45 protein-coding genes (2 of these 45 cut by a window edge) are annotated in these 57671 nt (G+C 41.4%); 17 read left to right on the plus strand and 28 right to left on the minus strand.

What is annotated here, in order from left to right; all coding sequences use genetic code 11:
* The 4 genes in view from PDL71_RS13820 to PDL71_RS13835 are tightly spaced (at most 55 nt apart) and all read right to left on the minus strand, a layout consistent with a single transcriptional unit that may run on beyond the window.
* Positions 1–542 carry the 5' portion of a CatA-like O-acetyltransferase gene (locus PDL71_RS13820; RefSeq protein ID WP_407522052.1) on the minus strand. The gene continues 88 nt to the left of window position 1, outside the view, so only the first 542 of its 630 coding nucleotides appear in the window; its start codon is at positions 540–542; its stop codon lies beyond the left edge, outside the window.
* Positions 543–553: 11 nt separating this feature from the next.
* Positions 554–1813 carry an MFS transporter gene (locus PDL71_RS13825; RefSeq protein ID WP_407522053.1) on the minus strand — a complete coding sequence of 420 codons (1260 nt, stop codon included), beginning with the start codon at positions 1811–1813 and terminating at the stop codon, positions 554–556.
* A gap of 14 nt (positions 1814–1827) precedes the next feature.
* Positions 1828–2787: a DedA family protein gene (locus PDL71_RS13830; protein ID WP_407522055.1), complete on the minus strand. Its 960-nt coding sequence runs from the start codon at positions 2785–2787 to the stop codon at positions 1828–1830.
* Positions 2788–2842: 55 nt separating this feature from the next.
* On the minus strand, positions 2843–4093 hold the full coding sequence (locus tag PDL71_RS13835; RefSeq protein WP_407522057.1) for a dicarboxylate/amino acid:cation symporter: 1251 nt from the start codon (positions 4091–4093) through the stop codon (positions 2843–2845).
* 139 nt (positions 4094–4232) lie between these two features.
* Here PDL71_RS13835 and PDL71_RS13840 point away from each other — a divergent pair, with 139 nt between their 5' ends.
* A complete protein-coding gene (locus PDL71_RS13840; protein ID WP_407522059.1) occupies positions 4233–5768 on the plus strand; it encodes an amino acid permease in 1536 nt (511 codons plus the stop codon).
* A gap of 214 nt (positions 5769–5982) precedes the next feature.
* Entirely contained in the window at positions 5983–6705 is a 723-nt protein-coding gene (locus PDL71_RS13845) for a YebC/PmpR family DNA-binding transcriptional regulator (RefSeq protein WP_407522061.1), read from the plus strand.
* 83 nt (positions 6706–6788) lie between these two features.
* On the opposite strand, the gene PDL71_RS13850 is transcribed toward PDL71_RS13845, so the two are convergent.
* The 5 genes from PDL71_RS13850 to PDL71_RS13870 all read right to left on the minus strand — a co-directional run bounded on the left by PDL71_RS13850 (position 6789) and on the right by PDL71_RS13870 (position 15061).
* A complete protein-coding gene (locus PDL71_RS13850) occupies positions 6789–8048 on the minus strand; it encodes a hypothetical protein (protein ID WP_407522062.1) in 1260 nt (419 codons plus the stop codon).
* A gap of 12 nt (positions 8049–8060) precedes the next feature.
* The gene (locus tag PDL71_RS13855) at positions 8061–11186 is read right to left on the minus strand and encodes a membrane dipeptidase (RefSeq protein WP_407522064.1); all 3126 of its coding nucleotides are present in this window, start codon (positions 11184–11186) and stop codon (positions 8061–8063) included.
* Between the two features lie 16 nt (positions 11187–11202).
* Positions 11203–12090: a hypothetical protein gene (locus tag PDL71_RS13860; protein WP_407522066.1), complete on the minus strand. Its 888-nt coding sequence runs from the start codon at positions 12088–12090 to the stop codon at positions 11203–11205.
* A 66-nt stretch (positions 12091–12156) separates the two neighbouring features.
* A complete protein-coding gene (locus PDL71_RS13865) occupies positions 12157–12837 on the minus strand; it encodes a response regulator (protein WP_407522068.1) in 681 nt (226 codons plus the stop codon).
* Positions 12838–12844: 7 nt separating this feature from the next.
* A complete protein-coding gene (locus PDL71_RS13870; RefSeq protein WP_407522070.1) occupies positions 12845–15061 on the minus strand; it encodes a tetratricopeptide repeat protein in 2217 nt (738 codons plus the stop codon).
* A 22-nt stretch (positions 15062–15083) separates the two neighbouring features.
* Here PDL71_RS13870 and PDL71_RS13875 point away from each other — a divergent pair, with 22 nt between their 5' ends.
* The gene (locus tag PDL71_RS13875) at positions 15084–15506 is read left to right on the plus strand and encodes a thiol-disulfide oxidoreductase DCC family protein (protein WP_407522072.1); all 423 of its coding nucleotides are present in this window, start codon (positions 15084–15086) and stop codon (positions 15504–15506) included.
* Here the strand turns inward: PDL71_RS13875 and PDL71_RS13880 are convergent.
* Both PDL71_RS13880 and PDL71_RS13885 read right to left on the minus strand, forming a co-directional pair.
* Positions 15503–16297, minus strand: a complete 795-nt coding sequence (locus PDL71_RS13880) for a PhzF family phenazine biosynthesis protein (protein WP_407522074.1) — start codon at positions 16295–16297, stop codon at positions 15503–15505. The two genes, PDL71_RS13875 and PDL71_RS13880, sit on opposite strands and share 4 nt — an antisense overlap.
* Positions 16297–18672 (minus strand): thiamine pyrophosphate-dependent enzyme, encoded by a 2376-nt coding sequence (locus tag PDL71_RS13885; protein WP_407522075.1) that lies wholly within the window; start codon positions 18670–18672, stop codon positions 16297–16299. Before PDL71_RS13885 ends, PDL71_RS13880 begins: the two co-directional genes overlap by 1 nt.
* Before the next feature lie 207 nt (positions 18673–18879).
* Here PDL71_RS13885 and PDL71_RS13890 point away from each other — a divergent pair, with 207 nt between their 5' ends.
* The 3 genes from PDL71_RS13890 to PDL71_RS13900 all read left to right on the plus strand — a co-directional run bounded on the left by PDL71_RS13890 (position 18880) and on the right by PDL71_RS13900 (position 21063).
* Positions 18880–19308: a DUF1573 domain-containing protein gene (locus PDL71_RS13890; protein WP_407522077.1), complete on the plus strand. Its 429-nt coding sequence runs from the start codon at positions 18880–18882 to the stop codon at positions 19306–19308.
* A gap of 17 nt (positions 19309–19325) precedes the next feature.
* Positions 19326–19706, plus strand: a complete 381-nt coding sequence (locus PDL71_RS13895) for a DUF1573 domain-containing protein (protein ID WP_407522079.1) — start codon at positions 19326–19328, stop codon at positions 19704–19706.
* A gap of 160 nt (positions 19707–19866) precedes the next feature.
* Entirely contained in the window at positions 19867–21063 is a 1197-nt protein-coding gene (locus tag PDL71_RS13900) for a pyridoxal phosphate-dependent aminotransferase (RefSeq protein ID WP_407522081.1), read from the plus strand.
* Between the two features lies 1 nt (position 21064).
* Here PDL71_RS13900 and PDL71_RS13905 read toward each other — a convergent pair whose 3' ends face one another.
* The 3 genes from PDL71_RS13905 to hppD all read right to left on the minus strand — a co-directional run bounded on the left by PDL71_RS13905 (position 21065) and on the right by hppD (position 25461).
* Positions 21065–22975 (minus strand): T9SS type A sorting domain-containing protein, encoded by a 1911-nt coding sequence (locus tag PDL71_RS13905; RefSeq protein ID WP_407522083.1) that lies wholly within the window; start codon positions 22973–22975, stop codon positions 21065–21067.
* 59 nt (positions 22976–23034) lie between these two features.
* Positions 23035–24195, minus strand: a complete 1161-nt coding sequence (locus PDL71_RS13910; RefSeq protein WP_407522085.1) for a L,D-transpeptidase family protein — start codon at positions 24193–24195, stop codon at positions 23035–23037.
* A gap of 132 nt (positions 24196–24327) precedes the next feature.
* Positions 24328–25461 (minus strand): 4-hydroxyphenylpyruvate dioxygenase, encoded by a 1134-nt coding sequence (gene hppD / locus PDL71_RS13915; protein ID WP_407522087.1) that lies wholly within the window; start codon positions 25459–25461, stop codon positions 24328–24330.
* Positions 25462–25648: 187 nt separating this feature from the next.
* Between hppD and PDL71_RS13920 the strand changes: the two genes are divergently transcribed.
* The 6 genes from PDL71_RS13920 to purE all read left to right on the plus strand — a co-directional run bounded on the left by PDL71_RS13920 (position 25649) and on the right by purE (position 33361).
* Entirely contained in the window at positions 25649–26794 is a 1146-nt protein-coding gene (locus tag PDL71_RS13920; protein ID WP_407522089.1) for a 5-(carboxyamino)imidazole ribonucleotide synthase, read from the plus strand.
* A gap of 134 nt (positions 26795–26928) precedes the next feature.
* A complete protein-coding gene (locus PDL71_RS13925) occupies positions 26929–27972 on the plus strand; it encodes an efflux RND transporter periplasmic adaptor subunit (protein ID WP_407522091.1) in 1044 nt (347 codons plus the stop codon).
* A 2-nt stretch (positions 27973–27974) separates the two neighbouring features.
* On the plus strand, positions 27975–31073 hold the full coding sequence (locus PDL71_RS13930) for an efflux RND transporter permease subunit (protein ID WP_407522093.1): 3099 nt from the start codon (positions 27975–27977) through the stop codon (positions 31071–31073).
* Positions 31030–32340: a TolC family protein gene (locus PDL71_RS13935; RefSeq protein WP_407522095.1), complete on the plus strand. Its 1311-nt coding sequence runs from the start codon at positions 31030–31032 to the stop codon at positions 32338–32340. Before PDL71_RS13930 ends, PDL71_RS13935 begins: the two co-directional genes overlap by 44 nt.
* A 77-nt stretch (positions 32341–32417) precedes the next feature.
* Positions 32418–32819, plus strand: coding sequence for a four helix bundle protein (locus tag PDL71_RS13940; protein ID WP_407522097.1), 402 nt, complete (start codon positions 32418–32420; stop codon positions 32817–32819).
* A gap of 53 nt (positions 32820–32872) precedes the next feature.
* The gene (gene purE, locus PDL71_RS13945; protein ID WP_407528417.1) at positions 32873–33361 is read left to right on the plus strand and encodes a 5-(carboxyamino)imidazole ribonucleotide mutase; all 489 of its coding nucleotides are present in this window, start codon (positions 32873–32875) and stop codon (positions 33359–33361) included.
* Here purE and bshC read toward each other — a convergent pair.
* From bshC to PDL71_RS13975, 6 genes are all read right to left on the minus strand, one after another.
* On the minus strand, positions 33358–35016 hold the full coding sequence (gene bshC, locus PDL71_RS13950; RefSeq protein WP_407522099.1) for a bacillithiol biosynthesis cysteine-adding enzyme BshC: 1659 nt from the start codon (positions 35014–35016) through the stop codon (positions 33358–33360). The two genes, purE and bshC, sit on opposite strands and share 4 nt — an antisense overlap.
* Before the next feature lie 192 nt (positions 35017–35208).
* A complete protein-coding gene (locus tag PDL71_RS13955) occupies positions 35209–36048 on the minus strand; it encodes an SMP-30/gluconolactonase/LRE family protein (protein ID WP_407522101.1) in 840 nt (279 codons plus the stop codon).
* Positions 36049–36232: 184 nt separating this feature from the next.
* Positions 36233–37474 (minus strand): NAD(P)/FAD-dependent oxidoreductase, encoded by a 1242-nt coding sequence (locus PDL71_RS13960; protein ID WP_407522103.1) that lies wholly within the window; start codon positions 37472–37474, stop codon positions 36233–36235.
* Between the two features lie 5 nt (positions 37475–37479).
* Entirely contained in the window at positions 37480–38319 is an 840-nt protein-coding gene (locus PDL71_RS13965; RefSeq protein WP_407522105.1) for an MBL fold metallo-hydrolase, read from the minus strand.
* A gap of 92 nt (positions 38320–38411) precedes the next feature.
* A complete protein-coding gene (locus PDL71_RS13970) occupies positions 38412–39467 on the minus strand; it encodes a 4-hydroxyproline epimerase (protein ID WP_407522107.1) in 1056 nt (351 codons plus the stop codon).
* Position 39468: 1 nt separating this feature from the next.
* Positions 39469–41781 carry a WD40/YVTN/BNR-like repeat-containing protein gene (locus PDL71_RS13975; protein WP_407522109.1) on the minus strand — a complete coding sequence of 771 codons (2313 nt, stop codon included), beginning with the start codon at positions 41779–41781 and terminating at the stop codon, positions 39469–39471.
* A 34-nt stretch (positions 41782–41815) separates the two neighbouring features.
* Here PDL71_RS13975 and PDL71_RS13980 point away from each other — a divergent pair, with 34 nt between their 5' ends.
* The 4 genes from PDL71_RS13980 (at position 41816) to PDL71_RS13995 (ending at position 45391) form a co-directional block, all read left to right on the plus strand.
* Positions 41816–43099 (plus strand): sterol desaturase family protein, encoded by a 1284-nt coding sequence (locus tag PDL71_RS13980; RefSeq protein ID WP_407522111.1) that lies wholly within the window; start codon positions 41816–41818, stop codon positions 43097–43099.
* Positions 43100–43215: 116 nt separating this feature from the next.
* Positions 43216–43797, plus strand: a complete 582-nt coding sequence (locus PDL71_RS13985) for an RNA polymerase sigma factor (protein ID WP_407522113.1) — start codon at positions 43216–43218, stop codon at positions 43795–43797.
* The gene (locus tag PDL71_RS13990; protein ID WP_407522115.1) at positions 43787–44392 is read left to right on the plus strand and encodes a hypothetical protein; all 606 of its coding nucleotides are present in this window, start codon (positions 43787–43789) and stop codon (positions 44390–44392) included. Before PDL71_RS13985 ends, PDL71_RS13990 begins: the two co-directional genes overlap by 11 nt.
* A gap of 3 nt (positions 44393–44395) precedes the next feature.
* The gene (locus PDL71_RS13995; protein WP_407522117.1) at positions 44396–45391 is read left to right on the plus strand and encodes a hypothetical protein; all 996 of its coding nucleotides are present in this window, start codon (positions 44396–44398) and stop codon (positions 45389–45391) included.
* 58 nt (positions 45392–45449) lie between these two features.
* Here PDL71_RS13995 and PDL71_RS14000 read toward each other — a convergent pair whose 3' ends face one another.
* Both PDL71_RS14000 and PDL71_RS14005 read right to left on the minus strand, forming a co-directional pair.
* Positions 45450–46931 carry an aldehyde dehydrogenase (NADP(+)) gene (locus PDL71_RS14000; RefSeq protein ID WP_407522119.1) on the minus strand — a complete coding sequence of 494 codons (1482 nt, stop codon included), beginning with the start codon at positions 46929–46931 and terminating at the stop codon, positions 45450–45452.
* 27 nt (positions 46932–46958) lie between these two features.
* Positions 46959–47849 carry a dihydrodipicolinate synthase family protein gene (locus PDL71_RS14005; protein ID WP_407522121.1) on the minus strand — a complete coding sequence of 297 codons (891 nt, stop codon included), beginning with the start codon at positions 47847–47849 and terminating at the stop codon, positions 46959–46961.
* Positions 47850–47961: 112 nt separating this feature from the next.
* On the opposite strand from PDL71_RS14005, the gene PDL71_RS14010 reads away from it, so the two are divergent.
* Positions 47962–51162, plus strand: a complete 3201-nt coding sequence (locus PDL71_RS14010) for a S8 family serine peptidase (protein WP_407522123.1) — start codon at positions 47962–47964, stop codon at positions 51160–51162.
* 71 nt (positions 51163–51233) lie between these two features.
* Here the strand turns inward: PDL71_RS14010 and PDL71_RS14015 are convergent, their stop codons facing one another.
* The 6 genes from PDL71_RS14015 to PDL71_RS14040 all read right to left on the minus strand — a co-directional run.
* A complete protein-coding gene (locus tag PDL71_RS14015; protein ID WP_407522125.1) occupies positions 51234–52112 on the minus strand; it encodes an OmpA family protein in 879 nt (292 codons plus the stop codon).
* A gap of 187 nt (positions 52113–52299) precedes the next feature.
* Positions 52300–52956: a CoA transferase subunit B gene (locus PDL71_RS14020; RefSeq protein ID WP_407522127.1), complete on the minus strand. Its 657-nt coding sequence runs from the start codon at positions 52954–52956 to the stop codon at positions 52300–52302.
* A 77-nt stretch (positions 52957–53033) separates the two neighbouring features.
* Entirely contained in the window at positions 53034–53732 is a 699-nt protein-coding gene (locus PDL71_RS14025) for a CoA transferase subunit A (RefSeq protein WP_407522129.1), read from the minus strand.
* Between the two features lie 58 nt (positions 53733–53790).
* Positions 53791–56004, minus strand: coding sequence for a response regulator (locus PDL71_RS14030; RefSeq protein WP_407522131.1), 2214 nt, complete (start codon positions 56002–56004; stop codon positions 53791–53793).
* Positions 56005–56119: 115 nt separating this feature from the next.
* On the minus strand, positions 56120–57067 hold the full coding sequence (locus PDL71_RS14035; protein ID WP_407522133.1) for a class I SAM-dependent methyltransferase: 948 nt from the start codon (positions 57065–57067) through the stop codon (positions 56120–56122).
* An 18-nt stretch (positions 57068–57085) separates the two neighbouring features.
* A protein-coding gene (locus PDL71_RS14040) for an acyl transferase (protein ID WP_407522134.1) crosses the window boundary here: on the minus strand, positions 57086–57671 show its 3' portion. Its footprint extends 389 nt past the window's final position; 586 of the gene's 975 nt are visible here — the last part of the coding sequence; the start codon falls outside the window, past its right edge — the gene reads right to left on this strand; it ends in the stop codon at positions 57086–57088.

Consider the following 57671-nt stretch of genomic DNA (forward strand, 5'->3'; position numbering starts at 1 on the left):
ATTGATACAGGCATTAGCAGTTTTTCATCAAAAGTGTAATATTTACCAAACGTAATTTTTGGAATAGAGTCTTCAGAACTAAAGCGCCTGGCATGTTTTATTTGTGTAAAAGAAACCCACGGAAGAGACGAGCCATGAATAACATTCAAATCATCAGTCCTGGCATCAATATCAGCATTATCAAAATGCTGTTTCAAAACCGGCTTAGCAGCTTCAAGAAATGAAAAAAGGGAATGCTTCATTTCAAAAAAACAAAATGAAAAAGTTGTATCCGGGTGTAAAATAGTAGTGCCGGGTGAAATCACATCAAAATCATACACCTTCCCATTTTTTATCCTAAATCTGAGTTCAGGAATTTGGTTGATTGCTTTCGTGGCTGCATACAAAACAGAAAGGCCAAATGAATAATTGTTTTGCTTACACAATGTATGAAATGCTGAAACTTCAACATTTGCGGTTAGTCCAAAAAAAGGATCTTCATAATCTTTAAAGAAATGAAACAATTTACTTCTGGACCAGTTATTGACATCAAATTCTTTCATTAGCAAAATACTTAAGGTAACATCTCCTCTCCTTCCACATAATTCAAATCTTTATGAAAGGTTTCCTGTGTAAAATAAGCAGCGATTAATGTTATCGTCATTACAACAACACCGGTTACAATACCACTCTTGGTTAAGTTCCAACCCCAACTCTTTTGAAAGAGACCTAAAAACATCATATTTATTAATGGCAATGCACCTCGGACCATGTTTGGAATGGTAGTAGCTGCTGTTGCTCTTAAGTTGGTTCCGAATTGCTCTGCCCCCATGGTTACAAAAATGGCCCAGAAGCCTGTACTGAAACCCAGCCACGCACAAATGGCATACATGGCGGTATCAGAATTATTAAGGGGCGAAAAGAATAAAAACAATCCCACAATGGTAAAAGCATAAAACAGATACAAGGCTTTTTTGCGGCTCTTAAAATACTGACTCACCAAACCAATCAGAATATCGCCTGTGGCAATAGCAGCATAAGCAAACATGATGGCACGGCCACTGTCAACTTTAGTTGCTCCATAAAATGCATCCGCAAAACGATTACTTAAATTCACAAGAATACCAATCACATACCAGGTAGGCAGGCCGATAAGAATAGCCAGTATGTATTTTCTGAAACGGGTTGCGTTATTAAAAAACATCAGGATATTTCCTCGGCTCACATTGGAATCTTTTACCTGTTTAAACATTCCGCTTTCTGCTACACTTACACGAAGCAGCAGCAAACCAATTCCCAACCCGCCACCAATCTTATAACACAAACGCCAGTCCTGTGTGTATTGAAAGGTAAAGTAAGCAAACACAGCTCCGAATAAACCAATACCGGCCACCAGTGAAGTACCGATTCCTCTTTTGTTTTTGGGCAGTAATTCACTCACCAGTGTAATTCCTGCTCCCAACTCGCCTGCTAAACCTAAACCGGCCACAAAACGGGCCCATGCATATTGATCAACTGTTTGTACAAAACCGGTTGCAAAATTGGCAACAGAGTATAACAGAATAGAACCAAACAACACACTCAATCTTCCTTTTTTATCACCAATCGTGCCCCACAGAATACCACCCAGCAACAGTCCCACCATTTGCCAGTTAATGATTTTGGTACTGGCTGCAATCATAGCCGCTGTATCAGCTTTATCTATACCAATACCTACAATGCTGGGCTCCCGCACAATGGTAAACAGCAACAAATCATAGATGTCAACAAAATAACCCAGTGCAGCTACAACAACTGCTAATGAAAAAATGGAATGTTCTTTCTGAACCGTCATAAGCAAGTTTTCAATTAATGTGCTTTGGGTGCATCAGCCTTGCGCTTGCTGAAGAAAAATTTCCAGAGCACCGGCGCAGATGTTACCGCAATGATGATGATGACAATGAGTTCCAGTTTATCTTTCAGCTCAATGCCAAATTGATTCTTTACCCAAATCTGTAAAAAGTGTCCGGCAAAAATCATACTCACCACCCAGGAGATGGAACCAATGATATTAAAAAAAACAAATTTCTTACGATCCATTTCTACAATGCCGGCAACAATAGGCGCAAAGGTTCTTACAATCGGCAGAAAGCGGGCCATAACAATGGCACCCCCGCCATGCTTCTCATAAAAATCATGCGCTTCATGCAGGTATCGTTTTTTAAATAACAGGTTGTCTTTCCAGTGGTACATGGCCGGACCAACTTTCTTACCGGTCCAGTAACCTACCAGGTTTCCGAGAATACCTGCTATCGAAAGCAAGGCACACAACACAATCAACTCCAGCCACTCATTGTGCACATTACCCAATCCAATCAACTTTAAAAATTCATTGGCCAGGTTACTGCTGTAAATACCGGCTACAAATAACAAACTGTCACCCGGTAAAAAGAAACCCATAAACAACCCGGTTTCTGCAAAAATGATAAATAACAACAGCCACAAGCCTCCGTAGTTGATGTAAAACATCGGGTTTACAAGGTCTTTCCAGGTAAACTTTTTACGGATAGTGATGTTGGCTCCATCTTTAATATCAATTTTTGAAACAGCAGTAGCCGGATATTCCTTAGCACTGAAGATGGCAGAGTCAGCAGTGGGCACATCAATCAACACAGAACCATCTTTGGAAGTGCGGTACTCTTTTCCATCTACTTTAAAAAAATCAACAGGTGCTTCGTATTGATTCAATACAAAAATCTTTACCTGCTGTTGTGCAATAAGATGGGCAGAACAAAACAAAAAGGCCAGCAATACAAAAAAACGAAGCATGAATAATTTTTTATAAATGAGTGGAGGATAAATAATTGTTGATATATGAATTACATCAGGCTTCCGCAGTTCCGTCTCCCAGTTCACCTTCCCACTTGCTTACAACACTTGTAGCAAGGGCATTGCCGATTACATTGGTCATACTACGGAACATATCACAGAAATGATCAATCGGCAGGATGAGTGCCACTCCTTCCGGCGGAATATCAAACATGGCACAGGTAGCAAGAATTACCACCAACGAGGCACGTGGCACACCGGCTACTCCTTTACTGGTGAGCATGAGTACCAACAGCATGGTGAGCTGTGTACCAAGATCCAGCTGAATACCAAAAGCCTGGGCAATGGCGATGGATGCAAAGGTCATATACATCATACTTCCATCTAAGTTGAACGAATAACCCAGTGGTAAAATGAAAGAAACAATTTTATCCTTGCAGCCAAAACGCTCCAGCTCTTCCGTTAACTTGGGAAATACTGCTTCGCTGCTGGTGGTACTAAAAGCAATCACCATGGGTTGCGATATACGCTTCATCAGTTGTACCATTCTTTTGCCCAATATCAAATAACCAACGGAGAGTAAAACAACCCATAACACAGCAATACCGCCGAGGAAGGAAAAGAAATATTTTCCATAAAAAATAAAAATTTCAAATCCTTTTGTAGCAATAGTAGCAGCAATGGCACCGAACACACCCAGCGGTGCAAACTTCATTACATAACCTACCATGTGCAATATGATGTGCGAAGCAATATCCAATCCTTTAATTAAGGGCTTTGCATAATCACCCATGGAGGCTGTTGCAATTCCAAAGAAGATAGAGAACACCACAATCTGCAGAATTTCATTCGTAGCCATAGCTTCCACCAAACTCTTGGGAAACACATGCTCAATAAAATTCTGAATGCTGAAAGATTGGGTTTTACCGGCAATATCTTTTACACCTTCTGCAGTGGCTCCTGCCAGATCAAAACCAATACCCGGCTTGGTAAGATTTACCAGCAGCATACCAATCAATAAACTGATGAGCGATGCAGAAATAAACCAGAGCATGGCTTTACCTCCCACACGGCCCACAGTTTTCATATCGCCTAACTTGGCAATGCCCACCACTAATGTTGTAAACACTAAAGGAGCAATAATCATTTGTACCAAACGCAGGAAAATGGTGGTAAGCAGTTTGAGATTTTTGGCCAGTGAATCTTTGGTGGCTGCCTCTGCATTATAAAAAATGAGTGCACCCACGGCCGCACCGGCAATCATGGCAATCAGTATGTAAATCGTTAACTTATTTCCTTTACCCATACGGTTGGTTGAATGTGTCGCAATATACGGCTTTGTGGTTTTGGACGTACAGGAGAGCCCGTTAATAAATCTTTTGATGATTGTATGCAATAAATCTCTATTTTGCCCTACTTAAATTTTATAACCATAACCAAATTGTATGAGTTTATTTGCCAAAAAGCCGCTTGAACAAATTCTGGCTCAGGCCGAGCAGGGTGAATCAGGATTGAAACGCACATTAGGTGCCGCCAATCTGGTAGCCCTTGGTATCGGAGCTATTATTGGTGCGGGTTTGTTTGTGAGAACGGCTGCTGCTGCCGGTCAGGCGGCGGGTCCGGGTGTTACACTTTCATTTATTGTTGCCGCCATAGGCTGTGCCTTTGCCGGTTTATGTTATGCAGAGTTTGCAGCCATGATTCCTATTGCCGGTAGTGCATACGCTTACAGCTATACCACAATGGGCGAGCTGGTAGCATGGATTATCGGCTGGGCTTTAATTATGGAATATGCGTTAGGCGCTGCTACGGTTTCAATTGCATGGAGTGAATATTTAAACAAGCTATTAGGAGGGGCTATTCCATATGAATGGTGCCACTCGCCATTTGAAAGCTTTACTGACAGTGCAGGTGTACATCACAGCGGTATTATGAATGCACCGGCCCTTATAATTCTATTATTGCTTACGTTGTTATTGATTAAAGGAACGCAGGAAAGTGCCATTGTAAACATGATCATCGTGTTTATTAAAGTGGCAATTGTGTTATTGTTCATTGCCATTGGTTGGCAGTTTATCAATCCTGAAAATCATACGCCTTATTTAATTCCTGCAGATACTGCTCCTGTAACAGACAGTGCCGGAAAAGTAATTGCTGATTACAGCGGATGGAACAAACATGGCCTCGGCGGTGTACTGGGTGGTGCTGCCATTGTATTCTTTGCCTTTATTGGTTTTGATGCGGTGAGTACTGCAGCACAGGAAGCAAAAAATCCCAGTCGTGATATGCCGATTGGTATTTTAGGTTCCTTAGTAGTTTGTACCATTCTTTATATCTTATTCGGACATGTATTAACAGGCGTGGCTAACTGGAAAGAATTTGTAGATCCTGAAAAAGGACGTGAAGCTTCCGTTGCTTATGCTATTTCAACCTACATGACGGGTTACGGATGGCTGGCCAAAGGTGTAACCATTGCGATTCTTGCCGGTTTCTCTTCTGTAATCCTCGTGATGTTGATGGGCCAAAGCCGTATTTTCTATACCATGAGTAATGATGGATTGATACCAAAAGCTTTTGGTGAATTGCATCCCAAATTCAAAACGCCTTATAAAGCCAACTGGATTTTGTTTGTGTTTGTAGGACTGTTTGCTGCATTTGTTCCCGGCCATGTGGCAGGTGATTTAACCTCCTTCGGAACCTTGTTTGCGTTTGTATTGGTAAGTGCAGGTGTTTGGATATTGAGAGTGAAATCTCCAAACATTAAGCGTCCGTTCAAAACGCCAATTTATCCTGTAGTTTCAGCATTGGGTGTGATTATTTGTACGGCGATGATTGTGGGTCTTGATTCCCAAACATTGAAAGTGGCTTTTGCCTGGATGGCCTTAGGATTGGTTGTTTATTTCCTGTACAGCCGTCATCACAGCAAGTTGAGAAATCCTGCTGATGTTTTACCAAAAGCAAGTGATTTTGAAAAACATTAATCCTATTTCAAAATAATCAAAACCGCCCTGCTATTAATAGGGCGGTTTTTTGTTTTATGCCACTTCCCTAAATTTGCCGTCGCTTTTAATCAGAGTTTTTGAATGATGGCCGCATAGAATTCAAATGTACAAGTGTGCGACGCCACCACAGATGAGTAGAACGGTAACAGCCGATAACCAAAAACAAAAAAATTACAAACCATAAACATTTACAATGGGACGGATTTTTGAAGTAAGAAAGAGTACCATGTTTGCCCGCTGGGACCGCATGGCCAAGCAGTTCACCCGCATCGGCAAGGAAATTATCATTGCAGTAAAAGCAGGCGGCCCTGACCCTGGCACGAATGCTGCCCTGCGTCGTTGCTTTCAAAATGCACGCAGTGTGGGTATGCCTAAAGACCGTGTGGAAGCGGCTATTAAAAGGGCACAGGGCAAAGAGCTGGTGAACTATGATGAAATTCTGTATGAAGGTTATGCGCCGCATGGTGTGGCGCTGTTAGTGGAAACAGCAACAGACAATCATGTGCGTACCGTAGCCAATGTAAAAAGTCATTTTAATAAAGGCGGCGGTGCATTGGGCAACAGCGGTTCTGTAGCGTTTCAGTTTAAGAAGATGGGTGTGTTTAAACTAAAGCCCGAGGGATTGAATGCAGAAGAAATGGAGCTGGAATTGATTGATTATGGCCTGGAAGAATTAGGTGAAAGTACCGGTGAAAACGGTGAAGAAATTTTAGTAGTACGTTGTGCTTTTGCTGATTTTGGCAATATGCAGAAAGCACTGGAAGAAAAAGGCATCACTCCTATCAGTGCAGAGTTAGAATGGATTCCTACTACAACTGTTCCTGTAACGGATGAACAGGCAGAAGATATCAGTAAACTCATTGAACGTTTAGAGCAGGATGATGATGTGCAGAAGGTGTTTCATAATATGGGATGAGGCAAGTACGAGGTATGAGGTACGAAGTAAGAGGTACGAAGTAAGAGATACGAAGGGCTGAAAATTTTTCAGCCCTTTGCTTTTTATTCGCATCGCTGAATGGCCTGCATCATGGCTTTTGATTTTTCCATTACCTGCCGGCCGGGTTCATTGCGGAACTGTGTGTTGATTTGCTGAAACCTTGCCTTGGTTTGTATCTGTTGAGCCAGCGCTTCACGAAGACATCTTATTTTCTGTGCATTACTGTCGCTTGGATGTTCGGCCTGTCGCTGTTCTGCCCTGCAGATTTTTAATTCTGTATCAAAAATCATTTGTTCAATAGCATCATCCTGGCTGTACAGATCAGCCTGCGCCTGTTGGGTACGTATATCCTGCATCATATTGCCCCGTTTCACCTGCTGCATGTTTTGCTCCCGTCGCTGTAAAGCTTCCCGTTGTGCATTGAGGAGTTTATCTTTTTTTGACTGGCAACTTGCATACTTTTCCGGTTTTGTTTCTTCTCTTGCAATTCGTGCCCGTTCTCTTGTAATGGATTCCTGCATTTTATTCTGCTGCTCATCTTCAAACACTTTAAAGGGAGAAGGATCAAAACAAATATCCGCATCTCGGATGTCCATGATTTTTGAATCCATACTACCGCTCACCATTTGCATAATGATGAACAAACCCTTATCGCTGTAAGCATAACCTACTGCAAAATTGCCAAGGTATTTCTGCGGCTGAAAAACAACCGCATCCGGAAACTGTTTTCCCCAGAGATACCATTCTTCCGGTTTGCCATCTGCTTTGTACAGTTGCGCTTTTACTTTACCATCACAATAATCCCGGCGCTCGGCTTTTTTTCTCAACGCAACAGAAGGTGCTACCGCCATATTGCCGAATTGGTATTGATAGTTTACACTGTTAGAAGTTTGCACCCAATGCTCAATACCACCTTTCTTTTTAGCATTGGTATAATTGTAAATATTTCCTTTTAAGCCAAGAACACTCAAACGGAAATCTTCCTGGTCGGGTTTGATATCACAGATACCGATGCTGCCCGGTTTTAACGGAGACCATGCGATTAACCCGATTTTTGTATTGAGAAACAAACATTGCTCAGCCGGGCCACGGCTGGTTGCGGTTTTGATTTTAATGATTTTATCAAAACATATTTTTTCCCTGTTTGGCGGAATGGTTTGAGGTACGCTTCTGCCGGTGAGTACATCCGCATCAAAAATACTGTTGAGGAAAGCTGCATGAGGCTGACCGCCAAAAAGCGAATCACGGCCGGATGATTGTGCAAAACAAGTAACAGTACAACAAAAAGAAAACAGTAAAAAGAAAGCAATCTTTATATGCATATCGTTCATTTTTTATTGCCGCACATTTACTTTGTTCCGCTCACACAACTGCCACATGTTTACAAAATAATCTGCTGCTGAAAAAAATACCTGTCGCTCCCGTTTAGACATTCCGAGGTTTTTTAAATCCTGAAAATAATCAGGGTACAAACCAATATGAGCTACGCCTTCCGTATTATAATTCCAGCTTTTATTACCAAATGAGTATTGATGCATGGCACTTTCGCTGGTACTGGGAAAATATTTTACAGCGGCTCCGGGTCTTGGAGACGGCATTACTACAAATCCATTTATATCACTACCCATAGTAACGGCACGGTTGCCCATCATACCTAATGCCAGCCTGAAATTAGTTAAGTATTGTTGTGATGTACTTTCGCCGATGCCTAAACCAAAAACGCCTCCCAAATTGGTGAGCCTGGTCATTTGTTGACGGCTACGGTTGTTTTCATTAATCTCATGATCCGGATTTTCATAACGACCTTCACGCAAACCATTATGTCCTGAAATGAGCGGATATTGAAACTCTTCAGCAATATTAAATATATCATTCACAGCTTTGTCGCTCATATGATCAATATCAACAATCATTCCTAAACGCATCATTTCTCTCACTGCAAATTTGCCAATACTGGTAAGCCCGATTTTATTGACATGGCCACCGCCAACTGCATTATAAAAATCCCAGCCGGGTTCACTGAGCAGACTTTGAATGATTTTAAACTGAGGAATACATTTCACTTTTGCTTCAATGCAATTAAAGGCGTCAAATAAAGGCGGAAAATGCATTTCGCCAATAAAATCAAGTAATGGTTTGGCCACTACTGTTAAACCGGCTGTAGTACCGGGCGGCAGATTACGATCCAATAATTCAAGTTTATAATTAATCCTTGGATCACTTGCTGACTCTACTTCAATCATATAACCCGCAGGCAGCGGATCACCGTTATTGCGGGGGCGTGTGCGTGCATACTTATTACTGAAGGCAAAGAGTACACTGTAAACGGCCATGCCTCCAAAAGCATTATCCGTTAAATGAATAGGGAAGATATACCTTACGCCCATGTTATGTATGCGCTCAATTTCTGCACGCACTTTTGCTTCAGTTGCAGGATTGCCGGCATAATTAAAATTTCCAAGGTTGTCTACCTCAATACCAAGTATTACCGCCATCTTACCACTATGAATGATGCTGCGCATTTGCCCGGGTGTGTAGGCAATTTCCATAAAATCATTATGGCGGCTCACAAATGCTTTGATTTCCTGTATTTGCAGATTATAAGCTGTAACATCATCAAAAGGCCCATCGCCTGCTACCATATTTCCAAGCAGTTCATTATTTACTGCAAGTGTTACCAACACTCTGAGCCCACCTTCATAAGCACGCTTAATCCAATCTACATACATCTGCTGGTGGCTCATGGAAGAATGGTGCGGCCAATGTAAAAAATTGGGGTAACCTGCATGGGGATGATCACCGTGCATATTGGTTTCAAAAGGCACACGGTGTACATATTCACCATCAAAAGCCACGTTCAGAAGTATAGCTCTTAAATAGTTGCCACAGGTATTATCAAGGCCCCAGCCTCCATGAGCACCGTTACAGTTGCCCAATGCTTCTTCAAGAGTTCGTGCCCGTACAGGAGTAGTATTGCAATCTTTAGCAAACGGATCACCATAATCATGATGAATGGTTCCTGCCGTCATTAAAGAACCTATATCCGGTGCGCCATACATTAATTTGCCGCCCATACTTAAGTGACTCATCAAATGTGTATGCGTATCTGCAGCACCAAACAACGGAGTATAATAATCGATATAAACAGTATGTTTTTCGCCTGTAATGAAATCGTTTATTTTTATTTGAAGCACACTCAATGAATCGTTGTTACGGTATTGAGTAGGCATTTTTTCACGAAAACGAAAATCATCTACACTGATGTATCCCCATTCATTTCTTGCTGTGGAATTATCTGTTACCCGTATTACATAATAAGCTGAGGTATCTACCCTGCTGATATCCCACCACACACGGCAAAACTTATCATTATTAAATCCGGTTTTGGGATTAATACCTGTAATGGATGTATAAAGGGTATCAACTCCGGTTTCTATTCTTCCACCTGCAGTTCCCGGTAATTGTGTGTCAGGCATTGCAATGTTACCACTGATAGTGGAACGCACCTGGATGTGGAGCAACTCTACTTTCAGATTGTTATTATCTCTTCCACCTGCTATTAAAAAACTAAGCGACTTCTGAAAGGAATAAATTTTGAATGGTTCAGAAATTAATGTACCTGTTGCGCTGCTTTTTCTTTTTTTTCTGTCCGCCCATGGAATTCCATAATCTTTCGGCAACGACGTCATCCAGTAACGTTCATGAACACCTCTGGCATAATCAAGATCTTTCCAATAGTCTCCACCTACGGCTACTACCTTCATGTCATTCCATGTTAACAGGTTTTGGCTTTCCCATGAATCATTGAATGCAGTTCCGTTTCTTTTCCAGTGAGGAACTGTTGTTGAAGGTATTTCAAAATCAGGATTCTTTAAAAACTCATATTCCCGTATGGTTGCTGATGGTACAGCTATGGTATGATTACTCACTGCATACATAGAATCGCCTGAAGCAGGCTTTGAGCCTCCTTTATAAAAAACCACATCATATACATTGTTTTGGTACCGGACTTTGCAAGGATAGTTTTGACGAAACAGTTGTGTATCGGCAGGGATATTGTATTTATAATACATGGTTTTACCTTTCATGCTTAACACACCACGCTCAATAAATCGTTCGGCCGTAATAATATTTATATCATTGATGCAGTCTTTCCTTACCGGAAGTATTTTGTTTGTAAGAGCCGGGTTAACTGTTGATTGTTTTTTGCTGTCATAATATTTGCCGTCCACATCAAAACCTATAGTCCATTGATCGCTGCTGAAAAAAGCACCATACATCATTTTTATCCTGGGTGTATCGCTTGCTTTCTGCACTTTAAAAATGAGATGATTACCTTCCTGCCGCACCAGGCCGCTTTGCTTTAATGCCTGCAGCATACGTTCGGCATCAGCATTGGGTTGTTGTGCAATTGCAGCAAACTGAAAGATCATCAACAGAAAAAAAATAAAAACTTTCATTGGATATGCTTTCATATTAATAACGTATGATCACCATACCAATACCACCGCCCAATCCATTAGCATTACCTGCAGAACCTATAGTGCCGAGATAACCTGAGCCACCACCGCCACCGGGTCTTGCACCATTAGTTCCAAATACAGTACGAAGCACTGTACCTCCCGTTAAGTTAAAAACAAAGTAGGCCCCTTTACCACCACTTCCTCCTCCATTTGCAGCATTTCCGCCATTACCACCGGTAGTCATTTCATGAAATGCAGTAGAGGAAGATTGAATGATGTTAACCATTGATGCTTCTCCCGCAGCCCCATTTACTCCGGCGTAATTTAAAGTACCATTTGCACCAAATGGACCACCATTACCTGCAAAAGCAAATGGTGAGGAAAATGTTGCTCCAAAACCGCCCTGCGCTGTAAGCGTTATAGTGGAAGGTGTGTAAGTTATAATTGATGACCCTCCATTTGTACCATTAGGCCCGCCGCCTAAACCCTCAGCCCCAACTGTGTAGCCTACCGTTGACCCGGGCGTTACTGTTATAATTCCGCATACGTAACTGCCTCCACCTCCGCCTGCATACCAATTACCACCTCCACCTCCACCCCATAATTCTACATATATCTTTGTCACACCTGCGGGAACCGTCCAGCTTCCTGAACCTGCAGCGAATGTTACAAAGTTTTTATACTCATCAGGATTTCCCCAGATTAAAACGCCACTACTGTTTTTCATTAATACCTGGCCTGCGGTTCCATCTGCACCATTTACTTTGATAGTTCCGTTTACATTTATGTTTCCGTTTACATCCAAACGCTCAACAGGTGTGGGCGTACCGATTCCTACATTTTGCGCATGGGAATAAATAAAAAAGAAAACACTTAAAACGATGGCAGAAAAGCTTTTCATATGCTTAAAGTTTCCGTAAAGATGAAAAAGCTTTTAACGAAGGTCAATTACACAATCGGGTAGAAACTAATCAATTTTTACAATCTTATGTTTCAATGCCATGGCTACTGCTTCTGTGCCACAGCTTACATGGAGTTTGTGATAGATATTCTGAAGATGTTTTTTAACTGTATCAATGGAAATACTGCTTTTATCAGCAATCATTTTATACGAATTGCCTTTTACCAGTAATTCCAGTATTTCTTTTTCACGGGCAGATAGATGAAAGTCTTCTTTTACGGTATTATTAGATCTGAAAAACTGAAAAATCTTTTGCGCTACAAAGGGACTCATAGCCGCACCACCTTCCATCAAATCCTGGAGCGATTGTACAAACTTTAACGGAGGTGTATTTTTTAAAAGATAACCATCAGCACCTGCGCAGATGGAATCAAAAATGCGGTTGTCATCATCAAACACAGTATGCATCACCACTTTTACTTCCGGGTGATGCTGTTTTATTTTCTTTACACCTTCTATACCGCCGATGCCGGGCATATCAATATCCATAATCACCAGCCGGGGTTTACACACTTCCATATCAGCTTCCGCATTATCGCAATCGCCAAAGGAACCTGTAATTTCATAACCTGCAGCTTCGTTGAGTAAGAGCTCCATCGATTGGCGCAGCCGGGTATTATCTTCATATATTACCAAGGGACATAACATTTTCACTGTAAGATAGGTTGCTGTATTATTAAAATCCATTACACAATCAGGTAATAGGTATATCCAGTGTTACGGCTGTTCCTTTGCCGGGAACTGATTCAATGCGGAACAGTCCGTTCATATCCTGCGCCCGTTTCTGCATATTGTGCAAACCGTTTCCCGAACTTTTGGCAGTAGCATCAAACCCTTTGCCATTGTCTTTAATGAAGAGTTTTAAATGCTGATGATCAAGATTCACTTCCACAATTGCCTGTGATGCCTGGGAATATTTTACGAGGTTGTTGATGGCTTCTTTAAAGATGAGATAAAAGTTGCGCCGCTTTTCCATGCTCAGGCTCATGGCTTCAGCTTCTTCGCTGAAGTTGAGTTGATAGCTGATGTTTTTTCCATCCAGCATATCAGCCGCATAACGTTTCATACGCACAAATAAATTCGTTAATTCATCATACTTGGGATTGATATTCCATACAATATCACTGATGCTTTCGCTGATGCGTTGAATGTCTTCACCGGCTTTGTTTAAGTACTCGGTTGATTTCTGTTCATTACCAAGATTCCGTTTTGCAAGCTCGGTAAGAATACCGATGTTACTGAGTGAAGCGCCAATATCATCATGCAGGTTTTCGCTGATATTGTTGCGCATGGCGAGTAATGATTGCTGCTGCTCAATTTTTTTCTTGAGTTGAAAGCGGTTAAAAAACAAATATCCTAACAACAGTAATAAACCAAAACCACCAATCATAATATTGCGGATGTTCCGCTGGTTATCCAGTTGTTTTGATTGCAGTTGTTTTTCTTTTTCTGCCAATTGCAAACGCTGGTCATTGTTTTTTGCTATCAACTGCTGACGTTCCAGTTCATCACCTTGCCGTTTTAACTGTTCATTTTGCAACTCCTGTGTTTTCGACAACAGGTCAATTTCGTTTTGTTTTTGCAGGGCTTCGAGTTGATTTCCTGCAATAATGGCTTTTTGTTTTTCAATTTCCAGTTGCTTGATGCGTTGCAATGTATTGAGCCGGTTAATTTCAAAATCTTTTTTCTCTGTTTCAAACTGTGTTTGCAGCGTTGCTATTTTCGTACTGGTTTCAACGTTATTCAAACTATCACGATAGAGAATGTGTTTGCGGTAATAATCATAAGCGAGGGAAGCATCTTTCCGAACCCGGTAAAACTCTGAAAGATATAAGTACACATTTCGAAGCACTACTTTATTGTTCAAAGTTTTTGCAAGGTTTTCTGATTGTTTGAAATACGCAACCGCACCTGCTGAGTCTTTAAGAATATTACTGTAAAAAGCAGCAGCTATATAACGATTGGCCTGCACATTACGATCCACTGATTCATATATGGCAATCGCTTTCTTTTCATAATTTAATGCCTCATCATATTTCTTTTGACGGTTCATGAGTAATGACATACTCACATAGGAATGCGCCATTCGTGAAGGTAAACCACTGAGTTCTGCATATTTCAAACCCAATTCCTGGTAATAAACTGCCTGTTGCACAGAATCGATCCGTAAATATGTTTGTGAGAGATTATTACAGGAAACAGCAAGACCGGGATAATCATTCAACTTTTCCCTGATAGCCAGAGAAAGCTTTCCATAACGGATGGCTTCTGTAAACTGTTCCAGTTCGTAATAGGAATCGTTCAGGTTACTGTAAGTCTGGGCTAATCCGAACTCATTGTTGTTTTTCTGATGAAGACGAACTGCCTTTAAATACCAATCTACCTGTTTTTCAATAGCGCCTGTGAATCCGTACAAGCTTCCGAGATCGTTGTACACAAATGCGGTATAATCATTCTGTACTTTTTCAAAATGAATATTTAAAGAACGTAAAAAAAACTGTTCTGCTTCTGTATATTTTTTTTGCTCAAAGAAATATTGACCTAATTGATAAGTTGCCAGTGCAATGAGCGGAGTATCTTTCAATACAATTCCGGTTCTTAATGCTGCAGAATCATAATAGCCCAGTACAGCATGTTCTGATTTTCGGTAATGCACTTCTGCAATCTTTAAATGAGCATAGGCTTCACCTCTTAAAAATTTCAACCGACTGCTTTCAATAAGTGCCTTGTTAGCTAAACTCATAGCTGAATCAAACCTCGAATCATCAATCCACTCATCAGCTTTTGACAAATACTCCCACACCCTGGTGGAATCAGTTCTGGTATACCGTTGCTGTGCAACGGCTTTACCGGTCCAAAACAGAAGCAGGGTTAAATACAGTATTTTTGCAAAAGGCAAAACAGAGTGCATAAGAAAATTTACAACTTTTTTGATGACAGAACAATCACCGGCCGGGAAAAAACAATTCATCGTATTATTTGACGGGGTTTGTAACCTCTGCAGCAGCAGTGTGCAGTTTATTCTGAAACGGGATCATAAGGACCAATTCTTATTTGGTTCGTTGCAGGGAAACTACGGGCAGGGAGTACTCAGTAAATACGGTATGCCCCCAAATGAATTTAATTCGTTTATGCTTTTGGAAGGAGAACGGCTTTATACCAAGAGTTCAGGGGCTTTGCGTATGCTCAGGCATCTGGGTGGCGCATGGAGATTGCTTTATGCTTTCATCATCGTACCTAAATTTATAAGGGATGCTGTTTACAATTTCATAGCACAAAACAGGTACCGCTGGTTCGGTAAAAAAGAAGAATGCTGGTTGCCCAAACCGGAGTGGAAGAAAAAGTTTTTAGATTAAACGGTGATTTCACCCTTCATGTAAAACACACATTGCCCGCCGATGATCACCCTGTTGCCCACATCTTCACACCAAAGTTCTCCTCCACGTTTACTCAGTTGTTTGGCAAACATTTTTTTGCGGTTGAGCTTTTCGCTCCAGAAAGGAATGAGTTGTGAGTGAGCGCTGCCGGTAACCGGATCTTCATCCACAGCAGCATCAGGTGCAAAAAACCTTGATACAAAATCAGCTTCCTTGCCGGGTGCTGTAAGGATCACCATCTCTTTTGTTTTCTTTAAAGCCGTAAAATCAGGGCGTGCAGCTAACACTTCTTCTTCGGTTGCAACTTCAATCATCAAATCACGATGGCGGTATACACCTTTAATGGCGCCAATACCTAATATCTCAGCAATATGCGCAGGTGCATCTGTTGCGGGTTTTGGTTTCCAGGAAGGAAAATCCATTTCCAGTATGCTGTCTTTTCGGGTTACACGAAGTAATCCGCTTTGTGAAGAAAACACAACCGTATCTTTTGAAAAACCGAGGTAATTAAAAATCACGAAGGCGCTGGCCAATGTAGCATGCCCGCATAAATTAATTTCAAACTCCGGTGTAAACCAGCGGATATGAAAATCAGCTTCACTGTTTTCCTGTGGTACAAAGAATACGGTTTCAGCCAGGTTGTTTTCTGCTGCAATCTGCTGCATCAAACCATCATCAATCCAGGCAGATAAAGGAATAACAGCAGCCGGGTTTCCTTTAAATAAAGCGGAAGCAAACGCATCAACCTGGTATATTGGTAAGTTCGTCATTATTCGTTCATCATCTTTAAAATCACTTCAATAATTTCTTCTGCATTGGGCTTGCTGAAATAATCACCATCGCTTCCATAGGAAGGACGGTGTGCTTTGGCCGTGATGGTTCTCGGAGCTACATCCAGGTACCTGTAACCACCCTGCTCTTCCATTACTTTGTTAAACATGTAAGCAGCCGCACCACCCGGTACATCTTCATCAATAAAAACAATGCGGTTGGTTTTCTTTAATGATTCCAGTATTACATGATTAATATCAAAAGGCAGTAAGGTTTGCACATCCACCACTTCGCAACTCACACCTTTCAACTCGAGGGTTTTTATTGCATCATCAATAATACGTAAGGTAGACCCGTATGAAACAATCGTAATATCTGTTCCCTGTTTTATAACTTCAGGAACACCCATTGGTACTGTAAATGCATTGAGATTGGTGGGCAATTTTTCTTTTAAACGATAACCGTTCAAACATTCAATCACCAGGCCGGGTTCATTACTTTGCAATAAAGTATTGTACATACCGGCCGCCTGCACCATATTACGGGGTACACATACATACATGCCACGCAGGCTGTTTATAATCATACCCATGGGCGAACCACTGTGCCAGATACCTTCTAAACGATGACCTCTTGTTCTTACAATAAGCGGTGCACCTTGCTTACCGGCTGTTCTGAACTGAAGCGTAGACACATCATCTGTTAATGGTTGCAAACCGTACACGAGATAATCTAAATATTGAATTTCAGCAATGGGTCTGAAACCACGCATAGCCAAACCAATACCCTGGCCCATGATCGTTAACTCACGGATGCCGGTATCAAAAATGCGGTTTGCACTGTACTTGGCCTGCAAACCGGCAAAGCCCTGGTTTACATCACCTATGTAACCCAGATCTTCACCAAACGCCACTACCTGTTCATTACTTGCAAATAACTGATCGAAATAACGGTTGATGATTTCATAACCGTTAAGCATAGGCGATGTTGCATCAAACGCTGCTTTCAGTTCCGGCACCTGCATGGCACTCTTTTTATTTTCAGTATGCAGATGTGAATTATAGAGTGAAGCATTATCTGTTTTTAGTTTTTCATAATACACCAGGGCAGCACCGGGGGCATTACTTAAAGTGATGGCTTTGTACAAAGTGCTCATCACATCCCTTCGGTTTGGTTCCTTATTGGAACGAAGTTGAGCAATGAGTTGATTGATGCTTTCCTGTGAACCCGAAGCAGGCTGCAACTGTTCCATCAACTCCAGCACTTCCTGCACCTGTTTTAATATCGGCGATTGATATTCACTCCAGGCTTCCGTTTTACTGTTGCGAACAAATTCCTTGGCTTCAGTTTCCAGTTCAAATAATTCATCTTCAGTAGCAAGATCATTTTCCAGCATCCACTCTTTCATCTTTTTAATACAGTCCCAATCCCGCTCCCACTGCAAACGATCCGCAGTTTTATAGCGTTCATGACTGCCCGAAGTAGAATGCCCTTGTGGCTGTGTTACTTCTTCCACATGAAAAAGTGCAGGGATATGTGTGTGCCTGATTTTTTCGATGGCTGTTTCCAGCACTTCGCACATACCTGCATAATCCCATGCTTTAAGTTTATAGATATCCATGCCATTGGTTCCATCCGTAACCTGGAATCCTTTTAAGGCTTCAGAAACAGAACCTTTGGTGGTTTGATATTTTTTAGGAACAGAAATGCCATAACCATCATCCCACACAAAAACAGCCAGTGGTATTTGTTGTACAGCAGCAGCGTTGAGCGTTTCCCAGAAATGTCCTTCGCTGGTAGAAGCATCACCAATGGTAGCAAAGCATACTTCATTACCATTACGGGTAAGATGCTGCTGCTTATTCATCGCTTCAATATTGCGGAATAGCTTGGAGGCCAGTGCCAAACCAACCGACCTTGGCATTTGAGCAGCTGTAGGCGCCATGCCTGCCGTAAGATTCTTGCGGTTCACCAGGTCCAGCATTTCACCTTCTTCATTAAAAAAAGGAGTCGCAAAATGGGAGTTCATCTGGCGGCCGGCACTGTGCGGATCATGAGCTGTATCAGGATCGGAATATAACTGGGCAAAAAACTCTTTTACCGTGGCGGCTCCGGTAGCAAAGGCAAAGGTTTGATCACGGTAGTAGCCGCTGTAAAAATCACCGGGTTTAAAGAACTTGGCCATTGCCAGTTGCGGCACTTCTTTGCCATCGCCAAAAATGCCGAATTTGGCTTTACCGGTAAGCACTTCTTTACGACCCAGCAAACTGGCCTCACGGCTGATGCAGGCCATGCGGTAATCCCTGAGTACTTCACTCCGGAAATGTTCAAAAGAAAGGGGGGCTTGCAAACTTTCGTTAACCTGTAATTCCATGCCGCAAATGTAGCAGTTTTCAGCAGGTAGAAGACTGTTTCTGCCACCGTCTGAAAAAGAACAAAATTTCTGTGCATAAATGGCGTTCTTAGATACGGAAAGGTGGTTTTACATTAAAAAATTGTGAAAGGCAACCTTTCCGGCAGTGAATCTGTCTGTAAGTTTGTTTACTTTTGAACTGCTTTTAAATCATCCAAAATTGAAATCATGAAAAAAATCCTTTTTATCCTATCGGCCCTTTGCTGGAGCGCTTTTGCTATAGCACAGGAGACCCCCGCCATTGAAAGCATTAAGTTACCTGAAACAAGTTTTGATTTCGGAAAAATTCCGCAAGGCAAACCGGTTACGCATTCCTTTATTATTGAAAACAAAGGAAAAGATTCGCTGGTGCTGAATAATGTGCAGGCCTCCTGTGGTTGCACCACTCCTGAATGGAGCAAAACTCCCATTCCTCCCGGTGGCAAAACTTCCATTAAAGTAGGATATAATGCTGCTGCTGAAGGCTCTTTTGAAAAATCCATTACGATTTACTACAACGGTGGACAAACAAAACAACTCATCATTAAAGGCTTGGTTTGGAAAACGCCGGATCAATCCGCACCATCCAATGAAGCACTCCAGATTTTTAAACAATAACAATTAAACACATACACATGAAACAAGTATTTTTATTACTGTTCACACTTGCCCTGGTAAACCTTGCATCTGCACAAACAAAAAAAGCGGATGAAGTAGCTAAGTTCAGCAGCGAAACAGTTGATATGGGCAAATTAAAACTGAATAATCCTTTAACCGCCACTTTCACCGTTACCAATATTGGCAAAGAAGACCTCATTATTGAAAATGTAACGCCCGGTTGCGGTTGTACAAAATCTGATTACACTAAAGAACCTATCAAGCCCGGCAAAACAGGCACTATCACTGCCACTTACAATGCAGCGGCTCCCGGTAAGTTTACAAAAAGTGTAAGTGTAAAGTTCCTGGGTATTGATGAGCCAAAATCATTGATGATTGTTGGTACCGTTGAACAATAATTTTATCTGAACTCATCTGATACAAAACCGCCTTGATGGCGGTTTTTTTATTTGCCGTACAACAAATACAATCATCAAATTCTAAATGAGAAGAGTTGATTGAAAAAATGAATGCAATGCAAAGCTGTTTCAAAAAGTCTGCGTGCCTATCTTTGCGCCTATGTTAGCAATCAGTAACCGTGGCGAGCAGATGCCACCTTCTCCCATCCGTAAGTTGGTTCCGTATGCAGAAGCTGCAAAAAAAAGAGGAACAAAAGTGTATCATTTAAATATAGGCCAGCCGGATATTGAAACGCCGCCGGCCATTATGGATGCAGTACGTCATGCTGATATTAAAGTGCTGGAGTACAGTCATAGTGCAGGTAATGAAAGTTACCGCCGCAAACTGGTACAGTATTATAAAAGTGTAGGTATCAATGTAAGCCATGATCAGATTATCATAAGTACCGGTGGCAGTGAAGCCATAATGTTTGGATTTTTTACCTGCCTCAACCCCGGAGATGAAGTGATTATTCCTGAACCGTTTTATGCCAATTACAATGGATTTGCCTGTGCTGCCAGTGTAAAAGTTATACCGATCAGGTCAAGTATTGAAACAGGGTTTGCGCTTCCCCCCATTGAAGATTTTGAAAAAGTTATTTCTGATAAAACAAAAGCCATCATCATTTGCAGTCCGAATAATCCTACCGGTTACCTGTACAGCAAAGAAGAGATGATTGCGCTGAAAGAAATATGCCTGAAACATGATCTCTATCTTTTCAGTGATGAAGCCTACCGTGAATTTTGTTATGATGGCGATTATGTAAGTGCCCTGCATATGGAAGGGCTGGAGCAACATGTGGTGTTGATGGATACCATCAGCAAAAGATACAGCGCCTGTGGTGCAAGATTGGGAGCATTTGTAACCAAGAACAAAGCCGTTTATGATGCTGCTATGAAGTTTGCCCAGGCAAGATTGAGCCCTCCGGGTCTGGCCCAGATCATGGGTGAAGCTGCAGTGGATTTACCTGCTTCTTATTTTGATGCACCTAAAGCGGAATATCTTTCCCGAAGAAATTTATTGGTAGACCGTCTTAATAAAATGAAAGGTGTTTACTGTCCTAATCCCGGCGGGGCATTTTATGCTATGGCCCGATTGCCTATTGATGACAGTGATCAATTCTGCCAATGGTTACTGGAATCTTTCTCTTACCAGAACCAAACTGTGATGCTGGCACCGGCTACCGGGTTTTATGGCACACCGGGTCTTGGTAAAAACGAAGTTCGTTTGGCTTATGTACTTAACCTGGATGCATTGAACAAAGCAATGGATTGCCTGGAAGAAGCATTGAAAGTGTACCCGGGAAGAACGAATTAAGTTATTGTTTTACAAACTTGGTTTTCCATTCTTCATCTTTAGAATACAGCGTTACAAAATAAACGCCTACCGGCAGATGTGTTGCATCAAGATTGAGTAATTTTTGATTGGTGATAATCAGATGATGTGATGACATTCTTCTTCCTGCAAAATCAGTGATCACTATTGTTACTGCTCCACGTTGCAATGGAGGTAAATGAACAGTAATTTGTTGTGCTACGGGATTGGGGTAGGTTTTTAATTCATTGATTTGCCTGGATGTAAAAGAAATGATCTGTGAATATTGCCTGCTGCCGGTAATTGTATACACCGCTAACCGGTATTGAACAGGGAATTGTGTTTCAGCATCATTGTATTCATACCGGGTTTTATGGGGCTGCTGCTGAGTATAGATTACTTTAAAACCCCCATTTTTTTCCTTGCGCTCCAGTTGAATAAAATTGATTTCCTCATTCTGTACAAGTTCCCAATAAAGTTGTACTGCATTGCCTGATTTTTTACCGTTAAAGTTTACAACCATCGGGGATGGCAACAAACCGATGCAGTTAAATACACTTTGAAAGGAAATTGTAAAATCTGAAAAGATTCCACCGGCAGTACCGGCTGTTGCAAATTGCGATGTTAATTCACAGGAAGGATTTTCAGCAGCATCATTTATTATTCCAGCAACTCCTCCTGAAACATTTGCAGTTACATTACTGGGCAGAACACTGTTTGACCAGATAACACCTCCGCCACCACCGCCACCGGGACCGGGACATTGTGTTTGGAAACCCGCCCTGCTACCCTCAGCACCTTTTGCTTCAATTGTTACATTACCCGTGTAAGTTGTTACATTCATCAAAACGGTGCCTCCACCACCGCCACCGCCGCCACCATCGCCTCTTGCTTCATTAATAACAGGATTAGCAACATTGATACCCTGTGCTCCATTTGCTGAAATAATGTGACCGTTTCCTGCAAGTTGATTGCATTCAATAAAAATAATACCGCCACCATCACCACCGGGAGTACCTGCTCCGTTATTATCATGACCTGCACCTCCACCACCGCCCATAAATATTCTGTTATTGAGAGATGTATAACCAAAAGTTGAAAGAGAAACTCCTCCTATACCCACATTAGAACCACTGCACGCAAAACCGCTTGCTGTATACCGGCCCCCATTTCCACCCGTACCATAATTAGAACCACCGCCACCGCCGCTGTTATGATTGTTACCACCACCTCCACCGTTTGATTGCTTGCCACGGCCGCCTTCCTTTGACAGAATCGTGTAGTTAACACCTTCACCTTTATAAGTTCCGTTTTGCCGGTTGGTGATCAATGAGGAAGGTTGATAAAAGTAATCAGTAGAATTCCAACCGTAATTACAGGTAGTAAATGATTGCAGTGCGCCTCCTCTGAAGCCGGCGCCATCGGCAATGATATCAGCATTTAAAGTGAGTGTACCTGTAACTGCAATTGCAAGAACGCCTCCTGTTTCAGTTACAGGATTCCAATCCTGAGCCTGTAAAACACCATCAACAGAAACATCGGTATAAACCGGTATTCGTACTAATTGAACTGCCTGGTTAAAATTATAGCTGTTCTTCATCTGCCGTTCAAATATGACGGTATCATTTAAAAACCCGCAGATGGTGGCAAATTCATATTGACCTGCATTGTTGATGGCAGAAACAGAACCAAAGGAAGAACTGTTTGACTCATTAATTTCAGCGCCTTTCATCTGAATAATGAGTACACGGTCATTCACATTCAGTCCACTGATATTAAGCACTCTAATTCCGTTGTATGCCGGTATAACATTGGTTACTTTAAAATAGGAGTTCACTACTCCTGAAATCTGTGCATTAATGGTAAGCGGCCGGAGTGAAGCAAGAAGAATAACAAAGCATCTCAAAAGCTTCATGCAGAAAGATAAAAAAACTTATCTGCAGATTCTAATTAAATAAGCCCGTTTTTACCTTTTTACAGGTCTTCAGGGGCCGCAAGATTAAGATTTTGCCTGAGCTTCGTGTTTACAGGTTTTCCGTCTTTGAGGGCAGGCTGCCATTTCAATTCCGTTTCAAAACGTTGTTTGATGAGTGCATTCGTTTTGGGATCACCACCTCTTACTACCGTTGCCATTTGTGTGGTGCCTTCTTTATCAACAATGAACTCTACCTGCAAACTCATGGAAGTATTAGGTGGAAGTTTGGCTGATAGTTCCTGGCTCAACAGGAAAAGCCATTTTTGTAACGCTGCATTTCCTTCTTTGTAGAAAGGCACTTTATCCACCTTCTCCTCTAATTCCCAGGCTGCATAAGGATCTGCAGGTTTATTTGCCGACACAAGTTTGGAGCGGGGCACTTTTGGTGCATAAGGATTGCCTGAAATCAGATAATCACCTTTATCAGTAACAAAAACGGCAGGCAGCTGATGTGTATCCTCAAAGTACTCGTAAGCATCTTTAATGGATTTGGCAAACTGTTGGGTCTCAGGTTTGTTTTTAGTGCGTGTGGTAAACTGCTCCACTGATTCAGGATCATCATAACGCATCGGGAAAATATGCACAGGTATAAAATCCTGTCCCTGTTCTTTTACAACAGATGCCATATGGTACACCTGCTCAATTAATGAATCAGTAATGGGCAAGCAACCGATGGTAACACAGTTACCATGAATGTAAATATCACCACCGGGTTTATTAGGATCACTCAACACAGCATCAGATGCATTAGGATAATTTAAACCGAGTGCTAAGTGATAATTACTATTGGGTTTAAATTCGTTGATATAATAAAAGCCCTCCGGTATTTGTTTATCACCTTCTTTACGCTTGGGTCCATAAGTACCGGAAGTAGCACAAACTTTATACACTTTAAACAGCTGAAATGCTTCGGCATAATCATCCTTTACCCAAACTTCCAACTGGCGTTCCAGTTTGAAAGCACGCACAAACATGTACTTCACGGGCCACTCCAATCCTTTTTCTTTGAATTCATCTTTTAAATTGTCTTCAGCTTTGGCAAACATACTCACCGGTTTAAACAACCGTTTGGGTGTTTCTTCAAAAGACATTTGTGCTGCAGCCGTAGCGCTCATTAATATGGCAGATAGAAAAACGGTATAAATCTTAGCTGAAAACATATTGGATTAGAACGGAGTTGAACACAAAAATATTTGAATTTCCGATACAAATTATCTTAAAATCTTATCCCCATTATTTGGAAAATAATGAGTGATAACATGAAGAAGGGGCAGTAATTCTGCCCCTCCGTATTAAAGGTTTCCTCTTGCTTCCTGCTCCCGCTCTATGGCTTCAAACAAAGCTTTGAAGTTTCCCTTGCCAAAGCTTTTGGCACCTTTGCGCTGAATGATTTCAAAAAACAAAGTGGGCCGGTCCTGAACCGGTTTTGAAAATAATTGCAGCAGATATCCTTCCTCATCACGATCCACCAATATACCCAACTCCTTGAGCGGTTCAAGATCTTCATCAATCGTTCCCACCCTTTCTAACAAATCATCATAATAAGTGGTAGGAACCCGTAAAAACTCTACTCCCCTGTTGCGCAGGGCTGTAACTGTTGCAACAATATCATTGGTTGCCATGGCTACATGCTGTACACCTTCGCCATTATAAAACTCAAGGAACTCTTCAACCTGCGATTTCTTTTTACCCTCTGCCGGTTCATTAATGGGGAATTTTACATAACCGTTTCCGTTGCTCATAACCTTACTCATCAAAGCAGAATATTCCGTTGAAATATCTTTATCATCAAACGACAAAATATTGCGGAAGCCCATCACCTCTTCATAAAACTGTACCCAGCGGTTCATCTGGTTCCAACCCACATTACCTACACAATGATCTACATACAGCAAACCGGTTTCTTCGGTTTTAAAATATGGATTGTTCCAAACTCTGTAACCCGGCATAAAAACGCCATTATAATTTTTCCGCTCAATAAACAGGTGTACTACTTCGCCATACGTATGAATGCCACTCATCACCAACTCTCCCTGGCTGTCTTTTAAAACAACTGGTTCCATATAGGATTGTGCCCCTCGTGTAGTGGTTTCCTGCCATGCTTTTGATGCATCTTCCACTTTGAGTGCAAGACATTTCACACCATCACCATGCTTGTACACATGGTCAGCTATTTCATTATCGGAGCGAAGCGGGGTGGTTAACACAAACGTTAACTTATTCTGACGCACGGCATAGCTTACACGGTCTTTCATACCCGTTTCAGGTCCGGCATACGCTAATGGCTGAAACCCAAAAGCAGTAACGTAATAATGAGCTGCCTGCTTGGCATTGCCCACATAGAATTCTACATAATCGGTTCCCATGAGCGGGAGAAAATCAGTTTGAGCATGTTGCTTTAATTGCTCGGCAACTACAGTTGACATAAAACAGAATTGAAAATTTGAAAATTTGATGATCAGAAGATTAAAAACAGTTCATATTAGAATGAACTCATCAAATCTTATCCATAGCCAGCACTTCCATGAGCAAACAGTAATTTGCCCTGCAATCGTTAAATCGTTTGGATGGATAATCCGGAAGCATGGAGCAAAAGTAAAAAACCTTTTTAATTTGTACCATTATCTTTGCGCCATGCAAAAAGTGGGCATCCTCGGCGGCGGACAACTCGGCCGCATGTTATTACAATCAGCAGCAAACTATCCCGTAGAAACATATGTGATGGAAAATGATGAGCACTGTCCTTCAGCTCATTTATGTCATCATTTTACAAAAGGGAATATTAAAGATTTTGATGCCGTTTACAATTTCGGAAAACAGGTAGATGTTTTAACCATTGAAATAGAAGCAGTCAACGTAGATGCGCTGGAAAAGCTGGAAGCAGAAGGTATAAAAGTAATTCCCAAACCTGCAGTGCTCCGCATCATCAGAAATAAAATTGAACAAAAGAAATACTATCAGCAGCATCAAATACCAACTTCTGAATTTGTAATTACTGAAAACAAAGAAGAACTGAAAGCATTGGCCTCTTTTCTTCCCGCTGCACACAAACTGGGTATGGGTGGCTATGATGGCCGTGGTGTGGAGTTGTTGAACTCTGAAGCAGATATTGAACGTGGGTTTGATGCGCCCTCTGTTTTGGAGAAGATGGTGAAAGTAGATAAGGAAATCTCCATGATTGTGGCTGTAGCACAAAATGGTGAAACAACCATGTATCCGCCGGCCGAAATGGTGTTTGATCCCGTACTGAATTTGCTGGACTACCAGATATCGCCATCATTGCTTCCCGAAAAAATATTCTGGAAAGTAGAAGCGATAGCTATGGCCGTAGTACGCAATTTCAACTCTCCCGGACTTTTTGCAGTAGAGTTATTTGTTGATAAAAACGGCGATGTGCTGGTAAATGAAACAGCGCCCCGTGTGCATAATAGCGGCCATCACAGTATTGAGGGAAATTACAGCAGCCAGTTTGATATGTTGTGGCGCATTTTGCTGGGTTATCCACTCGGCTGTACTGATGCTATTTTACCGGCAGTTATTTTAAATATTGTAGGTGAAGAAGGTTACAGTGGTCCTGCGTATTATGAAGGGCTTGAGGAAGTACTCAAAATGGAAAATGCGTTTGTGCATTTGTATGGCAAGGCAGAAACAAAACCCGGCCGTAAAATGGGGCATGTAACGGTCATCGGTAAGGACAGGGATGAACTGGTGTATAAAGCCAACCGTATCAAGCATATGCTCAAAGTAATCAGCAAATAAATCAGCGAACAAACAGCTCATAAAATTGTGGCAGCCTTTGTGGCACAACCGCCTTTCGCTACCTATCTACCACTCATACATTCAACCAAAGCAAAAAAGGCTGAATGCTTAACTTTATCCCTTTGAATAATCACATGAGAATACATTTGTTCACGCTCGTGTTCCTGATCGGAATTTCAGCCTGTAAAGAAAAGAAAACGTCAACCAATGCCCCTGCTCCTGCATCTCGTAACCAGGGCCCCATTTCAGTAAATGGTTACATCGTTAAAACTGGTGCTGTTAGTGAACCGCTTGAATTACCGGGCACCTTATTGCCGATAGAAGAAACGGAGATCCATCCCGAAGTGAATGGAAGAATTACCGGTCTTTACATTAATGAAGGAACGATGGTTTCCAAAGGTGCATTAATGGTAAAGCTCTTTGATGGCGACTTGCAGGCGCAACTTAAAAAATTAAAAGTGCAATTACAGATTGCTGAAAAAACAGAAGAACGCAACAAAGAACTTTTAAAAATCAATGGCATCAGTCAGCAGGATTATGATTTGAGTTTCCTGCAGGTAAGTAATATTAAAGCTGATATTGAGTTGATTGAAACCAATATTGCCAAAACAGAAATCCGTGCACCTTACAGTGGTAAAATAGGTTTCAGAAATGTATCCATGGGTGCGTATATAACGCCTGCCACCATCATCACTACCATCCGTCAAATCAACCAGCTTCGTTTACAATTTTCCATTCCTGAAAAATATGCATCAAAGATTGTCATCGGACAAATGATTCCGTTTTCAATTGCAGGCAGCAATCAAAAATTTCTTGCAAAAATTTATGCTACTGAATCCATCGTAAGTGAAACCACAAGAGGTCTCAATATCCGTTGTATGGTGCAGCAAAGTAACAGTGCATTGGTAGCAGGAGGATTTGCAAAAGTAGACATGGACTTTGCTAAAAATGATAATGCTATCCTCGTTCCTTCACAAGCCATTCTGCCGCAGGCAAGAGGCAAGAAAGTGGTTGTGTATAAAGATGGTATTGCTTCTTTTGTTGATGTACAAACCGGTGTGCGTGACAGTGCCAATGTAGAAATCATCAGTGGCATTAGAGCAGGAGATACCATCATTACTACCGGCTTAATGAGCATAAGACCCGAAGCAAAAATCAAACTCAATAAAGTACAGTAATCATGACTATCAGTGAGCTGAGTTTAAAACGACCCGTACTGGCAATAGTGATGAACATCATCATCATTATTTTCGGTGTTATTGGTTTTCGTTTTTTAGGTGTTAGAGATTATCCGGCTATTGATCCGCCTAACATCAGTGTACGTACTTCCTACCCCGGTGCCAATGCGGATGTAATTGAATCACAAATAACAGAACCGCTGGAAAAAGCCATCAATGGTGTGGCCGGTGTAAAAAATTTAACCAGCAGCAGCAGCCAGGGCAACAGCAATATCAATGTTGAATTTGAACTGGGTTATAACCTGGAAGAAGCAGCCAATGATGTAAGGGATAAAGTATCACAGGCTGTACGTTCACTCCCTTCTGATTTGGATGCACCACCTGTAGTTACCAAAGCTGATGCGAGCAGTGACTTTATTCTTTCCATGACGGTGCAGAGTGAAACACGCAATCCGCTGGAGTTAACAGAATATGCTACCAACAATTTGCTGGAACGCATTCAAACCATTCCGGGTGTGAGTACGGTAAACATTTGGGGAGAAAAAAAATATGCCATGCGCATCTGGTTTGAGCCGGAGAAAATGCTTTCATACGATGTTACAGCAAGAGATATACAAACTGCTTTAGCAAGAGAAAACGTAGAATTGCCTTCCGGAAAAATTTCAGGAAATGCCACAGAACTTTCCGTAAGAACCTTTGGCCGATTAGACTCTGAAGAAGAATTCCGCAATTTGATTGTGAAGAATATCGGCGGTCGTGATATTAAGTTGGGTGATGTAGCACAAGTAGTACTCGGTCCTGAAAATGAAGAAACCATTTTAAAAGAAAGTGGTGTTCCCATGATTGGTCTTGCGGTGATTCCACAACCCGGCAGCAACTACGTAGCCATTGCTGAAGAATTTTATAAACGCTATGCGCAAATTGAAAAAGATCTGCCTGCTGATATGAAGTTGAATGTGGGTCTGGATCAAACCAAATTCATTAAAAGCTCTATCAGTGAAGTAGAAGAAACATTAATGCTGGCCTTTGCACTGGTGGTACTCATCATCTTTTTATTCTTCAGGGATTGGATCGTTGCTATCCGCCCGTTGATTGATATTCCTGTTTCGTTGATTGGTGCTTTCTTCATTATGTACCTAGCCGGCTTCACCATTAATGTACTTACCCTGCTTGCGATTGTTCTGGCAACAGGCCTTGTGGTGGATGATGGTATCGTAGTTACGGAAAATATCTTCAAAAAGATGGAACAGGGGCTTGATAAATACAAAGCAGCCCGTGAAGGAAGTAAAGAAATTTATTTCGCTGTAATTGCTACTTCTATTACACTGGCGGTTGTGTTTTTACCGGTAATTTTTCTGCAGGGTTTTGTAGGACGATTGTTCCGTGAGTTTGGTATTGTACTCGCCGGCGCTGTATTAATTTCTGCGTTTGTTTCTCTTACACTTACACCTGTATTGAACGTTTATCTTACCCGTAAAGGAGGGATGAAGCATGGATGGTTTTACAGAGTTACTGAACCTTTCTTCCGTGGAATGGAAAACGGCTACAACTTCCTGCTGAAAAAGTTCATGAGGATAAGAGGTGTGGCTATTGCATTGGTAATTCTTTGTTTTGGTATGATTTATCTTTTATGGAACAACCTGCAAAGTGAACTGGCGCCATTAGAAGACCGTAGTCAATTCCGTTTCCAGGTCACTGCTGCAGAAGGTACCAGCTATGATGCCATGGATAAAAACATTGATCGCCTGGCAAACCTCGTAATAGATTCTGTTCCTGAAAAGAAAGTAATGGTCTCCGTTACCGCACCCGGCTTTACCGGTTCAGGTTCCGTAAACACCGGTTTTGTTCGTGTGTTGATGGTGCCACCTAATGAACGCACCCGCAGCCAACAGCAAGTAGTAGATATGTTGAGCCGTAACCTTCCTAAAATAAATGAAGTAAGAGCTTTTGCTATCCAGGAACAAACCATTTCTGTAAATCGACGTGGTGGATTACCTGTACAGTTTGTGATCCAGAACAACAACTTTGAAAAATTACAAGGCATACTTCCCAAGTTTTTAGAAGAAGCGAATAAGAGTAATGTATTTGCCGGTGTGGATATCGATCTCAAATTCAACAAACCGGAATTGCGTGTAAATATTGATCGTTTAAAAGCAAGTGAACTGGGTGTAAGTGTTGCTGATATTTCGGAATTACTTCAGATATCATTGAGTAACCGCAGGTTGGGTTATTTTATTAAAGATGGTAAACAATACCAGGTAATGGGCCAGGTGTTGCGCAATGACAGAGATGATCCTACTGATTTAAAAAATCTGTACTTACGCAGTTCTACCGGGCAAATGTTTTCATTGGATCAATTTGTGACTTTTACCGAAGAAACAACACCGCCAACGCTGTATCATTTCAACCGTTATAAATCTGCTACTGTAAGTGCAGGATTAGCTCCGGGCAAAACAGTGGGTGATGGTATTAAAGAAATGGAACGCATTGCCGATAAGTTGCTGGATGAAACATTCACCACAGCGCTGTCAGGTACATCAAGAGATTTTGCAGAAAGCAGTGGCAATACCATGTTTGCCTTTTTATTGGCCTTGGTATTGATCTATTTAGTACTGGCTGCACAGTTTGAAAGTTTTATTGATCCCTTTGTGATCATGTTTACTGTACCGCTGGCCATAGCAGGAGCTTTGTTATCATTGTGGATATTCGATCAAACCATCAATATCTTTTCTCAGATAGGAATGATTATGTTGATTGGTCTTGTAACCAAGAATGGAATTCTGATCGTGGAATTTGCCAATCAGAAAAAACATGCGGGTATGAACAAACATGAAGCAGTGGTGGAAGCGGCTACGATGCGTTTGCGTCCTATCTTAATGACCAGTTTGGCGATGAGCTTAGGTGCTTTGCCACTGGCATTGTCATTGGGAGCAGCATCCACAAGCCGTATTCCTTTAGGCATTGTGATTGTAGGCGGTATCATGTTTTCATTGATCCTCACATTATTTGTGATTCCTGCCATGTATTCCTTCCTTTCATCTAAAAAACTAAAAGTGCATGAAGAAGAAACTGAAGCTGCTATTGACAGGCTTGCTGATTAATGCATGGGCATTTGCACAAACCGGTGTTCTTACTGTGGAAGAAGCTGTAAAGCTGGCCATCGAAAAAAACTTTGATGTAGAAATAGAGCGCAATGCACAACAGATTGGTATTATCAATAACAATTGGGGTGTAGCCGGCGCATGGCCGAATATAACCATCAATGCTGCAACCGGGCTTGCAAAAAACAACCTGGAACAGCAATTAGCAAACGGCACAACGATCAAACGTAATGGTGCAAATCTTCGTAACCTGAATGCAGGCTTTGCAGTAAGCTGGCGCATCTTTGATGGCATGCGCATGTTTGCTGCTAAAAAGCGATTGGAAGAACTGGAGAAAATGGGTGAACTCAGTTTCAGAAATATGGTGAATACAACGGTGTTTAATATCATCGGCGCCTATTACCAGATTGTACAGTTGAATCAACAACGGAATGCATTAAAAGAAACCATCAAATTTTTTGAAGAACGAAAGCAGATTGCTGAAAGCCGATTTACCATTGGCACCGCACCAAAAACAGATTTTTTGCAGGCGCAGGTGGATCTCAATCAGCAAAAAGGAAATTTACTGGCCATCGAAAATAATTTACGCATTGCCAAAACCAACTTCAATAATTTGTTAGGTCGCAAACCGGAGACAACTTTTGAAGTAACTGACATCATCACACCGGATGCTGCTATCAACTTTACCACACTGCAAACAAAAGCTGCCTCTGACAATTACGATTTATTGATGGCACAAAGTAATCTTTCTGTGCTGGCGCAACAGAAGAAAGAAATCATGAGTCAGCGCATGCCTGCAGTAACATTGAATACCAATTTCAATCTCAGCCAGAACAGGAACGATGCAGGTTTCAATTTGTTTACCAGAAACCTTGGACCTAACGGAAACATTGGCATTGCCATTCCTTTGTTCCAGGGAGGTTCTGTAAAAGCACAGGAACGGGTAGCCGATGTGCAGATCAAGAACCAGCAGGTTGTGATTGATCGTTTAAAGAACCAGGTAAACACCAACCTTATCAATGCCTATTTCAATTTTCAAAATGCACTGAACCTGGTGGAGCTTGAAAAAACAACGTTGAAACTGATCGAAGAAAATAACATGATTGCCACGGAACGCTTCCGGAAATTAGCGATTACATCTCTTGAGTTACGGCAAGTACAGTTAGATTATATTAATGGTCAAACACGTTATATCAACGCATTGTTCCAGGCAAAGCTGGCAGAGGCGGAGATGAAGATGCTGGCGGGAAGTCTCGGTGGTCTATAGTTTCTGGTTTATCGTTTTTTGTTTCTGGTTGAGTTTCCTACATTTAGGTCACACTTCAACTTTTTAAACCATTCGCCATGGCTACGATACGGAAATTTGAAGAGCTTGAAATCTGGAAACTGGCAAAAGAGCTTTATGAAGTGATCTCTCTCCTATCTGGAAAATTGAAGAAAAACAAGGACTTCAGGTTTGCTGAACAGATAAAATCTTCTTCTGGCTCCATCATGGATAATATTGGGGAAGGTTTTGAAAGAAGCAGTCGATTGGAGTTCATTAATTCACTGGGTATTTCCAAAGGTGAAGCAGGAGAATTAAAATCACAATTACACCGATTGAAAATTGATAACTATATCAACGAGAAACAGTTTCAGGAACTTTACGAAAAAGCAGATACCTTGTGTGCAAAAATTGCTGCATTTATCACTTATTTAAATTCAACAACGCATAAAGGTTTAAAATTTAAAGACAGACAAAAGTGAAAGAACAAGAAACAACAAACCAGAAACAAGAAACCGTATTAGTTGGTATCATCATGGGCAGCGACAGCGACTTAACCGTAATGCAAGCCGCTGCAGATATTCTGAAACAATTTGACATCCCTTTTGAATTAACGGTAGTATCAGCACATCGTACTCCTCTACGCATGGTGGAGTATGCACAACAGGCCAAACAAAGAGGTTTGAAAGTAATTATTGCCGGCGCCGGAGGTGCGGCTCATTTGCCCGGCATGGTGGCCAGTGTAACAACACTACCCGTAATCGGCGTTCCAGTAAAAAGCAGTAACTCAATTGACGGATGGGATTCCGTTCTTTCTATTTTACAAATGCCCAACGGTGTACCGGTAGCAACCGTAGCCCTGAATGCTTCTAAGAATGCAGGTATTTTAGCAGCAGAAATCATCGGCGCTTTTGATGAAAACATTTCAACTAAGATTGCCGCTTATAAAGCAACAATGAATGATGAAGTACTGGCGAAAGTGGAAAAACTGAAAAGCGAAGGTTGGGAAAATAAGTTTGACTAGACAATTTCCATTACCACAAACTCCTGTTCCAGACTCAATGAATACTGATACAACTGATGTATCAACTCCCTTCCCCACTTTGCATAATAAGCGGAGAAATTATCAACCCGTTCCTGCAAACCATTATTGGGGAATAAAGCCGTTTTCAATTGTTCAATTTGCCGACGCTGTTCTTCATACTTTCTTTTTTCTGCACGGAATATTTTTTTCTCCAGTTCCTGTAAGCGGTAAATGGCTTTAGTTTTCAATGCCTCCACATGCTTTGCCAATGTGGGATCAATGGCTGTTGAAAGTTGTTTCAGGTGATCGTACAATGCTTCAGCTTCTGTTAAGGAACCATTGAGTTTTAATGTATGTGCAGAAGACCTGAGCACCTGTTCATTCAGAATTGTTTCGGCAGGTTTAAAAAGATCTTCAGTTGAAATTTGCAGTTTATTCATTTTGGCTTTCCACTTTTCTTCCATCAGCAGAAATGAATTCCGCAACACCAGTACGGGAAACGGCACTTTATAAAAATCAAACACTGCTTTTAATTCCAGCCAGTACGCCAATTCCCCTCCACCGCCAATGAAAGCAAGATTGGGTAAAATGGTTTCCTGATACAGCCCACGCAAAATCACATTGGGGCTGAAGCGTTCCGGATGCTCCTTCAACTCGCTGAGCATTTCTTCTTTTGTAAATTGGATTGTCGTATTGGCAACTACATATCCATCGTCTTTTGCTTCAATACGCTCCCGCATATCTTCATCCAGATAAAACAAATTGATCTCTCTCCCGCCGGCCTGTACTTTGTAATGCTGTTCTAATTGTTGGGTCGTTTGCTCCACTAACTTTGAGGAGTTGTGATTGATCAACTCATCTTCAAACACAGCCAGCATCTGCTGCTTCAGCGTTGCTGCATCAGCAATCAGTACAATCAATCCAAACTCAGCAAACAAATCATTCACCAGTTCTAAGGTAGCCTGCTGAATGCTGGCTCCAACTTTAAAATAAGAACGAATTTTGTTTACAATCTCATTACCAAAAGGTGCAACACCCAACTCCCCTGCCATTGCATCTATCAACTTCACCAGTTCCTTATCCACTACAAATCTTCCAAAAGCACCGCTTTGCTCTGTTTTCCATTCCCGCTTTTCACCGTTGAGCCAGAAATGCGCCAGCTCATCTACATCAGCATCTTCGCTGCCCATATAAAACACCGGCACAAAATGATTCTCCGGAAATTGCTGTTTGCAATCAGCCGCCAGTTTTATCGCATGTAATATTTTGTACAAAAAATAAAGCGGGCCTGTAAATAAATTCGGCTGATGTGCGGTGGTAATGGTAAATGTATTTTCCTGCAACAACAAATCAATATTCGTCCTCACTGCATCCTGCACCTGAACACCTGCATATTGTTTTTTTAAATGTTGTACTAAAACAAGCCTGTTGGTGGCAAACGTCTTTCGTACAGCAATCGCTTCTTTCATACCCTTCCAATCAGGACGGCAGGAATAAAAGGAACGCAATGCCTCAGCATCCTCTAAATAATCCAATACAAGTTTGGAGAAAGCGCCTGTTTGCCGGTAACTCAACTGCTGTGCTGTACAATCCATATGGGCGGTAAAAGTAGAATGTTTATTGATGAGAAATGCACCGTTAAAAAAGTTTTGCAAACTGTTCACGCCTCACCTCCCGCAACGAGACACCTGCGTGGTCTTACGGAGTTAAAAATATTAAATCCCACAAAGGCACAAAGCTCACGGCAGTATTTCTCAGGTTTCCTTATGTGTCTCAGGTGGTTTCCAAAATACAATTATCATTTTGTTTCCCTTGTGTCCTTCGTGCCTTAGTGGGAAATCTACTTTCTATTTCACCTCATAAGCCGCCACTGTATTTTTCCAGAATGTAGGCACATATACAACCCGGTTCTTACGGTCGTACCCGATATCTGCCGAATTGATTTTTTGTGCCCTCCCGTCTATCAACACTTCTTTGCTGCCATCCGTTTGTACATAATACACCACACCGCTCCAGGTACTGATTAAAAATTCAGAATCCGTAACCGGCTCTATACCATCGGTACCACCTTCCATTCCTTCAGCCAGTTTTACAAGTTTGCCATCAGCACCAAGTTTGTACAAACTACCGGCATCCAGTATATACAATGTATTGTTGTGAAACAACAAACCATTCGGGCCACGTAATTGTGTACTGTCAAGAATCGGTTCATTGGTGGCAGGTGCAGCCAGCGGTACTTTATGCACTTTCCGCATACGGCTATCACTCACATACAAAACACCATCAGGCGAAATCGTAATATCATTCAACCCCGCAGCATTCAGCGGAATTGTTTTTTCAATCACGCCTTTAGAAATATCAATTACAACAAGCTCCATCAAATCTGCTACATACAATTTGCCATCATACATACCCATTCCCTTAGGAGCATTTAAACCGGTTATCCATTCGGCAGCAAGCACTTTACCGTCAAGTCCTACCTTTCCAACAGATCCTTTCCCATCTTTACCCCAGGGTTGCGTTCCGTCAATGTTTGATACATACAACACTTTATTTTTACCATCAAACAAAACACTTTCAGGTACTTTTAAAACAGAATCCGTTTCCCACAACTTTACGAGTTGATGTTGTGCATACATCACGATACAAATGAAACAGGCACTCAATGTCAATACTATTCTTTTCATGGTATGTATTTTTTATGTTATCATCTTTTGTTCTTTGGGTGACGTTTTTGCGTCGCACACTTCACAGTTCCGTTTCCATGGCAGCGGTGGTCTTCACTTCAAAGTTTACTGATGAAACTCAGACCAGTTACTTATCTCCTGTCAGACGAGGACGTCAGACAGGGGTATAAACACTACAACTGCATCAGTTGAATCTCGAAGGATCATACGGTTTCACATCCACACTCGTCTTTTCTCCATTAGCAATCTCACTCACCAGTTTGCCCGTTCCTGCTCCTAAACTCAAACCAACCATGGCATGACCCGTGGCCACGATTACATTCTCTTTGACTTTACCAATGTACGGAAGTCCATCAGCACTGCAGGGCCTGTAACCATACCACACCTCTTTTTCCTGCGGCAACGGAATTTTAAACTCAGGAAGAAATTGTTGCACGGCTTCCAATATTCCAATCACACGGTTCATACGTGGAGGTTTGTTGGTACTTGTAATTTCCATAGTACCACCAAAACGGATTTTGTTTCCATCCATTGGCGTAATGGCAACACGCCCTTCCTGCAAGACAGCAGGATAATTCAGTTGAAACGGAGAATTTTCTAATGTAACACTATACCCTCTGCCCGGCATCAGTAACAAATCATGACCCACCATCTTGGCCACTTCCCTGCTCCAGGCACCGGTGGCCATTACCACCAAGTCAGCATCATACACATTTTGATTGGTTTTTACTTTTTGCACTTTGCCATTCTGCATTTCAAAACCCGTGAGTTCTTCCCCACCAATCATTGTTACATGGTTCTGCGGCAACAATGCTTTCATACTCTGCATTAATTTTTGCGGATACAGATGTGCATCGCATTTAAAATACAAGGCGCCTTTTATGTTGAGTTTTGCCTGCGGTTCCATGGCCTGCACCTGTTCCCGTGTGAGCATTTCTGCTTCCAATCCCAACTTTCGTGCATCTTCAGCTATATGATGTGAATGTTCTTCCTTAGCTTCTGTTTGATAGTACTCCAGCAACCCTTTATGCTCATAAGCCATATCAAAACCGGGCAACTTATCCAACTCTTCGTAACAATGCTGAGAGAACAATGCAATATCACGCAACGGAATTTCTGATTGTTTCAAATGTTCTTTGGTAGCTACTTTCATAAATTTCAAACCCCACGAAATCAAAGACCAACTCAATCTGGGTTCAACATAAAACGCACTTCTTGGATTCCACATCAACTTCAACCCTTGTTGAACAATGCCCGGTGATGCCAGTGGTATAAAATGACTGGGACATACATAACCCGCATTGCCATAAGAAGCATTGTCCTGAAAATTATGTTTATCAATAACAGTCACATTCCAGCCGCTCTGTTGTAAATAATGCGCTGAACTTAAACCCATAATTCCACCACCAATGACGATTGCTTTCATAAATATTATTCCATGTTTAAAATCATTCCTTCTGTTGCAATGTTAAATCCTTTTTGCCGAACCTCTTTGGCAGCCACACTGTTTGTTTTCAACAAAGGATTTGTATGGTTGAAATGAATGAAGAATATTTTTTGCTTATCCATTGCACTCAGGTTTTTAAAGAGTTCCATACTTTCCTGTACAAACGGATGCGGCACTTCACTCATTTTGCGGTTGGGTAGTTCACCATCGGCAAAAAAAGTAGCATCGAGCAACGCATAATCCACCTGCTTTATTAAATCAACAATACTCCGCTCCCATTTATTCCATTTATCAATATCAGGAATGAATAAAAGCTTTTTGTTTTTTGTTTGAATGATAAATCCTGCTGTTTCTGAAAACTCATCCCGGTGCGGTACTTGTAGTGGAGTAACTTTTATGTTTGATGAAATTAAAACAGCACTGTCAGCTTCCATTTTTCTAAGTTCAATATTATCCAATACAAGCAATTGACTCCATGGCCCATGCATTCCTAAAAACCTATGTAACCTTGGCAAAGTATAAACCGGTACAGATCCGGTATTCATTGCTTCTCTTCCAAAATACATAAGTCCTGTGTAATGACCGATATGCGCATGCGTGAGAAAAACAGAAGACGGAGTAAATCTTTTTTTTGATAAATGAGATTGAAGTGCGGTAAGCTGTTCAGTAATATCCGGTGTTGCTTCAAAAAGATGGAAAGTGCTGTCAGCATTATTCACCAATGCCAGAGAAACCACATGCTTCTTTGTTTCTTTACCGTCATACACTGCCTTACAACATTCTTTCGTACAACCTAATTGCGGATAACCTGCATCTTGTGCCACACCAAGAACTTGTATGAATAGGGATGGATTACTTTCCTGTTTCACTTTACAAGAAATAACAAGCAATAAAATTACTATGAAGCTGATAACTTTCATAACACCTGGAACCCATAAGCATAAGGGTCATCTTCTTTATCAATACTGATGGTATTGTAACCGTAAACTTTAGCCCAGCCTTCTACAGACGGCCGAATAGCTTTGTAATCATTGAGCAGCAGCTCTTCTTCTATACGACCAATAAACTTACTGCCGATGATGCTTTCATGAATAAACTCCTCTCCTTTTTTCAATTTTCCTTTGGCATTCCATTGTGCCATGCGTGCACTGGTGCCCGTACCACAGGGACTTCGGTCAATAGCCTTGTCACCATAAAACACAGCATTGCGTGCTGTAGAAGTTTTATCTATTACTGCACCTGTCCATAATATGTGTGAGCATCCGTTAATCGTTGCATCCTGCGGATGAATGAACTCATAGTTGTCGTTGATGTTCTTTCTTAATGCTCGTGCCCAAGAAATGAGTTTATCGGCTGCATAATGTTCCAGCCCTTTAAAATTCTTTTGCACATCCACAATGGCATAAAAATTTCCACCATAAGCAACATCTACAATCAACTCACCTAACTCAGGGCATTGAACTTTTAATTCTGAAGAATGTAAAAACGCAGGAACGTTTTTCAACTTTACACTTTTCACTTTCGACTTTTCACTTTTGTATTCTATCTCCACCAAACCTGCCGGCGCTTCCATTCGGATAATGCCTGGTATTTTGGGTACAATCAATCCTTCCTCCACAGCAATGGTAATTGTTCCAATCGTTCCATGGCCACACATAGGTAAACATCCACTTGTTTCAATAAACAATACTGCCACATCATTAGCTACATCATGTGGCGGATATAAAATACTACCGCTCATCATATCATGACCACGTGGTTCAAACATGAGTCCTTTGCGTATCCAGTCATATTCTTTTAAAAAGTGTTGCCGCTTTTCGCTCATGTTGGTTCCTTCAAGTTCAGGACCGCCATCTGCTACTAAACGAACCGGATTGCCGCAGGTATGTGCATCAATGCAATGAAACACCCATCCGCCAAAACGGTTGAGCGATGCATTGGGATATTGTTTGGTGATGGGTTTTGATTTCATATTACTTCAATACATTCAAATCATCCAGTACATATACACCTCTTCCGTAAGTACCGATTACTAATTTTTTATCTCTCGGATGAATAAACAGATCATTCACTGAAACAGATGCAGGAAGATTACCATTGATAGCAATCCATGTTTTGCCGTCATCCTTACTCATGTACACACCCATATCTGTTCCGCAGAATAAAATATTTCTGTTATCAGGGTGTTCAACAATCACATTTGCAGGTGATTCAGGAAGATTGGATGAGATCAACTGCCATTGAAATTTTCCATCATTACTGAGCTTATAAAAATAAGGTTTATGATTATCCTGTCTGCGGTCATTCAATGCAAGATAAAGATTGGGAGCACCTTGTCCGGCAGAAGTAAAGATTTTTGCTACATGTTTATTCTTTGGAAGATTATTGGTGATCTCACTCCAGCTTTTTCCATCGTTCATGGTGAGCCACACACGGCCATCATCTGTGCCGACCACCAAAATGCCCGGCACATCACTATCAGCAATCGCCGTGATAGCCTGGTGATAGATGAGATACGGATAAATTCCTTTTGCTGAATCGTTGTTGTAAGAAAGATCAGGGCTGATCATTTGCCATGTATCACCGCCATCAGTTGATTTGTATAAATACTGCAAGCCATGATAAATAGTTCTGCTGTTATGTCTGCTGATCAATGTTGCAGCCAGCCACTCACCACGTAAAGAATCAATTCTTCCTACATCAAATGATGCAAACCGCCTTACACCATCTCTTCTACCTTTATTCATATCTGTTTTCATGAGCCGGCCATAGTAAGAAGATGAGTAAACAATATTCGGGCTATCAGCAGGTATTTGAATCTGCGTGCCTTCACCACCCGGTGCCATTCTCCATGGGCGAAGTGAAGTATCAGGCTTTACTCCAAAAGTATTCATCACATTACCACTCATAGTTCCTTCATCCTGCACAGCGCCAAAAATGTTGAAGGGCTGCTTCATATCATAAGTAACTGTATAAAACTGGGTAGTAGGTATTTTATCAAAGAAGTTTTTCCACTTCACACCGCCATTGAGCGTAATTGAAACGCCACCATCATTCCCCAAGATTATGCGATCCGTATTTTGAGGATCGATCCACAATGCATGATTATCTCCATGGGTCCATGCGCTGGTAGTATCCGTTGCTTCCCATTGTTTCCATGTTTTACCGGCATCATCACTCACTACTTTTGAAACACCAAATGCATAAACCCGGTTTTCATTTTTGGGATGTACCCGTATTTGTGAGAATACCCAACCATAGGTTCCGGAAAAAGGAGTTACAAAATCATGTACTTCTCCCATCTTTTCCCAGGATTCACCTTTGTTGGTGCTGCGGTAAATAGCACCGCCAATTACAACCTTCTGCACTTTGCGTTCATAAGAATCATACTCCTCTTTACGTGGTTCTCGCTTAATATGATGATCATCTACAAACGCATACAATACATTTGGATTCGATCTGCTAACAGCTAAACCAATTCTTCCCGTCAACTTCGTATCGGGCAAACCATTTACAATCTTCTTCCATGTTTTACCGCCATTGGTTGTTTTATAAATATAATCTCCATCCTCCGGCATCGGATCACTCCAGCGACGGCGAATGCGGTTCCACATGCTTGCATACAACGTATTGGGGTCTGATGGATCCATCACCAAATCAATACAACCGCTCTTTTCACTTTCAAACAAAATGTTTTTCCATGTTTTACCTCCATCCGTTGTAAGATAAACACCACGGTCTTTGTTATACGTCCATTCATTACCGCTGGCAGCTACATAAACCATATTTGGATTGGAAGGATGAATAATCACTCTGGCAATGGTTCCTGAATTTTCCAAACCAATGTGCTGAAAATTTTTTCCACCGTTGATGGATTTGTACATGCCTATCCCCGGAAGTGATGCCCGAAATATATTGGCTTCGCCTGTGCCCACATAAACAATATCCAGATTGCTGAGCGATACCGCCATGTTGCCGATGGATTGGGTGGCTTCTTTATCAAACAAGGGCTTCCAGTTTTCACCCCCATCTTCTGTTTTCCATAAACCGCCTGTGGCGAAAGCCGCATAATACACATTGGGATTGCCGGGTATGCCATACACATCTGTGCAACGACCGCTTCTGTTATCCGGCCCTGTTAACCGCCATTGCAGATTTTTATAAGGTGACGACTGCAGGAGTTGTTGCTGTTGATTAAAAGCAGCTATTTTTTGTGCGCCTGTTGTTTGTGCATGAATGAATGGAGCTGCAAAAAAAGCCACTATAAAAAAGAAAATTTGCCTCATAAGAAGATTAGTTAAATTTGAGCAAGCTTGTAAAATGGAAACTTACGGAAAAATTTTATTGATTGCGATGCCGGCCTTTCTGCTGCTGGTTTTGGGTGAAAAATTATACGGTGTTTTAAAAGGAAAAGATACGGTTCGCAACCTGGATATGGTGAGCAGCCTCAGCAGCGGTGTTACCAATGTTACCAAGGATGTACTGGGTTTGAGCATTGCCATCATCAGCTATGAATGGCTGATGGGCAAACTGGCTGTTGTGCATGTACAGAATACCTTGCTCACCTATATCATTGCTTTTATGGCCCTGGATTTTGCAGGCTACTGGGTGCACCGTATTGCACATGAGTATAATTTTTTCTGGAACAATCACATCATCCATCACAGCAGTGAAGAATTCAACCTCGCCTGTGCATTACGGCAAAGTATTTCCAGCATTGTAAAAATATTCGCCATCTTTTTATTGCCTGCTGCTGTACTGGGCGTACCGGCACCTGTGATTGCTGTGGTAGCACCCCTGCATTTGTTTGCACAGTTCTGGTATCATACACAGCATATTGACCGGATGGGATTGCTGGAGAAAATTATAGTCACCCCATCACATCACCGGGTGCATCATGCTATCAATCCTGAATACTTAGATAAAAACTATTCACAGATTTTTATTTTCTGGGATAAGCTCTTTGGCACCTTCCAGGAAGAGTTAAAAGAGGTACCACCGGTTTACGGCATTACAAGACCCGTGCAAACATGGAACCCTATTAAAATTAATTTTCAGCATTTGTGGTTGTTATTTAAAGATGCATGGCGTGCAGAAAGCATCAAAGATAAATTCCGAATCTGGCTGATGCCCACGGGCTGGCGACCTGCAGATGTAGCTGCAAAATTCCCCGTTTACAAAATCAACGATGTGTATCATTTTGAAAAATATGATACCAAAGCTTCTGCTGCTTTGCATGCATGGGTATGGGTTCAGTTAACAATGGTATTATTATTTATTTCCTTTCTCTTTGGCACTATTAAAACCATTAATGATCTCAACAGTACTTATATTTTCTGGTACGGTGGTTTTGTATTTATCATGGTGTATGCTTTGACTGATTTAATGGACAGAAACCGGAGCGCCATTGCAGTTGAAACCATTAAGTGCCTGATGGGCTTTTATTTTCTGCTTAACCAAAATGATTGGTTTGGTATCAGCCTTTATGGTTCGTGGATACCATATGCCATCGGCACCTACCTGCTTATTTCACTGATTGTTACCGGCTGGTTTGTTATAAAACATGCCCGTGAAGACGATGTAAGATTTCTGCAAACAATCTGATCTCCTTTTATTGTTCAAAAGGGTTTCGGCCACTCATCAGCTCCATTATCCATTCATGGGTACAGGAAATTTTTTTCTGTAGCAGGTGCAACATTCTTTTCCTAACTTCTACTTTAATGAAACAAACCGAATCATTGAACACAGCTACCGCCACTCTATCTGCTGAAACGCTGATACAGCAATGCCTCAAGGGCGATACACAGGCTTACCGGCTGCTGTATAACCGCTACAGCCAGGCCATGTACAACACTGCCCTGCGCATTGTAAACCGTACGGATGATGCGGAAGATGTATTGCAGGAAAGTTTTATAGATGCATTTCAGCAACTGGCCCGTTTTGAAGGCAGGAGCACGTTTGGAGCCTGGCTCAAACAGATTGTGGTGAACAAAAGCATCAGCTACCTGCGCAAAAAGAAAATGCTGGTAAGTGATTTGAATGACGGGATGCATGAAATAGCCGATGAAACACCGGCCGATGAAGAGGGATTGTTTTTTTCTGTGGATACAATTAAAAAAGCGGTACAGCAATTACCGGATGGTTACCGCACTGTGTTAAGCCTGTACCTGTTTGAAGAATACAAACAGGAAGAAATTGCTGAGATGCTCAACATCAGTCACGGTACAGTAAGTACACAATACATGAGAGCCAAACATAAATTGGTAAACGTTTTAAAAGAGGGAGCCTATCATGAACAATAAGCTGGAACAATTTATTAAAGACAACAGAAGTGAGTTTAACGATAAACGTCCTTCAAAGAATGTATGGGATGAAATTGAAGCCACTTTACCACAACCCAAAAGAGCAAAAGTAGTAGCGCTGGGTCATGTATATAAGTTGATGGCAGCAGCGGCGGTGGTATGTGTTGTACTTACATCCGTGTATTTCGTTTACATCAAAGAAAAAAATACACAGGGCAGTTTAGCAAATCAACCGCAACAACAGAACCAGATAGCTCCTGAATATGCTTCGCAGTTGAACAAAGAGTTTAATGTAATTCAAACCCGGCAGCAGGAATTAAAGGAAGCCACTGCTTCCAATCCTGAACTGTACAAAGCATTCCTGAGCGATTTGCAGGTGCTGGACAGTACTTATCAAATGCTCCAGAAACAAGCCGGTTCAACACCCAATCGTGATGTAATTATTAAAGCGATGCTGCAAAACCTGAAACTGCAGTCAGAGTTACTGTATCGCCAGTTAATGATAAGCAATGAGCTGAACCAGAAAGAAGAACCCGTAAAAGAAAACAAGAAAGAAACCAGTGCAACCGGAATTTCTCAACAACAAATCATTTAAACAATGAACAAAGCATTTACAACCTTAGTCATCTTTTTACTCGCAGGCCTTACAGTTGCTGCCCAGCAAAGCGGCAGCGGCACCAGGGAGAAAAAACGCTATGAACATTTCAAGGAGCGTAACATCAGTAAAACCTACAATGCATCCGGCAATACCTTGCAGATTGATAACCAGTTTGGTGATGTAAAAGTAATCCTGTGGGAAAGAAATGAAATAAAAGTGGATATTCATATTGAAGCCAGCTCCAATCAACAGGAAGTAGCGGAAAAGTCATTCAATAATATTGATGTGTCTGAAAGCAAAGAAGGCAACATAATAAAATTTAAAACCACTACTCAAAAAAATAAAGGAGAAAGCTGGAGCTGCAGAAACTGCAGCAATACGATGAATATCAGTTATACTATTCAGCTCCCGGCCTCTACACCATTGAAAATTGAAAACCAATTTGGCGCTACAATTATCCCTGATTACAATGGAACTATTTCACTCATGCAGAAGTTTGGCGATTTAACGACCGGCTCCCTTTCAAAAATTGAAAAACTATGGGTAGAGTTTGGAAAAGCCACTATTGAAAGTATGAGTAATGCCAACGCTACATTCAAATTTTCATCTGTATCAATAGGTAATTTATCCGGCAATAATACCATTAAGATGGAGTTTTGCAGCAGCAGTAAATTAAACCTCAGTAATAACTTAACCGGATTGAACCTGAATGAAAGTTACAGTACCGTGAATCTGCGTCCTGCTTCCAATCTTTCTGCTTCTTACAACATCCGCACCAGTTTCAGTACGTTAAAAGATAGAAGCAATGCCAATATCAAACGTGTAGATGAACCCGATCGTTACGGGCCTGATTCCAACAAAGAATACGAAGGTAAAAGCGGCAGCGGCGCTGCAAAGATTGAAATCAAATCCAGCTTTGGTAAGATCATCATCGGTGAAGCCACGGCTGAGGAAATGGACGACAAAAAGAAAAACAAAGCAAAAGCAGAGATTTAAGTTTAAGATAAATGAATACCTTGTCATCAATCCGCTCCTTTTCAGGAGCGGATTTTTATTAAATCCTGTTTTTTGTCCATTCGCCATTCACTCTTCGTAATATCTGCAACGGATTTTCATTCTTCAATTCATCCGGCAGCAACTCATTGCTCCAGTTTTGATATGTGATAGGTCTTGCAAAGCGTTTAATGGCATCAGCGCCTACTGATGTAAATCTTGCATCTGTTGTTGCCGGGAAAGGGCCGCCATGATGCATACTCAGGCACACTTCCACACCGGTAGGAACGCCGTTCATTACTAAACGACCACAGGTATTTTTTACGGCCTCCACTAATGATTCATGACCTTTAATATCGCTGGCTGTTGCCATAAGTGTGGAGGTGAGTTGTCCTTCCATTTGTTGAGCTACCAGCAACATTTCATTGGCATTGGCACAACGGATCACCAATGAATAAGGCCCGAAAACTTCTTTATGCAATACAGGATTATTTAAAAATGTCTTTGCATCAACTGTGGCAATAGTAGGCAACCCTTCATTTGCTTTTACGTCTGTTTCACTTTCAGCTACGAGGTGAACGCCATCCTGTAATAATGCATTGCCTTTATTTTCTTTATAAGCTTTTACAATTCCTGCATGTAACATAGCTGCGGGAGGTATTTTCTGAATGGCTTTCCCCAGGTCATGAAGAAAAGATTTCAATGCATCACTTTCAATACCAATGATCAATCCAGGGTTGGTACAAAACTGTCCGACACCTAATGTAACAGACGCTGCATACATGGCAGCTATTTCAGTTGCAGATGCGTTTAATTTTTCGGGCAACAGATAAACAGGATTCACACTGCCCATTTCTGCAAAAACAGGAATGGGTTCTTTGCGTTGATTGGCCCAATCAAATAATTGTTTACCGCCGGTATAAGAGCCGGTAAAACCAACAGCTTTGGTATAAGGATGCATCACTAATGCTTTACCTACTTCAAAACTTTGTCCGTACACATGTTGAAAAATTCCCTCCGGCATATTTTGATAAGCAGCGGCATTTAAGATAGCATCTGCCACAATATGTGAAGTTTCAGCATGTGCAGGATGTGCTTTTACAATCACGCTGCAACCGGCAGCTAATGCAGATGCCGTATCTCCTCCCGCTGTTGAATAGGCGAAAGGAAAATTGCTGGATCCAAATACTACAACAGGACCCAACGGTACCATCATCTTCCGTAAATCAGGTTTGGGTGGATTCTTATCAGGAACGGCTGTATCAATACTGATCTCCATCCACTCAGCTTTTTCACAGGCATCAGCATATTGGTTTAACTGCAGAATCGTTCTGGCACGTTCTCCTCTCAGTCTTGCTTCGGGCAAGTTTGTTTCTTTCATAGCCGTATGAATGAGATGATCGCCACACTTTTCCAGTTCTGTTGCGATGGCTCTCATAAATCCCGCCCGTTTGGATAACGGCATTCGTTGATATATTCTAAATGCAGCCTGAGATTGCTGCATGACTTCTTCTATCTCTTTATTCGTAAAATCTTTAAACATGTAGTTGTATTGATAAAATCACAGCAATTATAAAACCGGTCGGTTGGCAATTCCGTCACGGATAATTTTTAAAACCTGCTCTCTTTCCGCTCCCTCGAGCGTTAACCGTGGTGCTCGAACGTGTTCACTGCCCAAACCAACTTCTGCTTCTGCCAGTTTTATGTATTGTACCAGTTTGGGATGAATATCTAATTCCAGCAAAGGCATAAACCAGCGATAGATCTTTGTTGCTTCAGCTATTTTTCCTTCTTTCACCAATTGATAAATGGCAACGGTTTCTCTAGGAAAAGCACAAACCAATCCTGCCACCCAACCATCAGCACCCATCACTAATTCTTCCATTGCCAATGTATCAACACCACAAAGAATTTTAATACGGTCGCCAAAACGGTTGCGCATGCGTGTTACATTGCTGATATCACGTGTGCTTTCTTTTACTGCTGTGATATTCAAACAGGCAATCAATTCTTCAAACATATCCAGTGTTACTTCAATCTTATAATCAACCGGGTTGTTATAAATCATGATGGGCAGATCTGTTGATTGTGCTACCGTTTTAAAATAGGTAACCGTTTCACGGTGATCACTTTTGTAACGCATGGGTGGCAGCATCATTAAACCGGAAGCACCCCATTCCTTAGCTAAAGCCGCCTGCTTTACGGCTTCACTGGTACTGCCTTCAGCAATGTTTAAAACAACGGGTACTTTACCCGCTGTTTGTTCAACAGCAAAGCGTACCAGTGTTTCTTTTTCTTCTACTGAAAGAACACTTGCTTCTCCGAGGGTTCCACCAAGGATTACCCCTTTTACCCCGGCTTCTAACTGAGCATTCAGATTTTTTGCAAACAGGGGCAAATCCAATGCATCATCAACAGTGAATTTGGTTGTAAGAGCGGGAAAAACACCTTTCCATTCCATTATATAGCTTTTTATTGGAGCTAATTTAAAGCTTTAGCGCTGATAAAAACATTTGTGCCACCACTATCATTTCAACGTTTCAACAGTTATATTTGGAGACTAAATCAAGCGTATGAGAAAAAAGCTACTATGTACACTGCTGCTGTTTATTTGCAGTATTCATTTATTAAAAGCCCAACCGGCAAAAGATTATCATCTCTATTTACAATCCGGTACTGTTCTACCGGCAGAAAATGCAGCATCTGCTACAAAGGATGATGCTGTTTTTACAACAAACCTTTTTGGAGGCAAGTATTATGTAGTGATACAGTTTTATGAACTGCCGGATGAATTTAAAAAGACGCTTTTAAAAACGGCCGGTGTAGAGCTTTTGCAATATCTGCCCCGTTACGCATATACTGCTGCCGTTTCAAAAGATGTGAATCTTGAGCAGATTAAAACAATGGGCATCAGAAGTTTTACAGCTTTAACCGCTGCACAAAAATCATCATCAGAAATCAATAAACGAAACATTCCTTCACATGCGGTGAAGCAAAGCGGCTGGGTAGATGTTACTATTCTTACGTTTGAAAAAATGAGTACCGGTACCTTACTGCCCTATGTACAGTTACTGAACGGTACTATCATCAGCAGTGCCGAAGCATTTCAATCATATACCATCCGTATTCCGCAAACCAACTATCTGCAGCTTTCACAATTACCCATAGTACAATGGATGGAATTTGCACCACCACCCAATGAGCTTGAAAATTTACCGGGCCGCACCCTGCATCGTGTAAATGTTTTGCAGGAAGGAAGCCGTAATTTATTGGGTGATGGAATTAATATCGGCATCTGGGATGGCGGACCTTTGGTTTCACATCTTGATTTTTTACCGGCGGGAAGAGTTGTAAATGTGCAAACAGGAACGGCGATACAACACGCATCGCATGTAGCTGGTACTATCGGCGGTAAAGGCATCATCAATCCTGTTGCCAGAGGTATGGCGCCAAATGCTAATATGTTTTCCTGGGATTTTAACGGAGACATTCAATCAGAAATGGCTGCCGGTATTCCTGCCAATAACCTTGTGATCACCAGCCACTCCTATGGCTTCAGTTTTTCGGGAGCCTGTGATATCACCAATAGCTTACTGGCCTATAATTCCATTGCAAGAAATACAGATTTAAATATCAATAATTTTCCGCAACACCTGCATGTACATTCAGCAGGAAACTCACAGGGCTCCTGTGCAGGTGTAGGTGGTTACTTTACAATTACCGGAAGCGGCAAACCGGCTAAAAATAATTTAGTCGTAGCCAATATCAGCTCAGCAGAAAATCTCTCCAGTTCCAGCAGCGTTGGCCCCGTACATGATGGCCGTATTAAACCGGAAATAAGCGGCATGGGTTCCAGTGTGTTCTCCATCAGCACACCGGCTAATACCTATGCAACACTTTCTGGGACTTCTATGGCAACACCGGGAATATCAGGAACAGCAGCATTGCTCTACCAACGTTATAAACAACTCAATGCAAATAATAATCCACCATCAGCGCTTATAAAAAATGTTATTTGCAATACCGCAAAGGACCTGGGCAATGCCGGGCCTGATTATAAATTCGGCTTTGGCCGTATAGATGGGTTACTGGCTGTAAGAACATTGGAAGAAAACCGGTATGTAGTTAACAATGTGGCGCCGCTTGGTAACAGGGAATTTACAATCAATGCTCCCGCAGGCACCAGCCGTTTAAAAGTGATGATCACCTGGAATGATCCTGCTGCTGCTTCCAATTCAGCCATTGCATTGGTTAACAATCTCGACCTGATGGTGTTTAAAGGAACAGATACAACACGGCCCTGGATTTTAGATAAAGACAATCCTTCAAACACAGCAACCCGTGGCAAAGACAATATCAACAATATTGAACAGGTTACAATTGATAACCCAAGCGGCACTTATACGGTTCGTGTAGAAGCGATTGATATTCCTGTTGGCGCCTCACAGGAATACTTTGTAAGCTGGCAACTGGAAGGAACAGGTATAGAAGTAACCTATCCTAATGGAAACGAAAAACTAAGTCCGGGTACTAGTGAAACAATTACCTGGAACAGTAATGGTATTACAGGAACACAAACAGTAGAATACTCTTTGGATAATGGCGCTAACTGGGTTGTGCTTAATAATGTTTTAGGTGCTACTACCAATCGTCTTACATGGACGGTACCTTCCGGCGCTAATACCACAACTGCTTTAATACGTGTATCCAGCGGTGCTGTTAGTGATGTAAGTGATGCCAACTTTACCATTTTTGGTACTGTTACAGGTTTAGCAGCAGGCACTAATTGCAACCAGGGGCAACTTACGCTTAACTGGACTGCCGTTGCCAATGCTACTGCTTATGATGTTTTGCGTTTGAATGAAACCACAGCACAGTGGGAAACAATCGCCGCAAACGTAGGAACTAATACACATACTATTACCGGTTTAACTCCATTATCCGGAGCATGGTATGCTGTTGCTGCAAAAAATAGCACCAGCGGTGCAGGAGGTTTCCGTTCCAATGCCATCAATGCAACGGTATCTATTGCAGGTATTACACCCGGGAGTATTACCGGTAATAATTCAGTTTGTGAAGGCAGTACTTCTGTAACCTACAGCATTGCTGCAGTTACGGGCGCTACCGGTTATACATGGACTGTACCTACAGGCGCTGTAATTGAATTTGGCCAGGGAAGCACTTCTGTAACAGTCAGCTATCCTGATGGAACTGTTTCAGGCGATGTAACAGTAAGGGCGAATGATTCAAGAGGCTGCAGCAGTAATACTGTTACAAGAGCAGTTACCGTTAACCCGAAGCCCACTAAACCTGTTATTAACTGGAACGGCACAATATTAAGTACCGGCAGCGGTTTAGCATCGTATAAATGGTACCTGAACAATGTACTCATCAGCGGAGCTACTACTAACAGCTATACACCCACTGCAAGCGGTTTGTACAAAGTGGAAATTACCAACATCAATAATTGTGTGAATATTTCTGATGAGTTCAATCTTACCCTTACATCGCTCAACGAAGTTTCAATTGAAGGAAGTAAGGTTTCTTTATTTCCAAATCCTGTAAAAGATGTACTCAACTTTAATGTAACACAGCAGAACCTGCGCCGGATGGAAGTTTCGATTCTTACGGTTGATGGAAGAGTGATGAAGCAGGCTGTATTGCCCAACGGTAATTCAAAGATGAGTTTAGAACAACTTCCCACCGGAACTTACCTTGTAAAGATTCAGCAGGGCAATGAAACAAGAACGATTAAAGTACAGGTGATCCGTTAAAAATAAATTACGGTGAAAATAAAACGGCAACTGGTTTCAGTTGCCGTTTTTTATATTATATGCTTGATTAACTATCCTTCTTTCTTTTGCGGTTCCAGCAATTGGAAGAACTGATCCAGCTTGGGAAGGATAACAATACGGGTGCGTCTGTTGAGTGATTTACCCTCTGTAGTAGCATTATCAGCAACCGGGTGATATTCCCCTCTGCCGGCAGCAGCCATCTTCATGGGATCCAACCCATATTCTTTCTGGAGCAAACGAACTACAGATGTGGCACGCTTCACACTCAGATCCCAGTTATCAATGAGCACACCATTTCCTTTATACTGAACATTATCCGTATGCCCTTCCACCATAAACTCAATATCCGGTTGATTCTTGAGTACAAGTGCTACTTTGCCCAATACTTCTTTTGCCTGTGCTGTTATTTCATACTTTCCGCTTTTAAACAAGAGTTTATCTGAGATATCAATATACACAACACCCTTATCTACTTTGATGTTGATATCCTGGTCGTCCATATTGCCAATGGCGCCTTTTAAATTCATAACCAGTACCATGTTTAATGAATCTTTATAAGCCATTTGTTGTTGCAACGTTTGGATATAAGCATCTTTTGCACCAATGTTCTGGAGGGATTGTTTGATGCTTTCAGCCTGTTGCTTGGTAATGACTGATAAATTTTCAAGTTGACTTAATGCCTGTGTGTAATTCTGCTTTACATACTCCAGTTCTTTATTCAAATCGCCGATTTTTGTATTCAACTGCTCCTTTTCTTTTTCCAGTGATGCAGTACGGGTGTTACAATCTGCAAGATTTCCCTGTAAGGTTTGATACTGAGTTTGCAAAGCTGCATAATCAGCCTGCGACTTTTTAAATTTTTTACTGCTCACACAGGAAGAAAATCCCAGGCTTGTGATAGCTGCTGCTGCTAACAGATAATTTCTCATACAAAAAGATTTAATGAAACAATTAAATTGATCGAGTTGCAAAAATAGAGCTGCAAAACCAGGGCCTGTCTATTGAAATGTTAATATTCCACCAGAAAATACATCTACCCGATAAGATTGTATTTTGATTTCTTACTGATGCACCAAGCAATTGAGTTTATAATTTTTCCTTCAAAGGAAAATTAATTCAAAACTTCATTTCAGGTACATCGCCGTTAACGATAAGCTTACCTGCTGTTTTCTGAATAATTTCTTCAACTGAAATACCAGGGGCACGCTCCAGCAAATGAAATCCGTCCGGTGTAACATCCAGTACGGCAAGATCACTTACAATTTTTTTAACGCATCGTTTACCCGTGAGTGGTAATGTACATTGAGGCAATAGTTTACTTTCTCCTTTTGGGTTGGTATGCATCATGGCCACAATGATATTTTTAGCACTGGCAACAAGATCCATGGCTCCGCCCATACCTTTCACCATTTTACCGGGAATTTTCCAGTTAGCAATATCACCCTGTTCACTTACTTCCATGGCGCCTAAAACAGTTAAATCCACTTTCCCTGCACGGATCATTCCAAAGCTCATGGCACTGTCAAAAAAAGCAGAACCCGGTACCGTAGTAATCGTTTGTTTACCGGCATTAATTAAATCAGGATCTTCCTCGCCTTCAAAGGGGAAAGGCCCCATTCCCAGCAATCCATTCTCACTCTGCAATACTACATGCATTCCCTGCGGTATATAATTAGCTACCAATGTAGGAATACCGATGCCCAGGTTTACATAATAACCATCTTTTAATTCCCTTGCAATACGTTGTGCTATTTGTTCTTTTGTAAGAGGCATAAATGCAATTTGAAAATTAACTGATTTAGATTGGAGAAATAGAGGAAGCTACTTTTTAAAATTGAAAGCATTCACTTTCAAATTTGTTTTCTCACCGTTCTTTGCTCAATCCTTTTTTCATAATTCACTCCCTGAAAAATGCGATGCACATAAATTCCGGGAGTATGAATTTCATTGGGGCTCAAGGTTCCTGCTTCCACCAGTTCTTCCACCTCGGCTATGGTTATTTTTCCGGCCATAGCCATTAACGGGTTAAAATTCCTTGCTGTGTCTTTAAAAATCAAATTACCCTGTGTATCTCCTTTCCATGCTTTTACAATGGCAAAATCAGCATCAAAAGCATACTCCAGCAAATATTCCTTTCCGTTAAAGGAGCGAACTTCTTTTCCATCTGCAACTTCGGTACCCACACCGGCAGGTGTAAAAACGGCCGGCATTCCATAGCCTGCTGCCATACAACGGGTGGCTAATGTTCCCTGCGGAATTAATTCCACTTCCAGTTCACCACTGAGCAACTGCCGTTCAAACTCAGCATTCTCCCCTACATAGGAAGAAATCATTTTCTTCACCTGCTTTTGTTGCAGCATTAACCCGATGCCAAAGTCATCTACTCCTGCATTATTGGAAATACAGGTAAGCTGCTTCACACCTTTTGCTACTAAAGCTGCAATACAATTTTCAGGAATACCACAGAGACCAAATCCGCCGAGCATCAGAGTTGCACCATCATTAATATCATGAATGGCTGCTACGGCGTTAGCAACAACTTTATTCATACAGCAAACAATTTGCTGCAATATTAATTTGAAATTTTCATTTAACAGGAAACAATCCTCAGGCAGCCAGGTAGGCTTTCAACTCCGTAATCATTTTTTGAACCGTTGTATGAACCGCCTCAAACAACTGTACTAACTCCTTATGTTCCGGTGCAGGAGTGGCAGCAATACGTTGTATACTTTTAACCTGGTCAATAAGCAGGGCTGAAGCACCCATTAATGCAATAGTGGAGCACATACTGTGTGCCTGTTCTTTTACCTTGAGATAATTTTTTTGCTGCAATGATTGCTGTAACAATTCTAATTCTTCCGGAACCTGTGCAATGGCACGGGAAAGCATATTATCTGTAAGCTCCTTATTGGCACCTGTAATGCTGTGAATTTTGGAGAAATTAATAAACGCTTCTTCTTTTTTAGGTTCTGCGTCCATGTTAAGGTATTTTTTAAGTAAGGCCAGCAGTTCATTTTCTTCAATAGGTTTTCCGAGGTAATCGTTCATGCCTGCATCTTTACACATTTGTTTTTCCTGCGGCTGACTGAATGCGGTACAGGCAATAACAGGCACATCAAGCGCCAATTGATTACGAATACGCTGTGTGGTTTCCATACCGTTGAGTTCAGGCATCTGTACATCCATGAGCACCAGGTCAAATTTCATTTTCTGTAAAATTCCCAGTGCTTCAACACCGCTTTCTGCAGTAACCACACGGCATTGATATTCTTTTAAAACCAGTTCAAGCAGTTCACGGTTTAACTCATGATCATCCACTACAAGGATGCGTTTGCCTGCATGCTGCAGCATACGCCGCACCGGTGCCAGGTTGGGTTCTTCTTTTGGTACAAAATCAGCTTTTGCAAATGGTAATACAAATTGAAATTCTGTTCCCACACCGGGTGTACTGTTTACAGTGATGGTTCCACCCTGCATATCCACCAACTGTTTTACGATGGGCAATCCTAAACCTGTACCGGAATACTTTCGGGAATAACGATCTTCCACCTGGTAAAATCGTTCAAAAACATGCTTGAGATTTTCTTTTGAAATTCCGATACCGGTATCAGTTACTTTAAATGCGAGCCAGTACTGTTCTCCTATTTGTTGTTGCAATGCCACTTCTATTTTTACAGATCCTTTTTCCGTAAACTTGAGTGCATTACCGGTGAGATTAATCAATACCTGTTTGAGCTTTTTTTCATCGCCTGCAAAAGAACCGGGCAGTGATTGATCCTTTAAAATAATCAATGATAAACCTTTGGAATCTGCCCTGTGGCTCATGATATTCTTAAGATTGGTGAGCACATCATCCAGTTGAAACGGTTCTTTAGAAACATTCAGGTAACCGGACTCCAGCTTTGAATAATCCAGTACATCATTTACAATTTCCAGCAGCATGGTACCGGAACTGTTCACCGCCTGTATCCATTTTTCATTTTCAGGTTGATGATGTCGCTTAAGCAATAAGTTGGTATAACCAATAATAGAGTTAAGTGGTGTTCTTAATTCATGCGTTATATTACTCATAAACTGATCCTTGGCTCTTGTAGCTTCTTTCATTTGCAGTACCGCTGCTGAAAGTTCTTTATTCAGCATGCTGATGCGTGTGGTTTGATAGAACACTACAAAGGCAATAAGCAACATAAACAGAAGAGAGATGATGTTCCAGCGATTGTCAAGTTGCAGTGTAGAAGCCTGGTCTTTTACCAGGGATTGATTGAGGTATTCAATTTTTTTGTTGAGCTCCACGGTAAGTTCACGTTCACTCCGGGAAAAATCAAGCTGAATGTATTTGTCTTCCTTTGCATAAGCATCCGTAAAAGCAGTTGCCGGTTTGCCATTACGCAACACTGATAAAAATTTCTGCTGCATCTCTGTACGGTTACGAACGCTGTGGGTATAAAGATTAATTAAATAACGGGGCACATACCAGGGACCTTCTTCTTTAATACGGGCCGAATTACTTTGTATGTTTTGCTCAATCTCCTGGATTTTAACAATGATCTCCGGCGAAGGATTGTGTTCATAACGACTGATTTCACGATCTACCTTTAATAATTGAAGACCGGTTTGATCAATTAGATGTTTGAATTGTTCATGCTTTATCACCAACGCATTAGCATTATTATGTTCAGATACGGAATCATGAACATTCTGCTCAATAAAGAAGTTGAAAATAATACCCCCAAACAGAAAGAATAAAATGAAGAAACGCACCAGTAGTGACCTGGAAATTCCATTACAGAAACGGGTAATAAATTGTACCGGTTGCTTCAAAGGATAGGATTTCTTTGAAAATTACAGCATGTACCTTTTACCTGAAATAAAACAAGCTGCTACATCAGATAATTTCGTAACAGAAAAGAGAAAACACTTATTACAGGTACTGGTATTACTTTATCATCCTCCAGCACCAACGCAGCAATTTTCCTTCAAAATCAAAGGGTGTGGTGGCCTTGGTAATGTCCTTGATTACTGACGCCTGAATTTGTTCTGTATCTAATTCAAACTTTCGGGCATTGGTGCTGAAATAAAGTACACCACCGGGTTTCAGCGCTTTTAATACCAGGTTCAACAATTCCACATGGTCCCGTTGAATATCCAGGATATCTTTCATCTTTTTACTGTTACTGAAAGTGGGTGGATCCATAATAACCAAATCAAGCGAAGCGGGAGTAAGTGTATGCAAATACTGTTTTACATCTGCAGTTACAAACCTGTATTTACGGGGATGAACGAGATAATTGATTTCAAAATTCTTTTTAGCCCAATCAATATATGTATTTGAAAGGTCTACGGTTGTTACTTCATCTGCCCCACCGGCTGCTGCATACACACTGAAAGAGCCGGTATAAGCAAAAAGGTTGAGTACTTTTTTATCTTTTACTTCATCCATCACCATCTTACGGGTAATGCGGTGATCCAGGAACAAACCTGTATCCAGGTAATCAGACAAATTCACTAAAAAACGCAAACCGTTTTCATGCACTTCAAAAAATTGCTTTTCAACGGCGGTTTTTTGATATTGACTCAACCTGTCTTCTTTCCGTTTGCGTTCTTTGGTATAAATAGCATCTTTACTTATCTGCAGCACTTCTGCAATTACATCAATTGTTCCCTGCATCCACGCTTCATGTTCTTCTTCTGTTAAATGATGCTTTGCACGGTACTCACTTAAACAAACTTTTTGATCGTACAAATCAATCATCACCGGGAACTCCGGAAGATCTTTATCATACAAACGGTAACAACCGATGTTCATACGTTTGGCCTGCTTGCTTCTGTGTTTATATACTTTCTGCAAACGGTTATAAAACATCCCGAATTTTTCTGAGGTCATAATCTCCAGTCTTAACATTTAAAGGGCCAATAAACTGCAGCCACGAATATCACTGTTATCCAGGCGGCCTAATACTTTGAAACTACCGTCTTCAAACACTTCACCCACATCATCTGTGGCAATAAAGCTGCAACTGTACACATTAGCAAGATCAATAATATTGATGGCTCCCCTGCCGGTTTGTTTTACCGAAAGCGGAGCATCTTCATCCCGAACCAATACCTTCATCCACGGCGGGCATTGAAAAACCCCATCTCCTTTTGAATAAGCCTGGCTCAGCAGTTCCGTCATTCCATACTCAGAATGAATGGGTATCGCTCCAAAAGCATGTTTCAGTTGTTCATGAACTTCTTCCCGAATCATTTCTTTTCTGCGACCTTTCATTCCACCTGTTTCCATAACAATGGTATGCTTACTCTGCAAACGGTATTTTTCAGCAAAATCAAGCAAAGCGTATGTAACTCCAAACAACATGGTCTGTTGCCCCGTAGCTTCGAGGTTCTGTAATTGATTATACAACGCATCAGTATCGTACAAATAAAACCCATTTGCCGGATGATTGCTTTGCTGCATGAGGTGGTTCACCATATACACCAGCGACGAG

It is taken from the genome of Lacibacter sp. MH-610, from assembly GCF_045780045.1.
In the GTDB taxonomy this organism is placed as follows: domain Bacteria; phylum Bacteroidota; class Bacteroidia; order Chitinophagales; family Chitinophagaceae; genus Lacibacter.

Excerpts from the sequence above, each read along its gene's own strand:
- PDL71_RS13925 (WP_407522091.1), top strand. The coding sequence starts at position 26,929 with ATGAGAATACATTTGTTCACGCTCGTGTTCCTGATCGGAATTTCAGCC.
- PDL71_RS13865 (WP_407522068.1), bottom strand. The coding sequence starts at position 12,837 with ATGGATTTTAATAATACAGCAACCTATCTTACAGTGAAAATGTTATGT.
- purE (WP_407528417.1), top strand. The coding sequence starts at position 32,873 with ATGGGCAGCGACAGCGACTTAACCGTAATGCAAGCCGCTGCAGATATT.
- PDL71_RS14000 (WP_407522119.1), bottom strand. The coding sequence starts at position 46,931 with ATGTTTAAAGATTTTACGAATAAAGAGATAGAAGAAGTCATGCAGCAA.
- PDL71_RS14025 (WP_407522129.1), bottom strand. The coding sequence starts at position 53,732 with ATGAATAAAGTTGTTGCTAACGCCGTAGCAGCCATTCATGATATTAAT.
- PDL71_RS13985 (WP_407522113.1), top strand. The coding sequence starts at position 43,216 with ATGAAACAAACCGAATCATTGAACACAGCTACCGCCACTCTATCTGCT.
- PDL71_RS13940 (WP_407522097.1), top strand. The coding sequence starts at position 32,418 with ATGGCTACGATACGGAAATTTGAAGAGCTTGAAATCTGGAAACTGGCA.
- PDL71_RS13990 (WP_407522115.1), top strand. The coding sequence starts at position 43,787 with ATGAACAATAAGCTGGAACAATTTATTAAAGACAACAGAAGTGAGTTT.
- PDL71_RS14020 (WP_407522127.1), bottom strand. The coding sequence starts at position 52,956 with ATGCCTCTTACAAAAGAACAAATAGCACAACGTATTGCAAGGGAATTA.
- PDL71_RS13825 (WP_407522053.1), bottom strand. The coding sequence starts at position 1,813 with ATGACGGTTCAGAAAGAACATTCCATTTTTTCATTAGCAGTTGTTGTA.
- PDL71_RS13845 (WP_407522061.1), top strand. The coding sequence starts at position 5,983 with ATGGGACGGATTTTTGAAGTAAGAAAGAGTACCATGTTTGCCCGCTGG.
- PDL71_RS13975 (WP_407522109.1), bottom strand. The coding sequence starts at position 41,781 with ATGAGGCAAATTTTCTTTTTTATAGTGGCTTTTTTTGCAGCTCCATTC.
- PDL71_RS13970 (WP_407522107.1), bottom strand. The coding sequence starts at position 39,467 with ATGAAATCAAAACCCATCACCAAACAATATCCCAATGCATCGCTCAAC.
- PDL71_RS13835 (WP_407522057.1), bottom strand. The coding sequence starts at position 4,093 with ATGGGTAAAGGAAATAAGTTAACGATTTACATACTGATTGCCATGATT.
- hppD (WP_407522087.1), bottom strand. The coding sequence starts at position 25,461 with ATGTCAACTGTAGTTGCCGAGCAATTAAAGCAACATGCTCAAACTGAT.
- PDL71_RS13910 (WP_407522085.1), bottom strand. The coding sequence starts at position 24,195 with ATGTTTTCAGCTAAGATTTATACCGTTTTTCTATCTGCCATATTAATG.
- PDL71_RS13855 (WP_407522064.1), bottom strand. The coding sequence starts at position 11,186 with ATGAAAGTTTTTATTTTTTTTCTGTTGATGATCTTTCAGTTTGCTGCA.
- PDL71_RS13875 (WP_407522072.1), top strand. The coding sequence starts at position 15,084 with ATGACAGAACAATCACCGGCCGGGAAAAAACAATTCATCGTATTATTT.
- PDL71_RS13930 (WP_407522093.1), top strand. The coding sequence starts at position 27,975 with ATGACTATCAGTGAGCTGAGTTTAAAACGACCCGTACTGGCAATAGTG.
- PDL71_RS14035 (WP_407522133.1), bottom strand. The coding sequence starts at position 57,067 with ATGACCTCAGAAAAATTCGGGATGTTTTATAACCGTTTGCAGAAAGTA.
- PDL71_RS13905 (WP_407522083.1), bottom strand. The coding sequence starts at position 22,975 with ATGAAGCTTTTGAGATGCTTTGTTATTCTTCTTGCTTCACTCCGGCCG.
- PDL71_RS13890 (WP_407522077.1), top strand. The coding sequence starts at position 18,880 with ATGAAAAAAATCCTTTTTATCCTATCGGCCCTTTGCTGGAGCGCTTTT.
- PDL71_RS13860 (WP_407522066.1), bottom strand. The coding sequence starts at position 12,090 with ATGAAAAGCTTTTCTGCCATCGTTTTAAGTGTTTTCTTTTTTATTTAT.
- PDL71_RS13935 (WP_407522095.1), top strand. The coding sequence starts at position 31,030 with ATGAAGAAGAAACTGAAGCTGCTATTGACAGGCTTGCTGATTAATGCA.
- PDL71_RS13885 (WP_407522075.1), bottom strand. The coding sequence starts at position 18,672 with ATGGAATTACAGGTTAACGAAAGTTTGCAAGCCCCCCTTTCTTTTGAA.
- PDL71_RS13960 (WP_407522103.1), bottom strand. The coding sequence starts at position 37,474 with ATGAAAGCAATCGTCATTGGTGGTGGAATTATGGGTTTAAGTTCAGCG.
- PDL71_RS13870 (WP_407522070.1), bottom strand. The coding sequence starts at position 15,061 with ATGCACTCTGTTTTGCCTTTTGCAAAAATACTGTATTTAACCCTGCTT.
- PDL71_RS13955 (WP_407522101.1), bottom strand. The coding sequence starts at position 36,048 with ATGAAAAGAATAGTATTGACATTGAGTGCCTGTTTCATTTGTATCGTG.
- PDL71_RS14015 (WP_407522125.1), bottom strand. The coding sequence starts at position 52,112 with ATGAGAAATTATCTGTTAGCAGCAGCAGCTATCACAAGCCTGGGATTT.
- PDL71_RS13900 (WP_407522081.1), top strand. The coding sequence starts at position 19,867 with ATGTTAGCAATCAGTAACCGTGGCGAGCAGATGCCACCTTCTCCCATC.
- PDL71_RS13850 (WP_407522062.1), bottom strand. The coding sequence starts at position 8,048 with ATGCATATAAAGATTGCTTTCTTTTTACTGTTTTCTTTTTGTTGTACT.
- PDL71_RS13995 (WP_407522117.1), top strand. The coding sequence starts at position 44,396 with ATGAACAAAGCATTTACAACCTTAGTCATCTTTTTACTCGCAGGCCTT.
- PDL71_RS13980 (WP_407522111.1), top strand. The coding sequence starts at position 41,816 with ATGGAAACTTACGGAAAAATTTTATTGATTGCGATGCCGGCCTTTCTG.
- PDL71_RS14010 (WP_407522123.1), top strand. The coding sequence starts at position 47,962 with ATGAGAAAAAAGCTACTATGTACACTGCTGCTGTTTATTTGCAGTATT.
- PDL71_RS13880 (WP_407522074.1), bottom strand. The coding sequence starts at position 16,297 with ATGACGAACTTACCAATATACCAGGTTGATGCGTTTGCTTCCGCTTTA.
- PDL71_RS13840 (WP_407522059.1), top strand. The coding sequence starts at position 4,233 with ATGAGTTTATTTGCCAAAAAGCCGCTTGAACAAATTCTGGCTCAGGCC.
- PDL71_RS13830 (WP_407522055.1), bottom strand. The coding sequence starts at position 2,787 with ATGCTTCGTTTTTTTGTATTGCTGGCCTTTTTGTTTTGTTCTGCCCAT.
- PDL71_RS13895 (WP_407522079.1), top strand. The coding sequence starts at position 19,326 with ATGAAACAAGTATTTTTATTACTGTTCACACTTGCCCTGGTAAACCTT.
- PDL71_RS14005 (WP_407522121.1), bottom strand. The coding sequence starts at position 47,849 with ATGGAATGGAAAGGTGTTTTTCCCGCTCTTACAACCAAATTCACTGTT.